Below are 56,275 nucleotides of genomic sequence, written 5' to 3' on the forward strand. Positions count from 1 at the left end.
GCGGTGGTGCCGGGTTTACTGGCCGCATGGTTTCTGATGCAGGGCCAGTGGTTGGCGGCTTTGCTCAGTATTATGGGCCGAATGATCGTGAATACCCTGGACGGTCTGGTGGCCGAGGAGTTTAATAAAAAATCCAATCTGGGCGCTTATTTAAACCGCTTGCCGGGTGAATTTACGGACATCCTGATTGTGCTTGCGCTGAGTTGGAAGGTTGCTCCGGTTTCGATTGGGTCTATGTTGCTGGTTCCTTTAACCGGTTGGGTGCAAATATTAGGCTTGCTGGGCCTGGCGGCAGGGGGAACCACGCAATCAGTAGGGCCCTGTGGGCAAACCGATCGGCTGGCGATTATCGCCATAGGTTGTCTGCTGGCTTTGCTGGGGTTGAATGGTTGGCCCATTTTAATTCCTATCCTGTGTATTGGGTGTGGGCTTACCATCGTCTTAAGAATTTTTCGTTCCATACGGGACATTCGGAAACTGGATCAAACTCAGGAACATATGAACCGATGCTGACCTATCTGAACTATGCGGGAATGGCCCCCTTACGACCCGAGGCTTATTTAAAAAGTCTGATTGCGCCGGAATTATTTGGCAATATGCGCTTGCCACAATGGTTTGCCCAAGCCGAAAAATTGCGTGAACAGGTGGCCGACTGGCTGGGCTGCCAGCCAGAGCAGGTGGCGTTTGTGCCGTCCACCAGCATGGCCTTAACCATTGCGTCCCATAGCCTCAACTGGCAGCCGGGCGATACGGTTCTGTTCAATCGGGACGATTTTCCGGCCAACGTGTTGCCGTGGGAAAAACTGTCTCGCTTTGGGGTGAATGCGCTGCCTGTGCAAAACTGGCAGGAAGTTTGGCCCAGTCGCACTCGCATGATCAGCATTTCAACCGTGAATTACGCCACCGGTATTGAGCAACCTTGGCGGGAAGTGCTGGCCAAGGCTCAGGAGCGGGGGGTGTGGACTTGTGTGGACGCCATCCAGTCTGCCGGTATTTTGCCCAGTTGGGATCCGGCCATCGATTTTTGGTGCGTGGGGACTCAAAAATGGCTGGTAGCTGGAACGGGCATGGCCATTTTGGTTTTAAGCGAACGGGTTTTAAAACAGTTGCAACCGCCTTTCCCCAATTGGTTAAGCTTAAAGGATCCTTCTAATCTGGATTCCGGCTTGCTGGAAACGGCCAGGGCCTGGGAGTGTGGCTGGATTAGTCAGGCCAATTTAATTCGCCTGAGTGTTAATCTGGATTATTTTTCTCGCATTGGCTGGGAAACCATTACCGAAAAAATTAAAATACGCCGAAATTATTTACACGAGCGTTTGTTGGATATGGGCTGGCATGTGGTGTCTTGTCCCAAGCGTTGGTCGGGAATTGTCTCTTTTGATCCCGGACCGGGTAGGGCCGCCCTGATTGTAAAAAACGCCCAGGATCGCCGTATTATTGTGGCCCAGCGGGGCGATTACGTACGGTTGTCTCCCCATATTTTCAACTCAATGGGTCAGCTCAAAAAAGTGTCACAGTGGCTGTCGGATTGTTACACCAGTCTGTAACAATAAAAGGGTTCACAGAAAAGGACACCAGCATGAAATACGCTTTAATCCGATGGTTGTTACAAACGGTAGGCCGACTGAGTAAGGGCATTCAACTGGGCTGGCGAACCGGCTTTGATTCCGGGGTGATGCTGGAATACATTTACCAAAATAAACCTCAGGGAATCACCCCGCTGGGGGTATGGATTGATCGGCAATTTATCTCCCACCCGGTTTGGGATGGGGTGCGTTCTCGCCGGAATTTTTTAATCGGTCAGCTGAATGAGGCATTGAAGCATTATGATCACCCTGCTCTCTTTGATTTCGCTGCGGGCGTTGGTTCGTATCTGTTCGCGCTTCCGCAAGGCAAAGCCGTTATAACGGCGGGAGATTATGAGCCGGAAGCTGTTCAGCGGGGTCAGGAAAAGGCCAGCCGCTTGGGCCGAACGGATATTACCTTTCACAAAAACAACGCTTTTGATTTGAATGAATTTGCGGTGCGGCAGGCTGATATTCTGGTGTGTTCCGGCTTCTTTGATATTTTGGTGAAAGAAGAGGAAATTTTAAAAGTGCTGCAAAATGGCTCGCATATTACCCAACCCGGCGCGCGATGGGTGTTTACCATTCAGGAGCATCATCCTGATTTGCGCCTGTTGAAGGAAACCATGGTGGATTTGAATCACCAAAAATGGGAACTGGTTCCCCGTTCCGCTGAACAATTGGCGGAATGGGCCAAGCCGTTTGGCTGGGTGCTGGAAACCGTGGAGAGAAACGATTTTTTCGCCGTCGGTACGATGGTGCGTCAGTAGCACAGGCAATTGAGAAAGCGAAACAAGGCATGGTGAATATGGGTGACAATCCGGGCATCGCATGGGTCAGTGGCGCTAGCGGCTACTGGGGCCGAAAAACAGTGATGAGCCTGCTGCGTTTGAACTGGCAGGTCATTGCCCTCAGCCGTCAGGAACCTAAAGATTTGCCGGACTGGGCCATTGCCCAGCACAAAAGCCTGTTTTGGCAGCCGTTGGATCTGGAAGCACCGGACTGGCCCAGTGCGTTGAGCGAGTTGCCCGGCCCTCAGGCGTTGTTTCATTGCGTGGGTTTGTTTGATGATGACTTTGAGCGCATGTTGCGGGTGAACGTGGTGCAATCGGCCCAATTGATTGACTTGGCCGCAGAGCGGATGCAGGCCCAGCAATCGGGGCGAATCGGAATTTATCTGGGTCAGAACGGGCGACTGGGTATGCCGGGGCTGGGCGCCTTTAGCGCTACGCAGGGCGCCTTGTGGACCTGGACGGAGTCTCGGGCAAAAGCGTTGAAGCAGGAACGCACCGGGGTTAGCTTGAGTCTGGTTTTCCCGGAACGAGCCCCATCCCACTTGCAGGGACAACTGGCCGAGCGCCTGAACCGAAAAATCAAGTTAACTCCCCCTGAAACGGCGGATGATTTGGTGGCAGGTGTTTTAAAAGGTCAACCCAGGGTAGGCCGAAAGCCTTGGCTTGCTGGACTTTCTACGCTGCTGACCTGATAGGTTCCTTGATGATCTCCAAAGACAGTGGCGCTCAGGCGGTGGGATTTTCTTAATCAATTGGGTGAGCAATTTTGAGCGACTAATCTCACTGGATCACTCGGGTTTCGGTTCAGTTTTTAAAAACTCGCTCAGGCGAGAGAGGGCTTGGGGGAGCGTGTGGCTGCCAAAGCCCATGCGCACAAAGGCCCCCCCCGAATCATAAAGCGAACCGGGCAGCACCAGTATTTTGTGAGCTTTTAAAACATCCAGCGCAAACTGATCCGCATGGGGGGTGTTTAAAAGCTGGATATAGCCCAAACAGCCTGCCTTTGGGGGAACCCAGCCTAGCTGGCTTTGATGCTGATTCATAAATTGCTCAAAAATGGCGTAACCGGTTTTAAGGGTTGCACGATGGGCTTCCAGAATGGGTGTTTGAGCGCTTAAAGCGATTTGAGCCAGTATTTCACTGCCGGTATTGGGGCAAATGGTTAAGTAATGCCGCAGAGACAGCAATTTTGAAATGACGCTTTGATCGGGCGTCGCCAGCCAGCCAATGCGCAGGCCGGGAAGTCCGTAGGCTTTGGACAGACTGAAAACGCTCAAGCCTTTTTCATACTGATCCGCAATGGGTGGCAACCGATCCGCAGGATTGAATTCCAGGTGCCGGTACACTTCATCGCAGAAAATCCAGGCGTTCTGTTGGCGGGCAATGGCTATCAGCGCTTGCATTTCCGAGGCGCTGAGTATGGCCCCGGTGGGGTTATTGGGAAAATTTACCACAATCATGCGGGTATTGGGCCGCATGGCGCTTTGGACGCGGGTGGGGTTGAAGGCCCACTGTTCCTCGTATAACAAGGGCACTTCGGTAACTTGGCAAATGCTGGCGGCCACGCTTTTCAGCGACTGATAGCAAGGGGTCACCACAATGACGTGATCATCCGCCTGAAGTAAGGCTTGCATGGCGCAGTAAATGGCCTCACAGGCCCCGTTAAAAACCATCACCCCATCGGCTTCAATGGTTGTGTATTCAGCGGCTATCAAAGCCCTTAAAGCGGGTGAGCCTTGGGGGGTGGCATAGCCCAACGGCAAGGTTTCCCAGCTTTTTAACTGTTGGGGATGGGCGTAGGCCAATAACTGAGCCAAAGGCATGCTGTCCAGCCCGGATGAACACAGCGAAATTTCTGCCTGATGCTCGTATTTGAACAGGTATTCTTCCAGTTTAAAAAGGGGTAGCATGGATCACTCCGGCTCAATGTTTTATGATTGCTTGGTTTGCCTCTTTCTATGTTACCAAAGGCTTGCGTTGCTTGAATTCCGGTTTTCCGAAGTGAAAGAGCGGATGACAGTGGCGACCGTGGGGTTGCTGAAGAGAGACTGGGTAAATTTAATTTATTAAGAAATATAAAGCAATTGGGCGCGCCACAAAACAAAGCGCAAAAGCGGACGTCATCAGTACTTAAAGCTCACTTTGGTTGAGATGAAATGATGCGTTTTAACGGTCGAGGTCATTCAATTGAGCTTGTGTAGGGGCCGGTTCTAAAGTTTTGATGAGGGGAACCGAAAGAAGAGTTATGGATTCATTTTTTTTAATTCCAATTTCTGTAATTTCGGATTTATATTCTGGAAAATGGGGTTTGCTGAACGGCATGGCCTTCAAGGGTTTAGTGGAAGGCTTTTTTGCCCGCAATCGTTTTCTGGCTTTGAAGTATTGAACACAGACGCACTGATATGAAAGTGGGAAGTGATATGCCAACCAACAATTCGCCCATTCACGCTTTATACAAGTTGTTGATTTACACCCTGATGTCCCCGTTGCGGGATCAGGCGTTTCAGGGCACCCGCAAGGCCAAGATTTCCGATACCGAAAAAGAGGCGCTGGCCTCTGGTTCTATTGGGTTTGAACGAGAAATTCTCAGCGGACACCCGGATTGGTCTAAATTGCTGGATTTGCCCAAACCGCATTTAAACGAAATAGAGAAAGCCTTTCTGGATGGTCCGGTGGAGCAATTATGCGACTTGCTGGATGACTGGAAAATTCGCACCGAGTTGAAAGATTTACCGCCCGAAGTGTGGGCTTTTATGAAGGAAAAAGGCTTCTTCGGGATGATTATTCCCAAGGAGTACGGGGGGCTGGGCTTCTCTGCCAGAGCGCATTCGGAAGTGGTGATGAAACTGGCCAGCCGCAGCACCACCGCTTGCGTGACGGCTATGGTGCCCAATTCCTTAGGGCCTGCCGAATTGCTGATTCGTTATGGCACCGATGCTCAAAAAACACACTACCTGCCTCGTCTGGCCAAAGGCATTGAAATTCCCTCCTTTGCGCTGACTGAGCCGGATGCCGGATCGGATGCCTCCAGCATGACCGCCAACGGGATGGTCTGTGAGCGAGAGGGTCAGTTGGGTATTTTGCTCAATTGGGAAAAGCGCTACATTACCCTCAGCCCCATTACCACCTTGTTGGGGCTGGCCTTTAAATTACGCGATCCCGATGGCTTATTGGGTCATCAAAAAGAGTTGGGCATTACGCTGGCTTTAATTCCGGTTGAAACCGCCGGGACCGAAATTGGGCGCCGCCACAACCCGCTGGGCATACCCTTTATGAACGGCCCTACTTATGGAAAAGATGTCTGGATTTCGCTCGATCAAATTATTGGGGGCCGGGAATTCGCCGGTCAGGGCTGGCGCATGTTAATGGAATGTTTATCGGTGGGGCGCTGTATTTCTTTGCCCGCTTTATCGGTGGGTTCCGCCAAATTGGTGAGCCGCATGACAGGGGCTTACAGTCGGGTGCGTAAGCAGTTTAAAGTTTCTATTAATCAGTTTGAAGGGGTGGAAGAGTTGCTGGCCCGTATGGCGGGCACCACTTACCTGATGGAAGCTTCTCGTATGGTTACTTTGCAGATGCTGGATCGGGGCGAGCATCCCACCATTCTTTCCGCTATTTTGAAATACCATATGACCGAATATGGGCGAAAAATCGTGAATGACGGCATGGATATTTTGGGCGGCAAAGCCATTTGCGAAGGGCCGGATAATTTAATTGGGGCGCTGTATCACGGCATTCCCATTGGCATTACGGTAGAAGGGGCCAATATTTTGACCCGAAATATGATTATTTTCGGGCAAGGATCGGTGCGCTCTCACCCCTACCTGTTGCGAGAAATTGAAGCGGCCCGCTTGGACGATGAAAAAGAAGCCCGTGCTAAATTCAGCGATTTAATGGCCCAGCATGTACGGCATAGCGTGGAAAATACGTTCCGTAGCCTGTTTTTCGGGCTGACCAGCGGTCACTTCAGTGGAGTCCCTCAGGCTGATAAGACAGAAGCGTTTTACTTTCGGCATATCAATCGCCTCAGTGCGGCTTATGCCACGCTGGCCGATAATATCCTGATGCTGCTGGGCGATAGCGTGAAGCGGAAAGAACGCATTTCCGCCTTGTTGGGGGACAGCATGAGTTACCTGTTTATGGCCTCCGCGGTGTTGCGCCATTATCAGGCCAACGGACGGCTGGAAGATGAGCGTTTGTTAGTACACTGGTCTTGTCAAACCCTGCTGCATCAAGCGGAAGAAAGCATGGATCGCTTGTTGAACAACTTCCCCAACCCTGTATTGGGTGCCTTGTTGCGGCCCGTTATTTTCCCGCTGGGGCGCAGAATTGATTTGCCGTCTCACCGACTGGATCGCAAAGTGGCCAGAGTATTAATTGAGCCGGGTTCGCTGCGGGATCGGTTGACGGATGGCATTTACCTGCCCACCAGTGAAACAGAACCTTTGGGCAAACTGGAGCAGTGCATGCGCATGGCCATTCAGGCCGATGCGCTGGAAGTCACCATTCGCCAAGCCAAAAAAGAAGGCCGCCTCACCTCGCAAACCCCGGCTGCCTTGTTGCAGGAAGCGGCGGCTCAAAAAATTCTGAGCGTTGATGAGTTGAGCTTGCTGAAACGGGTGGAAGTGTTGCGGAAGCAGGTGCTGGCCGTGGATGATTTTGATCTCCATTTTAATTTCGAGGAAAAAAAAACGGCATTTGCCGACGGGAAACGGTTAAAGGCCATTTATCCACTGGGCACCCGGTGGAATCTGGACATTCCACGCACTGATTTGGTGCAAATGGTGGAACAAGCCGTTGATCAATACAAGGATTTGCCTTGTATCGATTCGCTGGGCAAAAAATATAATTACGCCGAGTTTGGGGCCTTGGTAAGTAAAGCGGCCGCCGGTTTACAGGCTATTGGGGTTCAAAAAGGCGATAAAATTGGCTTGTATATGGCCAACACGCCTTATTACCCCATTTTGTTTTTCGCGGCCCTGAAGGCGGGTGCCATTGTGGTGAATTTTTGCCCGATGCACACGTTAAACGAGTTGCGGGATCAGGCCGTGGACAGCCAAACCAAAATGATGGTCACGCTGGACTTAAAAGATTCTTTCGAGAAGTCCATGCACCTGCAAAAAGAGGGCATTCTGGAGCGAGTGATCGCCTGTAAAATGGAAGAGGTGTTGCCCTTCTTCAAGTCTCACGCCTACCGTCTTTTCAGGGGATCTCAAATTGCACGGCCCGAGGAAAATGGCGACACCCGTTTAGTGGCCAATTCTGGTGCGGATCAACTGATCTGGTTTCGCGAGCTGATTACCCAGAAAAAAGCGTTTACGCCGGTTTTGATTGAGCCAGAGGATGTGGCCGTGTTGCAGTACACCGGCGGCACCACCGGAACCCCCAAGGGGGCCATGCTGACCCATGCTAATCTGGTATCCAACGTTTACCAGATTGAGGAATACTTCGGGGTATCCGCCAATAAGCCCCAGTGTGAAGCGTTACTGCGCCCCGGAAAAGAGCGTGTTTTGGCCACCATTCCTTATTTTCATATTTTCGGAATGACGGTGGCCATGTTGTCCAGTTTGAAAATGGGCAGTGAAATCCTGATTTTGCCGGACCCTCGAAATACACTGGAAATTTTGAAAACCATTCAGGAAAAAAAGCCGACCTTGTTTCCAGCCGTTCCCCGCTTGCTGCAAGCCATTTGCGAAAGTCCAAAAATGGCAAACTTTGACCTGGGAGGCTTTGAAAAAGTCATTTCAGGGGGAGCCGCTTTGCCGGATAATTTTAAGCAATCTTTTGAAAAAGCCACCGGCAAAAAAGGGCTGATCAAACAGGGGTATGGGTTGACGGAAACCTCGCCCGTTGCTGCCGCAAACCCACCGTATGGCATCAATAAATCAGAATCTGTGGGCTTGCCATTGCCGCAAACCCGCATTCAAATTGTGGATGCCGAGGACCCGGATCGGGTGCTGACCATGGGCGAAGTGGGAGAAATTTGCGTGAGTGGTCCGCAGGTGATGAAAGGCTATTACAATCGACCGGAGGAAACGGCCCAGATTTTGCGAAACGGCTGGTTTCTGACCGGCGATTTGGGATACCTGGATGATGATTATTATCTGCATATTGTGGATCGTAAAAAGCGTTTGATTCTGGTCAATGGATTGAACGTTTACCCCACCCAGATTGAGCAGGCCATTTCTCGACATCCTGCGGTGATGGAGTGTATGGTGATTAGTGTGGCCGATAGTCGTTCGGGTGAGGCAGCCAAGGCCTTGATTCGCCTAAAGGCGGGGCATGCGGTTTCGGCCCAGCAAATTCAGGTATTTCTTAGTGAATATTTAAGCCGCATTGAATTGCCTAAACACATTGAATTTATCAATTATGAGTTACCCAAAACGGCGGTGGGCAAACCCGACTGGCGAACCATGCAGGAGCGTGAAAAGCTGGCCGCCTTGCCGCATGGAGACGTTGGTATTTCCGGTATTACAGACATTCAGGACGGTTTAGATATGGAGCAGGCATCATGAAGCAAGCGGTGATTGTGGACTATTTACGGACTCCCTTTGCCAAAGCGGTGGAGCCGACCTCAGGCAGCACCCGACACGGTAAATTCGCTACCTGCTTGCCGGATGACATGGTGGCCGCCCTCATTGCGGAAAGCTTGCGACGCACCGGGGTGAACGCTCAGGATATTGAAAATCTGTTGCTGGGCTGTGTCCATCAGGAGGCAGAGCAGGGGCTGAATTTAGCCCGCATGATTGTGCTGAACCCGGATTCCCGCTTGCCGCAAAGCGTGGGCGGGGTGAGCGTGGATCGGTTTTGTGGATCGTCCATGCACATTATTGCCGATGCCAAAAACGCCATTATGGCCGGTGAGGCCGATGTGATGCTGTGCGCTGGCGTTCAGTCCATCAGCCGGGTGCCTATGGCGGGCTGGAATCCCATGCTGAATCCCAAGGTGTATGACGGCAATGCCAAAGGGTTTATGAACATGGGCATCACCGCTGAAAATCTGGCGGAGCGCTATCAAATTTCCAGAGAAGCGCAGGAAGAATTCGCGCTGCTGTCTCATCAAAAAGCGGCCAAAGCGCAAGCGGCCGGACATTTTGGAACAGAGATCATGCGCTATCAGGGGCTGGATCTGGATGACAGTGTGCGGGCCGATTCTTCGCTGGCGCAACTGGCCAAATTAAAACCCGCCTTTAAGCAGGAAGGCACGGTGACGGCGGCCACTTCATCGCCGCATACGGATGGGGCTTCGCTGGTGTTGCTGGCCGCTGAGGATTACGCGCAAGCCCACCAGTTACCGGTTTTGGCTCGGGTGATAGCCTTTGCCGGATCGGGTTGTGAGCCTGAAATAATGGGCATTGGTCCGGTTCATGCCATTCAAAAAGCCCTGAGCCGAGCGGGATTATCCATGCGGGATATTGGGGTGGTGGAGTTGAATGAAGCCTTTGCGGTGCAAGCGTTGGCCGTGTTAAAAGCACTGGATGAATTGGGCTTAACCGTGGACCCTCACAAATTGAATATGGATGGCGGGGCCATTGCGCTGGGCCATCCGCTGGGGGCTTCCGGCGCTCGCATTACCGGGAAGGTGGCCCAGTTGTTGCAGCGTACCGGGCAGCGCTATGGTCTGGCTTCCATGTGTATTGGCGGGGGCCAGGGGGTGGCCATTGTGCTGGAGAATCCTTTAGCCAGCAAAGCCTGATCAGGCCCCCAAAACATGCTGAGCTTGCCGTGAATTTTTGACCGGCTGACGCGTTTAAAACGAATTAAAAAGACGAACCAAAAAGGCTGTACTGTATGACAGAAATTCATTCCATCAAAAAAGCGGCAGTCATTGGGGCAGGGGCCATGGGATCGGGAATTGCCGCTCAACTGGCCAACGCGGGCGTTCAGGTTTACTTGCTGGATATTGTTCCCCAGGACAATCCTGATAGAAACTGGATAGCCAATAATGCCATTCAACGCATGCTCAAAGCCACCCCTGCCACCGATCCGCTGAATGCGGGCCTGATGATTCCAGATAATGCCCGGCGCATTACCACCGGCAATCTGGAAGACCATTTGGCAGAGGCAGTGCGGGATGCCGACTGGGTGGTGGAAGTGATTGTGGAAAATCTGGAAATTAAGCAGGCCTTGTATGCCAAGCTGGAAACGCTTTGTAAGCCAGAGGCCATTTTGTCTTCTAACACCTCCACCATTCCTTTAAAAGCGTTAATTGAAGGACGCTCGATGGGGTTTAAGCAGCGTTTTGTGATTACCCACTTTTTTAATCCGCCCCGTTTTATGCACTTGCTGGAAATTGTGACCGGCCCGGAAACCGATGCCGGTATTGCGGACAGCATGCGGGAATTTGGGGATAGCCGCCTTGGAAAAAATGTGGTTATTTGCAAAGATACCCCTGCTTTTTTAGCCAACCGCATTGGCATTTATTTTATGTTTCGGGCCATTACGGAAGCCATTGAAACCCATATGAATATTGAGGACGTGGATGCCATTTTGGGGAAACCCATTGGGTACCCCAAGGAAGGCATTTTTGGGCTGCTGGATTTGGTGGGCATTGGCATTATTCCCCTGGTGACCGATAGCTTGTTGAAAACCTTACCCGCAAATGACGCGTTTCGGAAGTTTGATCATGAAAAAGGGTTGACCCTGGTGGGTAACTTGTTGAAAGATGGCTGCTCGGGCCGTAATTCACCCAAAGGCGGCTTTTACCGCATGCAAAAAAACGCGGATGGCAGCAAACAAAAACAAGCGGTTCAGCTCCATAGCCGTGAGTATTACCCGGTGGAAAAATCCAGACTGGCTTGCGTGAAATCGGCTCGCAAATATGGTCCCAAAGCCATGTATGAAACCGATGATCGCTATGGTCGCTTTGCCTGGGTGGTGGTGCGGGATACCTTGCTGTATGCCGCCTCGCTGATTCCTGAAATCGCCGATGATATCGCCGATGTGGATGCCGCGTTGCGGGGTGGGTACAACGCCCATTGGGGTCCCTTTGAGCAAATTGATCAGGTGGGCGTGGCCTGGTTTTGTGAGCGCTTGAAAGCGGATGGTATTGAATTACCCCCGGTGCTTCAGCTGGCCAACAACCGGCAATTTTACAGAACGGTGAATGGAAAAACCACACGCTTGGTGTTTGATTTTGAGAACAACCGGGCGGATTACGTGGAACTGCCCGCTCGGGCCGGATGTTTGAATCTGGGCGAATGGAAGCACCGTCAATCGCCCTTGGTGAGCCATTATTCGGCCAGCCTGTGGGATATTGGCGACGGGGTAACCTGTCTAGAGTTTCACTCCAAAATGAACACTCTGGATCCTTCCGTGTTGCGGGTGGTAAATGACAGCGTTCAGTTTATGATACGCAACGCCAGTGAATACAAGGCCATGGTGATTTACAACGAGGAAAAAAACTTCTCATTGGGTGCCAATCTGGGACTCATTGACGCCGGGTTTCAGTTGATGGGTCATTCCTGGATTCGAAAAACTGGACTGGGCGGGCCATTGGGGGCTTGCCTGTATCAGCAGGTGGAAGCGCTGATTTATCAGGGGCAAAGTGTGTTTAGCGCCTTGCGAAACGCCCCCTTTCCGGTGGTAGGCGCACCCAAGGGCATGGCCATTGGCGGAGGCTGCGAAATTTTGCTGCATTGCGATGCCTTGCAAGCCAATGCCGAAACCTATATGGGTTTGGTGGAAAGCGGAGTGGGCCTGATTCCCGGATGGGGTGGCTGTGCCCGTTATCTGGAGCGAGCCATGCGGGAACCGGCGCTGCAAGGCGGGGTCATTCCTCCGGTGCGAAAGGCGTTTCAGGCCATTTTAATGCCGCAGGTGGCGGTGTCCACCTCTGGGCAGGATGCCCGCCAAAAGTTGTGGCTAGGCCCTGAGGATGGCATCACCATGAACCCGGATCGGTTGCTGGCGGATGCCAAGGCCAAGGCGCTGGCCATGGCGGAGGGTTATCAAGCCCCGTCGCCAGTGGTGTTTCGCTTGCCCGGAGCCGCTGGTAAAGCGGCCTTACGCATGGCCATTGATGACTTTTACGCTAAGGGAGACGCCACCTGGCACGATGTGGTAGTAGCGGATGCGTTGGCTGATGTGTTAACGGGCGGAGATACCCATTCTTCCTTCACCCTCAGCGAAAATGATGTATTGCAACTGGAGCGGGAGCATTTTCTATCCCTCATTCGCACCGAACAAACCCAAAAACGAATTGCCCATACCCTTAAAGCCGGTAAGCCACTGCGGGAAGACCCGGCCAAAGTGAGCGAATCACTGGATGCGTTAAGGGCCATGCGGAAACCCAAGCGCTTAGGCAAGCGCCACGTTTCGGGTCAGCCCTTAACGGGCGTGGATGCGCTTCAGTTGAACTGGATGGCTGGATTAACCGCCTTTCTTTTAAAAAAAGTGGCTCCTTAATGCTTTGAAATTGCCGTCAAATGCCATCCAGCCCTTTACGTTTTGATGGGTTGGATTGATGGCGCCATAGGGCATTCCGTTATTCAGGGCTTTGCTTAAAGTGGTAAAACCATGATCTTGATAGAGGTTTTTTAACGCTTCATTTTCTGGTTTGACCATGATGCGAATATCATGGAGCCGAGCTTGCCGAGTGGCTTCTTTAATTAAATGGTTTTGAATAGGGCCGCCAACTGGTGAGTCGGCAATTGCGTCTGACAAATCCAGTTCAATTCGGTAGAACGATTTGGGTAATTTGTCTCCCAGTGTTTGAGACAAGCGGCTTTTGCGAAGTAATCCCATGGTTTCGCCCTTTGTATTTTCCAGCCAAAACGCACCATGGGGACTGAGATTGCCAAACTGGTTAAAGGTATGCTGGTTGCGTTCTGAATCAAGAAAGGAAATACTTTTTTGCCAATCGGGCGTGTGAGGCAGTGCTATATTGCGAGGCTGACTTGCTTGGGCTTTTTGGGGCAGTGGGGCCGCTGGGTCGGACAGACGGATGTCCTCTGCGTTGTTTAAAGTGGGGCTTAAGGCTGGAAAAAATGCCGTCTGGGTACTTTTTTCTTTTTGGGGAGATGAGTCCCAGTGGGGGTAGTATGGTTTGAGCGAGGCCGACAGGTTTTTCAGTGTGTCCTTAACCTGGTGTTTCCAGCCGGACTGATCTGGGCTGGGTGATGGTAATTCCAGGGGCAATGGCGCCGTGTGTGGCCAGTCTCGTTCCAGTTTTTCTGCCACTTTGTCTGAGGCGTATTGGGTATCTTGCTCTAAACACGCTGATTCTCTGGATTTTCGGGCAGGCCAAACTGGGCTGCCTGAAAGATGAATACCCACCATCACAACAATCCTCTTTTCTTTTGTGTAAACCCCATTGAATGAAAAATTTTTAAATAGACAGTGATTTTATTGGAAAACGAATAGTCATTTTTACAATAAAAAAAGCAAAAATAAAATGCACTGTTTCCTTTGGGTGAGTTTAATCGTATTGAGGTGAATTGAATTCTATAGGAACGGATTTGAAATTATCCACTTGGGGAGTTCGTTAACCTCCCAATACAGGCGATTTGAATGCTTTTAAAAAAGACTAAAATTAAAACGATATGATGAAAATCAGGAGGCAATTTTATAAAGGAGGCTCCTGATGGCCTGCTTCCACTTACCCGATCGTCACCATTTGGCCGTATTGGCCTTGAAAAAACTCCCGCCGTTCCAGGTTCCAGATCGACCCCAAGGCTTGCAGCCTCTGGTTGAACACCTGAGAGGGGTACTGGAAACCTTTGGAAAAGGTCACCCTCCGGCGGTACAAATTCCATCGGTGATTGCCATGGCACTCTTTTATCGGTGTGACATTCTGGATCTGCTGGAAAGTTTGAGCTTACTGCGAGAAGACCGGTATGACTATTTGATGAAGGGCTTGGATTTACCCATTGTACTGGTAGACCCCTTGTCTCGCCTGCGACGCAGCCGGGTTAAGTTGCGTCGCATCGCTCGAGCCATTCGATTGAACCAGACCCACCGGCCTATTTTTCCAGAGTATCCGCTCTAACGCTTCACCGTTATTTAGGTTACTGAGACAGGAGGGTATTCATGAAGATTCTGCTTCCCATTGATGGCTCCGATTGCGCCAATCATACCCTGAGTTGGGTCGCTGACACGTTTGACCGGCAAAACACCCAATATTATTTGTTGTTTGTGATTCCGGTGCTACCGGATTTAAACACCGTTGAGTTTGACATTGTGGAGGCCAACGCCATGTTGCGTAAGGCTCGAAATTTGCTTGAGGGCAAAGGGTGTATGGTGGTTAGCACCGATTATGCTTTGGGGGATATTGTGGAGCAAATTTGCAGTTACGCCGATGAAATTGAGGCGGATCAAATTGTGATTGGCTCTCACGGGCGCACCGGTTTTTCCAAGTTGTTAATGGGCAGCACCAGTATTCGGGTGTTGGAGCATAGTCATCGTCCGGTGACCTTGCATCGCAATATCGAGCGTCCTGTTAGAGAGCGAGGCCTCTCGTCCGGCACGGTGTTTTAGCCTTTTGTAAACACTTATTCAAGACGGAATTGATGGTTGAAACGATGGGCTTAATAATCTGCCAATCTTTACCTTCTCTTAATCCGGCGGATGGTTGCAGTAGGGCTTTGTTTGCTCCGTTGTTTAAATTTTTCAAAAAACCTGATTGGGAGTGGCTCGAACGCTCAGCCGTTTTGGGCAGGCTTTGGTTTTTTATATACTGTTTTAAAAACAAATTTAGCCATTGAGGGAGAGGAGATACCCAGATGGTTAGGTACTCATCCCGTCTGTTTTGAATACAATTATTTTTGTTCAGTCCGCTAGCAAAGCGGCCTACGGTCTTATAATCCGGTATTTTACGTTTGGAATGGTTGAATCGTGGAAGAGAGTTTATTGATTGCTTGAATCAAGCGTTCTGCTTCATGCGGCATTGGGCTGCGTGGTTGCAGGACATTAATCTTAGCGTGGTCACAGTACATCATTCCCTTGCCCCTCCCGGCTTTTTTTGAGGGGCTTTTTTATGCGCTGTTTCAGATCGATTTCTGTCAGCTTTAGCGCTGATAAGGCATCCGGTTAGGGTGGGGCGCTTGTTTTAAAGGGCGTTGATAACGAACGTTTCCAGTGACGGATGTGGTTGCGCTTACGGGAGCGGCCAGCAAAGAGTCCTGTCTGTAGAGCTGGTTTTTAGACTCCAGAATATCCTGTAAGCTCTGGTTTGCTTTGAGTTCGCTTCGCTTTAAATTGACAGGGCCAAGCATCTGCATAACCTGACGGGTTCCTGATAGTTCGCTGGATAAACTGAGTCGGGGTTCTGCCTGGGCTAACCCGGAGGTTAAAGCGTTTAGGTTTAACAGGCCGCCGAATAAGCCAAGTATTAATGCGTGAGCAATTCGATTCATGGTTACCTCTTTGGGACCAATGTCACCGTTATTTTTAAGGGTTGGGCCGATGCAAGTCATCAAACTTTGTTCAAACTTTGTTCAAGCTTTGTAATGATTAAGCGGCTTCACCCTTAAAAAACCAAACGATCAAAACAGTTGCCTGTTGATAGAGTCAATCAGGAAAATCACCGGGAAAAATTCACCGGCCAGCAAAAATCGCAGGAATAAAAACCACAGAATCATCCGAGAGACTGAACTGCTTTTATTATAAAACAATGGTTGTGGGCCTGCCAAAACAGCAAAAAGCGCAGAGCTTTGAGGGATCTGCGCTTTTTGGAATGTGATTGACCGATGCTTGTGGTTAGGAAGCGGTGACGGTCTTTTTGGCTTCGATTTCAGCCAGAAGGTCTTTGTTATCAACCCCAGCCAGTTCTTGCAACAAACGCCAGTTTAATTGACGATCCAGTTTGGCGTTCTGCATATCCTGAGTGGTTGGGTTTCCGTCTTTATCAAAGTGCTTTTTAAAGCGCCCTTCGGTCTTGGCCCAGTCAATAAAGGTCAGCTCCTGCATGTTGCCATCGGCGCCTTTCACCCATGCCCAGTCACGATCGGGGTTGGGGTTGCCGGTCAGGTTGAACCGACTCTTCATGGTGGGGCCCGCATCGGGGTCGTAGATGAAGAGGGGGAAAGCCCGACTTTGGACGGCCAGTTTGGCTTGATGAGCGGCCAGGTTATCGGCCACCCCATGCTCCGGCTGGCAGGTGGTAAACACATTAATGACGGCAGGCCCTTTGAAATCCAGCGCCCGGTTGATGGTTTTAAAGAAGTGGGTGGAGTTGGAACCAATGGTTTGAGCTACAAATACGTTGGGATGCATTACGCAGATTTGGCCCAATTCCTTGCGTCGCTCAATTTTGCCGTGATGGGATTTGCCGTAGGCGCCCATCTTGGATTCCTGACCGGTGTAAGAAGAGGTGGACTGTTGTCCGCCGGTGTTGGAGTACACCTGGGTGTCCAGAACCAGCACTTTAATGTTCATCCCGGACATCAGCATCCGGCTCAGCGCCTGGAATCCGATATCCAGCATGGCGCCATCGCCGCCCATGTTCCACAGTACCCAGTCTTCATGACCGTTTTGATCCCAGTAGGCGCGTACGCCCATGGCATCGGTGGGGCCGTTTTCAAACAGGGAGTTGGTCCAGGGCACAGTGTACGGGTTGTAAGGATAGGTAGAGCCATACACGGTATTACAACCGGTAGAAGCCACAATGCCGAAACGATCGCCGACTTTTTCGTGGGTGGCGGCCAGCATTTGACGAATAACGGAAGCCTCGCCGCAACCCATGCAGGAGCCAGCGCCCCCTTTGTACATGTTCAGGTTACCCAGTTTCAGCATCAAATCACGCATGTCGCTTTTGTTGATGTGGGTGATGGGTGATTCTGGCAAGGTTTTGTAAAAACCGTAAGTTTCCAGGTAGGTAGGCAGGTTTTCCGGCGTTTTCTTGATCATCTTCAAGGCGTCATGGTTGCCGCACACTTCCACGCACTCGCCGCACCCTTTGCATTTGGTGGGATCAATGAAAATACCGAACAGCGCCCCTTCAGGCTGGGACGGATCTTTGGCCCGTTTTTTCTCAAACTGGCCGTGGTATTTCACGGTGGTGGCAAACTGCTTACGCAGGTATTCCTTGTGCGCTTCATCGGTCACGTTGGCCAATTCGGCTTCCAGACTTTCCGGGGTTACAATTTTGCCCAAAATAGCGGTATCCGGGCAATTGTTGACGCAATCCATGCAGCCTACGCAGTTTTCCGCCAGATACTCAGGCAGCTCGGGAGCGATGTAGCTGAAGTCACGGGCGCCACCGGTACCGGCTGGCAAAACGCTTTGGGCAACAAATTCATCAGCAGGTTGGCTGGAACCGGCGCCCTTGTTGTAAGCGTCAACCACTTCTTCGGCACGCTGGTAGTCATACCAGTGATTGTTTTTTTCTTGTGCACTCATTTGGGGGTTAAACTCCTTTAATTTGCAAGTCTTGAATATAGTCTCAGCGGCGGCCTAGATAAAGAACGCGCTAAATAAAGAACGCATTGGTATCTTTGCCCTTGGCTTCCCATTCCAGACGGCCTTTTTCCAGCACATCCGCAGGGGTGGACTCAATAACGGCCCGAGGCACTTCAAAGACTTCTTTAAAGCCTTTACGAGCGGCCTCTACGTTGTCTCTTACAACATCCGCGCCTTTACGGCCAAAGTATTTTTCAATGGGAATGCGTACTCGCTCAAACAGCTCATCTTCGCTCAAGCCCGCATCCTTTTGGAATGGGGTCAACCGTAAGAACACGCCCAGTAACACGATACCCTGGAAGCGCTGTACCAGCGAGTCATCCGATTTACAGCTTTCATGAGCGATACGAATGGTATCCACACTGTAGAACTGAATGTTGTTTTCCTTAATGTAGTACTTGGCCCAATCCGGCACCGAATTCCACAACTGCTGCGGATCTTCGTTGGGGGTGTGCTGGAAAAGGGTGCATCCAGGTTGCAGACCCACCAGCGGGTTGCCCATGTTCCAGGTGTTGGGGTCCATCAGCGGTACAAATTCAACTTGAATCAGTTCACTGTGCGTTCCAATTTTTCCGCTTTTGGTGGTGGTCAGATAGGTGTTGGTGGGCAAGCCTTTTTTCTCGGAACCATATTTGGGAGAGGCTTGCACTTTGAACCCAAAGATATCACCCAGACAGGTTGCGATAATTTTGTTGGTGGTAACCGAACCATAACCGCCCACCGAATGGCCGCGAATAGAGAAGGAGCCAACAGGGCGGACATCCGGCTCTTCATCCACTTCCAGGTTGGCGTGGTGATCGATGCCCAGACTGAAGAAGCGTTTGTTCTCGCCAGCTTCAGTCATGTTTTTAACCGTGGAAACCATTTGTCCCGGCGTGACATCACGACTGCCCAAACCGGCCACACCGGAGTAAATGACCGGAATACGGTCAATTTTGGGATAGCCCGGTGTACCCATGGCTGCTTTGGCGAACGCGGCTTCGATTTCAGCGGTCAGGGGGTTGGAAACACCCAGAGGGTTATCCATCCGCTCAATAACGGCAAAGGCTTTCACGTTTTTCAACGCTTCTACCACTTGTGGGCCGGGGAAAGGACGGAAAGACGTAATATTCAGACTGCCTGTTTTGAGGCCTAACTTGCGGAGGTGATCCAGGCTGACCGATGCGGTTTCCGCAGTGGAACCCATAGCCACAATGGCGTATTCAGCGTCTTCCAGCTGGGTGGGAACCACCATGCTGTACCGGCGGCCGGTGAGCTTGTAAAATTCATCCATAGACTCTTGCAGTACGCCCGGAATTTGATCGTAAAAGATGCGCTGGGCGATTTTGCCGGTCATGTAGCTGTCCTGGTTCTGCACCACGCCGCTCATTAAAGGGAAATCCGGGTCAAACAGTTTGCGCAGCTTGTCTCCGGGGGCGCCCAGGAAGTCGCGAATCAGCTCATCTTCAGGGAAAAGCACGTTTTCGATGGTGTGGGTGGTTAAAAAACCATCCTGAATATTCATAAAAGGCGTTTTGGTTTTTTCAGCGGTGCGGCGGGAAATCATGCACAAATCGCCCGCTTCTTGGGCATTCTGGGCAAAAAGCATACCCCAGCCTACATCGGTTACGGACATCACGTCATCGTGACCGGCATGAACGTTGAGGGAGTGGGAGGTTAAGGCTCTTGCGCCAATGTTAAACACCAAGCCAAGGCGCTTCCCGGAGATGGTGTATAGCACTTCTTTCATCAGCACCAGCCCTTGGCCAGAGGTGAAGTTGGTAACCCGGCCACCGGCCACTGCGTACCCTTCTGAAGCGGAGGCGGAACTATGCTCGGACTCCGGTTGAAGCCACATAATTTCTTTGCCCCACAGGTTTTTCATCCCGTTAGAGTAAGCGGTTTGGTAGCCTACGCCCATGCTGGTGGAAGGCGTAATCGGGTAGGCGATTCCGGCCTCACAGGCGCGTGTTTCCACATGCACCACCATGGCGGAACCGTCAGCCGTTCCTGGAATACCGGGATACTTGAATTTTCCAGCTGCCGTGCTGCTTTCACCCTGTGTTTTGGGCGGTTGGGCAAGTGCCATAAACGCTTCTCCTATTTCAGTACGATCAAAAAAATCAGTCGAGGACTATTAAAATTACTTTAGAGGACTATTAGAATCACTTTAAATGATTTAATCATTTCGCCGAAACAGAACTGTTTTTTAGGACAATGCCAGTGCAGAAATCCGCTAAAACCGGGTAACGGCGGGTGAGGATCTAAAACTGCCTTTTATTGTACAGAAAACGGGGTATTTTCAAAGTGCTCTTTTCGAGAATCAACGCACAAGTGACTCTTGGTTGAGCGTTGAGCAGTCCTGAGGCCAGATTATTATGGCACACCTCGGCTCAAAGGGCGAACAGAGCCGTTCTTTAAAAGGCTTTGAACTGGGCGTTTTGCTTAACGCAAATGATTAATCATCCTGAAATGTAGGTTTTATCAATGGTTTTGACTGTTTTGCTATGCTTGTCGAAATTCCGGTCGAATTTTTTTTCGAATTTTCGCTTGCCTTTTTAAATGGGAAGAGTATCATAGAATTTATGTTCGATAGAAAAATCGTTCGAGGCTAACAACCCATCCCTGTTAAAACTTTATATACAGAAAGATGCCAATGTCCCCTAAAGATGAACTGACTTCTAAACAACGCGAAGTGCTGAATCAGCTGCTGGCTTTTGTTCTGGAGAACAATTACCCGCCTTCCATTCAACAGCTTTGCCAGTTGTGTGGGGTTAGTTCCACTTCCACCATTCATTTCCACTTGAGCGGCCTTAAAAAAAAGGGGCTTATCGATTGGAATCCGGCGGAAAAACGAGCCATTAGCATTCGTGAGGACTTGCGAGACGAGTTTCGCTTAGCCCGGAACGCTTTGCTGGAGGATAGTGATGCCTTATTGGATCGGGCGGATGCCAAAGAAGGCAAAGTGGGCGTATTACCAATGCTAGGCTCCATTGCCGCTGGCTCTCCATTGCAAACCCTGAAAGATAGCGTTGAGCGGATTGATTTGAGCGAGGATATCTGTCCGCCGGGTTGTTATGCCCTCAAAGTGCGTGGCACCAGCATGATTGAAGACCATATTATGGACGAGGACGTGGTCATCATTAACCCTCAAGCCCGTGTGCGGGAAGGGGATGTGGTTGTGGCCCTGATTGACAATGAAACCGCAACCCTGAAACGATTCTACCGTGAGAAGGATCGAATTCGGCTGCAACCGGCCAACTCGGAGATGGAACCTATCTATGTAACAGACGTCCATATCCAGGGTAGGGTTGAAGCTGTCATTCGAAAATACTGAAGACCCCTGATTCCAGAAACGATGCACGTAGCCGCTGTCTTTTCAGCGGGCAGTTATTAGCGAATTGGTTAGACAACCCAACCTGAAATGAAGGAGCTTATCCGTTATGAGTATCCGTACTTTGTTACGCGATTTGTTTTGTGGCGCCCTGTTGATTTGGCCCTACTTCTTTATCCCCGGCAATATTTAAACAAACTCCGGGCTTTTTATACAGATGTTCTCTGAGGGCAACCTGCCATCCGGTTCATCGTGAAGAACCCCAGTTTTTCCAGTTTTAACAACGCTCTAAATACACACACTCCACTCTTTATCCCACAAATCTCACAGAGGCAAATCTATTTGCCTCTTTTTCTTTTATTATAGGTACACCATTTCCCCAATCACCACAAAGGTCATCTTTTATTATGAACGCAGTCTTGTCCCCTTTATCCGATATCGATACCGAGACATCCGCTCCCGCTGTTTCTTTTACACCCAAAGAGGTGCTTTTGGGCATGTCTCTGGAAGCCTTGCGGGCTTTGGTTAAAACGATGGATGAGCCTGCTTTTCGGGCCGAACAGTTGCACCAGTGGCTGTATGTAAAATGCGTCCGTAGTTTTGATGAGATGACCAACCTGAAAAAATCCTTTCGGGACAAACTGGCAGAACGCTTTCAGGTAGGCTCGCTGGTGGTGGATCAGAAAGAGAGTAGTCAGGACGGCACGGTAAAGTACCTGTTCCGGTTGCCGGATGGCAAAGTGGTTGAATCGGTCCTGATGTACTTCGAGGAACGGGGCTCTTACGCCATGTGCCTGAGCACTCAAGTAGGCTGCGCTGTGAATTGCGGGTTTTGTGCCACGGGGAAGCTTGGTTTTATGAGAAATCTGAGCGTTTCCGAAATCGTGGAGCAGTACGTTTATGTGCAAGCCGATAGCGGTAAGGAAGTCCGCAATATTGTGTTTATGGGTCAGGGCGAACCCATGCTGAATTACGACAATTTGATGGACGCCATCGAGATTCTGAATCGCTCTGCTGAAGTGGGGATGCGGCATATCACCATTTCCACCTCCGGGGTGGTGCCTCGAATCTACGATTTGGCGGCCAAAAACATGCAGTTGACCCTGGCGGTTTCATTGCATGCCCCCGACAACGAAACCCGTGAGGCCATTATGCCCATTAACCGAAAATGGCCTCTGGAATCCCTGATGCCTGCTTTGCATCACTACGTGGATACCACTGGCAAGCGCTTGACCATTGAGTATATTTTGCTGGCAGGGGTGAACGATCAACCTAGTCACGCTCACGCCTTGGGGGCATTGCTGCAAACCCTGAAGTGTAACGTCAACCTGATTCCTTACAACCCCATTGGCGATGATTACGGCTATAAACGCCCATCCGGCAATGTCACTCACCGTTTTCGGGAAGTGCTGAGCGGTTACGGCAAAAAAGTCACCATTCGGGTGGAGCGGGGCGTTGATATCGCAGCCGCCTGCGGACAATTGGCCAACAAGGTACAGGACGCCTAGACGTCCTGTGAGACTTGAATACCTAACGGGCCATCCGGTTGAATGGCCTGTTGGATCAGGCGATTAAATCAATTTTTTTGCCTTTTTGGCTGACCACAATCAATTGCGGTTCATCGGCCCCGGTCATGTAGGCAATGCCGTTAACACCCAGCAAAACCGGAATGGTCATCAGCATGCTGGCCTGTTGTAGGGCATTTTGCATGGTGCTTTGATGTTTGCGAGCCTCGGTTGCTTTATTACCAAAGGCCACTGGATTTTGAGCCAGGTTGGTATTGAAAGATGTTTGGAGGGTGGTGCGAGAAGGCACCACTGCATGGGTATATATAGATGTCATAATTTAAACCACCTCTGCGGCAATGGATAGATGAATTGGACCCTTCCATCATTTTTGAAAAATGAGCTTGAAAATGGAATTATTCTTACGTTTATGAACCCAAGGGTGAATTTAAAACTTAATAAAATTCAACAGGTGAACTCTGCAACTTAGAAGGGTAAGTCATCATAATACAGATCCGGGGTTTTGCAAAGTATCTACTTCGGCGATAGCCATGGCGGTCTTTAAGTGTTAATTTTCTTTAATTTTTTGTGTGAATCTTGAGCCTTGTTTGGGAAAACCACACTTTTTTTATGAAAAGCTTTCACTGTCTTTGTTTTGACTGCATGGTCGCTGCTTTGGGGCGAGCCATTTTGGGGGTGGCGAGGTTTTCCAAGGGTAAGTTTAAACCGGTTGAAAACGCTGTAAACCTTTACTTAAAGAGGGTTTTCAGATTTTTTAACAGAATGGGTGATGAAGCGGGTGGGACCCAAAACAAAGGGCGGTATTTTTAAGGCTTTTGCTTGCTTGGCCTACTTTTTTCATATCATGGTCACAAAGTTTTGTTGCAATTAGTGCAAACGGGCAAATTTTCCCCTTCACCATCTTTCATTGCAGTACAAAGCTCGTTAGCTACTAGGGTGTTATGGTAACGACAATTTCACAATATAATGCCTTGCCGTCCGAAAGGACGAGGGGGAAGTCTATACCGCCGCGGTTTGGCGGTGGGGCTATGGCTTTGGCCAAAATGGCCGGACAGCAACCTCAGCAAGAGGCTGTGGTGCGGGGAATTCGCCTGGCCACCGCGTTGAAAGAGAACCTGTTTGGGGCCAAACTCTTTAACAAAGACGTGCGGATGGGCGGACTGTCTCTGGAAGATGTGGCAGGCCGTTTGCAGACCCTGATTGGGGTTTACCTGCTGCAAGGCTACTATGCGGTTAAGGATGATAAGCACCCTTGGGAAACCAACGGGCGTAACGCCATGATTTGGGTGATGACCCTGGTGCTGCAAAACCTCACCAAAAGTGAGAATTATGGCTTGAATACCTTGCTGTGCAACCCGTTTATGCGCCAAAAGGGCCATCTCTCTTCCGAGATGAGCTGGCTGCAAAACGGCCTGGATAAGGTGCGTATGGATGCGGATTATCTGGATATCCTCCAGGATGCCGGGATTTCCATCGACCCCGATGAAATGAAGGGCGCCCGAAAAGGCAAGAAGGCCCTGTGGGCGTCTTCTTGGCTGGATGCTAATAAAACCGACCTGATTAAGCGACGATATGAAGCCCTGAAAGCCAAAGTATCGACGCAGGACGGTAAAGAGGTACTCAGTCAGTTATCCAGAGAAGAACAGAAAATCTATAAAAGCATCCCCTCATTTTTCTATCGAATTAACGCCTGGAACGGCCTCTCTACCGCTATTATTGTGGGGTCAACCATTTATCTGATAGGTGGGGTGGCCATGAAAATCGTCAACAAGGTCATCTCGCCCCTGGATAAGGACTTTGACGGACCCAAAAACAAGCAGGCGGGGCAACCTTTCAAGCCCTCCCCCTTCGCTAAATCGCACCCACCGCAAAGCCCCAGTCAGTCAGCCGCCGAAGCCAACCCGTCTCAATCCAGTTTAAACCCCACTCCCCCTATCCAATTTTTCCAGAGTTATGTGAGTCAACGTAGAAACACCCCATCCACCCTATCAGGGGGGGCTTATTAATGTCGATATTGCCTTTCCCAATGGCCATGAACCCTTTTTCCCAAAAGCTGCTGGCTCAGTCAGTCAACCTGAGTTACGCCGGTCGGGGCGTTTACCGGGTTTCTGAAACCCAGCCCAGCCGTAAAGGCGACTATTGGTTCCGTGATTTTGGTATGGTGATGGCTTGTACCTACATGACGGAAATGGGTTTTCGTGGCACTGAGCGGTTTTATACCATGCCATTGCTGACCAGCGCCCTGGAGTTGCATGCCCTGAACACCAATCAGGGTCAAAAGCAGGTGATTCCCGATTACAAAAACAAAAACCAGCTGCTGAGCGCCAAGGCTTTATACCCCAACGCGTTTAACTACACTGATATGCCGGATGCCCTCCGCAAAAAAATGATGGGTACTGTCATTCGCAACAGTGCTGATTTGGTTCCTCAAACCCTGCAACAGGAAGCGCTGAAAGAAATCAGTGAGTTGAAAGTGGATTCAACGCTCAAGGCACCGTTCAAGGCACAGTTAAAGTCATTGATTGAAAAGCCCATGGATGCTCAAAACGCTTCCAAGGTGGGTGAGTACCTGGGTAGCGCTACCTTAAAGCCCTATGCCCAGGATCTGAAGCGTATTGCCAAGCTGGATAACCAAACCGCGGTGGATGTTGAAATTGGCAAGCTGCTGGCTTCAAAAAAAGAATCGCCCGGCATCAATGTCTTGACGGCTCAGGTGCAAAACGGGGTTCGTCTCATTAAGGCCCAGCAGTTGGGCTTTTTACTAAACCATCTGGATCGCACCCTGAATTTCCAGCATTATCTGGAAAGCAATTTTTTAGAGCCGAAAGACAGTTTGAAGTCTGTTGGCTCTGTGATCCCTCGTCATTTTGAGATGCCTCGGGCTTTGATGCGTCAAAACAAGTTTAGCCCGCTGGATGAAATGGGTGAAATTGTCTCTGATCGTTTGCAGTTTTATGTCGGCAAGCTGGATTCTCTGCAAAGCAAGGCCAAAACCGAGCTGCGGGCCTTGGCTGAGGAAGTTCGCAAGTTGCCACTGGATCAGCGGGATGATGTGTTCTCTAAAAAGATCGGGGCCATTGAGAATCTGCAATTTCTCTACAAAAAAGAGTCTTTGACCGACTTTTGGCATGTGGGGCCTGAAGATCGCACCGCCATGCAGGAAATTTATAAAGAGCTGTATTCGCCCGAAAATTTCAACCATGAGCTGAAGAATAGTGCGAACCAAGGGGCTGAAGGAAAGTGGGCTCAAAATTCGGTAAACTGGGAAAACGAGTTTAAAGTTCAGAAAGATCGGCTGCGAGAATTTCTGATTCATCCCCCGGAGCATTCCTCCACGGGGCCACTAAAACGGCATAAGGGCTACATCTCTCCCAACCAACTCAACACCCAGTTGTCGCACTTTGAAGGCTGGTTTGAAACCATGGCCAAAAGTCAGGAAGTTCGGCACAAAACCCTGGATAATTTATGGCGCTATCTGGGCGCTGATATGATGCTACAGGTTAAAAAGAAAGTGAAAGTGGCTTTTGAGGAAGTCAACAAGCTGTCTTTTGACTATTTGCCGGAAACCCACGCTTCTATGGCCCTGAGAAAAAGCGATCCTTCCCAGCCAGCCGAACGGGTGAGCAAGCAGCAGTTGCTGGCGGCTCGTTTGGAAGATATGGGACTGGGTCGCTGGCTTGAGCCTCATGAAATCGTGAACCTCAGCAAGGATCTGGAGCGCCATCTGCCTAAAATGCCTGCCAATTTAGAACAACATAGCGTTGAGCCTGTAATGGACAAGGTCAAGAAAACCATTTGGGCTCATTTAACCGGCACTGTTGACTGGGCAACGCTGAAAAAAGTGGCCCCCGAATTAAAGAAGCATTTGGATCATGAATTGGAACAGCTGAAAGTATCGGCACCTGAACAGCATCAAGCGGCTCAGGCCACTCAAAAAGTACGGGGTAAACTGTTTAGGCATTTAACCAGTACAAATGCCTTTTGTGTGGAAGCGAAAGACCTGGGCGGAAAGCCTGCTTTCAGTCTGGAAACCTTGTTAAAGCCCCTGTTTCAAACCCACAACCTTCACGACATTCAGGATGAAGCCGGTAACTTGGTAAAAAGCGCTGAATGGACCTTTAAAAGCTTGATTGAGGACGGCAAACAAAGCCGTGCCATCAAATCCGCCGTTGATAAAATTCAGAGAAATGGCACCTGGCCCAAAATGATTGCCACGGTTGCCCTGAATTTCATTTTCTATGGCTGGTTGGCCAGTCGTTTTGACAATAAAGTGTTGCAACCCTACGAAGAAAAGCTGGTGGCTCGCAAAGGAACCTCTCAGGATATCGTGACTGCGGGCTATCTGGGCTTGCTTCCAGCTGGTGTGGTTCTCAGCCAGATGTTTGATGCAGCGGCGGTACCGGTCTTCAAGCAAATGAACCACTTTACCCGGTTTGCCTCGGTGGGTGGGGCGGCGCTGGCCACTTTTGCGGGGTCTACCTACGGGTTTTTAAAATTACTGGAAAAGAATACACCGCCTTTACCGGGCTATCCACAAGCCCGTCAATCCAATGCCTCTCAAATTGGTTTTAAAAGCCTGGCCTCTCAGCCCTTGAATCGACCAGTCCGTGAAAACGCCCCTGCCTTGGGCAATGCCGCCTTCCCCTCCTCAGGCATGAACTCCCCGTTTGCTTCTCGCCTTCGGCCCACCTTTTCTCTACCCCTACCTCGCCCAGAATCAGCGGCGGCCAACCCCTTTATCACTTACCCGTAGTGATGGCTGGTTGCTAATCGCTTGATTTGCTAGGATCGCCCTGTTTTGACCTGGCGAATGGCTTGCCCTTCGGACTCCCAGATTTCCAGCACCCGATCCATGTGGGTCAATTCCATTAAACGAGACACCTGATCGTTCAGTCCGTACAGGGTCAGGTTGCCTTTAATTTCCTTGCACAGCTTTAACAGGGAAATTAATACGGCAATGCCAAAACTGTCCAGGGTTTCCACCTGGGCCAGGTTTAAAACCACATGCCGATGCCCTTCGCTCAGGAGTTTGGCCACATGGCTTTTTAAAATCAGGGTTTTGGGGTAGCCAAACTTGTCATCCACAATGTCCACCACCACACACTCCGCTAAAAACCGATTGGCCAGTTCCATGCAATTGCTCCCCAAACCTTCTTTGCCAGTTGATTTTACCATTTTTACTCCTTTTGTTTTGAGCCAATGATTTAAAATCGGCACAATGATTGATTCCAGCTGGCTTGATTGTTGTTTTTTGATTTACACAAAATAGGGGATATAAAAATTTTTAAAACGGGCATAATGTTTGGGGAAGATGTTTATGCTTTTTGTCTGGAGCCGATTTTGAGGGCGTCTCCCTGAAGAGGCGTATTAATCAGAAATGCAAGGGATTTGGACTAATAAATGATCGATCGTATTTTTGCAGCTCCTAAAGGCCCCGATTTACAGCAGGGTATTGATTTTGCTTTGAACAACCAGCTGGATTATGAAATCCCCACATTTTATTATGTGGAAAATCTGGACAATCAGGAAGCCGAAATCGCCCGATATCGCCATTTACTGCGTGATTTTCATGGGATGCTTTCCATGCACGGCCCCATTTTTGATACCAATGTGGTCAGCATGGATCCAGAAATTCTGAAAATTTCGCAACACCGCTACCGCCAAGCCATTCAGGTGGCCAAAGCGCTGGATGTTCGGTATCTGGTGTTTCACTCCCAGTGGACCCCCATTTATACGGCGGCCAATGTAACCCGGCTGTGGCTCAACAAAGTAACCGATTTTTGGGAACGGTTGATTGATGAGGAGCACCTTCAGGATTCTAACCTGACCATTCTGGTGGAAAATTTTCTGGATGACGTGCCAGACACCATGAACACGCTACTGAGCCGGGTGGACTCTCCCCGACTTAAGGCCTGCGTGGATACTGGCCATATCAATATTTTTTCCGAGCACTCTCCCATTGACTGGATTAGGGAGCTGGGCAGTCATGTGGCTTATATTCATGCTCATAACAACGGTGGAGAGCTGGACAGCCACGATTCCTTTGAAAAAGGCATGCTGGATATGGAAGGCTTTCTCAATCACGTGGCCCTGCTTCCCCAAAAAATTCATCTGGCCATTGAAACCTCGACCATTCAAGGGCTTGAAAGCAGTTATGAGATGCTGAAGCCTTATTTAAGCCTTCAAAAAGAACAGTTTGCTTCCAAAAGCTTCCTGATTTAATAGGGGGCACCTGAAGGCACCCCCTGAAAAAGATTGAGAGCTTTGAGAATGACCTCTTTTGAAGATTGAAGAGGGGCTTTATTTCTTAAAGAGCCATACGGACCCAATGGCTCCGGCCAGAGGAATGCCGATGGTTAAAGCTCCGGTAATCAGCAGCGGGTGAAAAAACAAGCCCACGGCCATTTGCATCAGTCCCAACGGAACGCCCACAGTCAGGCCAACAGTGGATAAAAGCCCTACCGTAACGGCCGTGGCTTTTTTGGTGAAATTCCAGAGGGAATTAAGAATGCCACCCTCTTCCTTGTCCCCAAATTTCGCGAGGGGGGGGCGATTGGTTTGAAATCGGTCGTTTGGGAGTCCAGCCTTTTGGGTCTCAGGGCGCAGGTTTCGAGATTTGCCAGCCGGTTGGCTGGGCTTTGTTTGGCTGGATTGTAAGGGCTGGGCGATTGCATGAACCATAGTAAGCGACTCCCTGTTAGGGCTGGAATTTAGATTCTTGAAAGTATAAAACCCGCTCAAGGATTTTGTTGCTAGTGGGATTGTTCATTAGTCAATTCCTTATCCTGTTTGTGTTAGCCGCTTGTGTAAATTTGAAATGGGAGGTCGTTTTTTTGGCTTGGTTAACAATGACAGGTTAATTATATTCTTTTGTGGGATTTACCTTTTGCATGGACTTGGTAGGATTTTGCACATTATCTAGTCGTTGAATGTGGTTATCATTAAAGTAGATTTAATATGAAGAATGCGTCATGATCGCTCTACAGGGTTATGAGCCAGAGGGGCTGCTGAACGCTTTGTTTCAGCAAGCCTGTGCAGGTCTGGCCATTGTTAGTAAGGACGGGTTTTTTTTAAGCGTCAATCCACGCTTTTGTGACATTACCGGATACTCTGAAGCGGAACTTCTGGAGCGAACCTTTGCCAGTATTACGTTTTCGGATGATCTGGAGCTGGACTTAAGTCAGGCTGCACTGCTATTTCAGGGGCAAATTGCCCAGTATGAAATAGAGAAGCGTTATATTCATAAAAACGGAACCATTGTTTGGGTTAGCCTTTCCTGCTCGGTGTTTGATGCCTGTAAGGGGCTGGGTTTGGCCGTGGTGCAGGAAATCAGCCTGAGAAAGCAAAGGGAGCAGGAGCTTCAACAGAGCCAGCAGCAGTTTCAGCGGATTATTGCCGGTTCCAACGAAGGTTTTTTTGATTGGGATTTGGTCACAAACACCATGTACTGGAGTGAGCGGCTTTATCACATTCTGGGGATTTCTTCCAATGATTACCCCGCTAATCTGGAGACCTTGCTCTATTTTGTGCTGGCGGAAGATCGGGAACGAAAGCGAGCGTCAATTCAGCATGTCATAGCCACGGGTATTCCCTTGGTGGAGGAGTTTCGGATTCGCCAGCCAGCTGGTAAAATCCTGACGCTTCGATGTCGTGCCCAGCCGGAAGCCGATGCAAAAGGCCATGTCGTTCGACTTTCGGGAATGTTAACGGACATTACCGAAAACAGGCAACAGGAAGAGACTTTAAAGTTTAGTGAAGCCCACTTTCGGTTTGTGACTGATACGGTGCCTTTAACGATTTGGCTGACCAACGATCAGCTGGAAATCACTTATCTTAATTTGCCGTGGTTTGAATTTACCGGCCAATCTTTTAATGAGGTTCTGAATCTGGGGTGGCTGGATAAAGTCCATCCAGACGATCGCGAGGCAACCCGTCTTCTTTTTTTCCAAACCGCCAGCCAACGCCAAAAAGTCCAGCTGGAATACCGCTTAATGCGCAAAGACGGTGTTTATTGTCACATGTCGTCTGTGGGGGCACCCTTGCTGCACCCCGATGGTGTTTTTCAAGGTTACATTGGTTATGTCATTGATATTTCTGAAAGAAAGCAGGTAGAGGCCGCCGTTTACCAGAGTGAGGAAAACTGGCGGGTCATGGCCAATTCGATACCTCAGTTTGCATGGATGGCGGACGCTGAGGGACGAATTTTCTGGTTTAACCAGCGGTATTACGATTACACGGGGCTTCCGTTTTCTGAAATAGAAGGTTGGGCATGGACCCGACTGATTCATGAGACTCAGGCCGAATCGGTGATTCACACCCTTCATTTGGCCTGGGAAACTGGAGAGCCCTGGGAGGCTACTTTTCTGCTGCGAGGGAATGAAGGGCATTATCGGTGGTTTTTATCCCGTGCCATGCCCATTCGGAACGCTCAAGGGCTGATTACCCGCTGGTTTGGTACGCATACCGATGTAACCGAGCTTCAGGAGACTCAGGATGCGTTGAAGCAAAGTGAAAGAAAGCTGGCCCGGAGTAATCGGGATTTGGAGCAATTTGCGGCCATTGCCTCTCATGATTTGCAAGCGCCATTACGCAAGGCCAAAACCTTTTGCGACATGATTCACGAAAGAGTCAAAGATCAGCTGGATGCTGAATCGCTGATGCTAATGGAGCGGGTTCATGCCTCGTTAGAAAGTATGCAGGCTTTGATTAGCGATTTATTGCTGCTTTCCAAAGTCTCCAGAGAGCCCAAAACTTTTCAATCGGTTGATTTATGGGCTGTGGTGCAGCAGGTGTTGCTGACCTTATCGGATTTGATTGAAGAAAAAGAGGCGAGTATTCAGCTGGGTCCACTGGAAACGGTGTATGGCGATCCTGATCAGCTGGCCCAATTGTTCCAAAACCTTTTACAAAACGCCCTGAAGTACCAACCGGAAGCTCAAAAACCGGTGGTGGATATCCAGGTGTTTCCGTCAGAGCTTCAACGGTGTCAGATTGTGATTAGCGACAATGGCATCGGCTTTTCACCAGAGAAGGCTGAGCATATTTTCAGGCCCTTTGAGCGCTTGCATGGCAAGCAAAGCCCTTACGATGGCAACGGCATCGGACTGGCGATTTGTCAGCGCATTGTAGAGCGCCATGGGGGACGGATTTGGGCGCATAGCGAAGTGGGCCAAGGTGCTACTTTTACGGTACTGTTGCCCAAAGACCCTCGCCACAATGAAATTTGGGATACTCAATTTCAATTGGCTTGATGAAAGTCTGTGTTGCGCATGTTGTAAGAAGATTTCAGGTGCTTTTCTGTTTTGAACAAGGCTTGTAATCGATTAAGCCAACTGGGCTTTGCCTGAAAGCGAGGCGATTGCTCCCATTGCCAAGCGGTTTTGATGATTTGATTTAAATCATGACGGGGTGCCCAGCCTAGCGTTTTTTGAGCCTGATCGTAGCTAGCCACCAGCCGATCGGGGTCGCCTTCCCGTCGAGGGGCTTGTTCTACCTGAATGGGTTTTCCGGTGATGGTTCTGCATGCCTCAATCACCTCTCGCACTGAATTGCCGGTTCCCGTTCCCAAATTCAGGGCCAACCCGGTGTTTGGATGCTGTTCCAGATAATTGAGGGCTTTGATGTGGGCGTCAGCCAAATCCTGGATATGGATATAATCTCGAATGCAGGTGCCGTCCGGGGTGTTATAGTCATTTCCAAATTGCTGGATGGCCCTTTTTTGCCCTTTGGCCACTTGTAATACCAAAGGGATCAAATGGCTTTCATTGCGGTGGGCTTCCCCTAGTTTGCCAGCTTCATCGGCGCCTGCCGCGTTGAAGTATCTTAAAGCCACATAATCCATTTTTCCGGCTTCTTTCAGTTGGGCCAAGCTTTGCTCCATGTTGAGTTTGGAAGCGCCATAGTTGTTGATGGGTCTGGTTGGGCTGGTTTCCACAATGGGCACTTCAGTGGGGTTGCCATACACGGCGGCTGTGGATGAGAACACAAAGCGCTTTACTCCTTTGTTTAGCGCAGATTTCAACAGCTGAATGGTCTGGCTCACGTTATTGTCCAGATACTTCATAGGATCTTCCTGAGATTCGGATACCGAAGCGCTGGCCGCAAAATGGACAATCGCTTTTACTTTAAATCGGCCCATCAGGCCCTGAACCTTTCCATCTCCCACTTTGGCTTTGACAAAGCGAATCCGCCCAGGGTAGCGCTTTTTGAGTGCCTGAATGGCCCCGAGATGCCCCTCCGATAAGTCATCAAGGACTACTACTTTTTGGCAAGCCGGTTTTTGCATCAAATATTCATTCACAAAATGGCTACCAATATAGCCCGCTCCGCCAGTGACCAGAATGAATTCGTCATTGGATACTTTCGATATTTTTGATAGTTTCGATTTTTGGCTTCCTGAAAATGGCACAACCGGGCAAAGTGCCTGCTTATTGGCCATGCTGGGCGCTTGATTGCGTTTTGCCAGATAGGAATTAACCCGCTTTTCTACCGGAAATCCAAGTTGCATAATCCACCATCCTCCTCATTCCTTTTATAATTCCCAACTGGATTTTAGCGCTGTGGTAGGCGGAAATCCAGCGGTATGTCATTGGGCGCACTGTTCTAAGCGGGGCTGTATTTGTTAATGCAATAATGTTAAAATTGCCAGCTGTCATAGCTGAAGTCTGTTCCACTTTTACAAGGAGAAATCGGTTGCAGCGCGCTCATCGGATTTACAGTATTGATGTGTTACGTGGGCTGGTGATTGTTTTGATGACCGTTGATCACGCCCGTGAGTTCTTTTTCAGAACCATTTCACTGGGCGATCCCATGGCCGTGGCCGGTTTACCGGTTGAGGTTTTTTTGACGCGCTGGATGACCCATTTCTGCGCCCCCACTTTTGTGTTTCTAGCCGGTTTGTCCGCTTATTTGTATGGCCAAAAAGCGGGAATCACCAAGGCTGATCTCTCTTCTTTTTTGCTGAAACGAGCTTCTGTGTTGATTTTACTGGAACTCACTGTCATCAGCTTTGCCTGGACCTTTGTGCTGTCTCCCCTGAAAATTTATTTACAGGTCATTTGGGCCATTGGGGTGGGCATGGTTTGTCTGGCTGGCATGATTTGGTTGCCTACCACTGTGATTACGGTGCTAACGGTGTTGCTGATAGCGGCCCACCCTTTGCTGAACGACATCCGGTTTCCGGTGCATAGCGCCATGCATGCCTTATGGTCGGTGCTGCATCAGCGCAATTTAATTCCGGTGACCGAGGCCTTGTTGGTGCGCACTTCCTACCCTGTATTGCCCTGGATTGGCATTATGGGAGCGGGTTATCTCAGTGGGCGCATTTTTTCACCCGCTTATCCGCTGGAGAAGCGGAAGCGCTGGCTGGTGTGGGGTGGGGCGGCGTTGTTATTGGGTTATGGGGTGCTGCGGCTTTGCAACGGTTACGGGGAGGCCAGTCCGTTTGTGGTGTATGCGGGGCAGCCTGTGCAAACCTTCATGTCGTTTTTAAACCCCACCAAGTATCCGCCCTCTTTACTGTTCGCCTTAATGACTTTGGGGGCTACCGGTCTTGCGCTTGCTTGGCTGGAGCGACCTTTGGGTGCTTTGAGCCAAGTGCTTTTACAGTTTGGGCGGGTGCCTATGTTTTATTATATTTTGCATTTGTACTTGCTGCATGGGGCCGCTTGGCTTGCAGGTTTGCTTTTGGGGCTTCCGCCTTCTCAAAAGTTTAATGTGCCGCATGTGGGTGTGGTTTGGCTGATTGCCTTGATGGCCTTGCTGGTGGCCTACCCCATGGTTCGGTGGTTCGCGGCGGTTAAAGCCGCTCGTCCCCGCAGCTGGTTACGCTATATCTAGCGGAATGAATTCAGGCGGCCTCAGACATGGGCGGTGCTTTTTGATTAAATCAGGTCAGTGATTGCGGGTGTTCGTGCTACCATAATGGTGTCCTTTCAATAATTAACGTTTGCGAATGGACTTGAGCCCTTGAGAGCTTCTATTTCAAGGGCTCTTTATGATGTAGACATTCTGCAACAATACCCGGAAGCCTCTTATTTCAGGAGAGGAATAACCATGTGCAATAATCATGACGTACCCATCAGCGACCCTCAGGGGCAAGAATGCCATGTGGCAAACCCGGTTGGAATGGACTTGGCGGACTTTGTAGCATTGGCCCAGAATGACCGGGAAACTGCCATTCAAGTGTTTATGAAAGACGTTCCTTCTGCTTATCTGGATGAAGCCAACCGCCCCTTATTGGAGCAAGCCTTTGATGGCTACATTGCCTTTTTGAATGAACAACAGCAGCAGCAAGCCCCACAGGAGAAAAAGCATGTCCCTTGCTAAGGAAGCCCCTATTCAGGCGTGTTTAGCGGAGCCGGTTGCTGAATTGAGTGATGCCGAGTTTATCGCTTTGGCAGAACGGGACCGGGATGCCGCGATTGCCTTGATGTGGCCGGAGCCGGAAGAGCAAGCGGCTATGAAGCTGCTGGATGCGGTGGCCTTTGATGGGTTTATCGCTTCTCTCAAAGGAAAATTGGCGGAGCAATCCTTGCCAAAGGCTGATTAAATGAGCAAGCCCCCGCCCCCAGAGAAAAAACCAGTGTACGTTCAGTTCAATGATAAGTTACTGGATGTTCCCTGCCTGCTGGTTCAGAAAGGCAAGGCTCAGCGCAAGTTTATTGATGCCCGCTGGATTTATCTCAAGTCCACCGACACCTCATACGAGGACAGTGAGTTCTACGAGCAGTTTGACGCTTGGCTGAAAGACATTTTGAAGTACTTTAAACCGGTGGAAGGCAACGATTACGTCACTTGGCGCCGGGTTGACTTTCCGGAGAAAAAGCCCCGACACGATATCGCCTTTCGCTTTGATCTCGCGGTGGACATTGGCGGGTTTTTCTTTGCGGATATGGAGAAGGTGAGGCCCGAAGAAGCGCTGGATATGATTTTTGAGGTGTTGAAAGATTTTAAGCTGATTTCCTGGGAGGACGAGGAGGAAGGCGAGATTTTGATTCGATCCCGCAAAAAGTAATCAAGTTTATGGGCGTTGGGTGCTTTTTAGGGCAAATCTCGTTTTTCGTGTGAGTGAGCTTGAGAATCCACGCAAATTAAAACACCCCCGGATTCTTTGTAATCCTGTGGGAGTGTGACGTTTCGGAGTTTAGGAATATGGGCGCTACTGGACTTGAACCAGTGACTTCCACCGTGTGAAGGTGGCACTCTACCGCTGAGTTAAGCGCATCTGGCGTACGTTTTGCCATTTTTGTTTCTCCTGACCTTTGCTTGAATGTTGAAGTTTTGTTGAACTTGTTATTGGATCGGGATCATATGGCACATCCGAAGCAAGGTTCAAGATGAGGTGCTTGTAGAGTCAGCCGCTTGTGTAGTCAAAAGAATGATGGGCAATGCCAACCTGTGCCAGTCAGAGATTCAGGAAAAAAACGGGCAAGCTCCTGTTAGAATCAGACAGTGCGGAACCGGAGGAAGTTTTATGAATCGGATTAAAACTGGAGATATTGTTCGAGCATTTAAAAAAATATGGCCCCACATGACGGGCGATATGGTTCGCAAAGCGGAGCAGGCGCAAATGATTCGAGCCATCCGCAGCCCGTTTTCAGATCGATCAGGCTTATTTTATGATTCCGACAGCATTAAGTCCTTCGTTCAAAAGCAGGTACTGCAAAAAGAAATTACCCCCGACCAAGCCCGAATCGTTTTGGCCGAGCTGGGAATCAATCAGACCCCATTGAGATTGCCTAACCCAATAATATATTTACCCCTGGTTACCATCCGAGCTCAAGGCTAAGTTTGATTCCTCGGCCTTCAACTCTTCAAATATTTTCAACACTCTCTTTCTGAAATTTTCATCATTCCTGCACATTTCTAAAAACAGGGCATCGGAGATCAGCTCATCAAAGTTAATCAAGTTTTTTTCGGGCCCCTGGCTGAGCGCTTGCAGGCGCTTTCCGCCCTGATTATTCACTTGTGCTACCATTGTCTCGTTTCCTTTCATTGTCGTTGCTATGCGGCTAACTGGATGGATGCCGAAGCCTCGACGGTTGCACCCGTCGGGGCTTCATCGTTTTGAGGGAGTACCAACGCCCCGCTCATGATTAGAAAATAAAGTGCCCCGTTCGATTGCTATGGTGTCCATAGGTTTTGTGGCTCGTTTGGTAAGCATCCATTAGGTGTTCCATTAAGCCCTTAAATTCTCTCTATAACTAAGTTTAAAGCTTTTGTTTACGAAAACAATATATCTCGGCAAGTTGTTTATGTCAACAAAAAACTAAAACGCTTGCCAATGGATAGACTAACCTCTATATTGTTAAAGTGAACATTAACAATGAAAGGGCTTAGAAGATGCCAAGAGGCGGTTGGCGTGGAGGGGGAAGACCCCCAAAAACAGAGGGTGTAAAGCGTACCCTGTTGGGATGCCGGGTTAAGGATGACGTTAAAAACTGGCTTTATGCCGAAAAGGATCGAACGGGCGCCAGCGTGGGGGAAATCGTAGACCTGGCCGTTACCGTACTCCAAGAGACACCAGCCCGCCATCTGCCGGAGGCGACAGTAGAAACGGAGGAGTAAACGCCATGGCCAATTTCAAGCGTAGGAAAACCCGACGCAACGTGCGTTGCACCATGTGTACCCAGTCCCGCTTTCTCGGTAATAACAAAGGCCGCTACAAGGCGAAAGAGGAAGCGTCCCGAAAGGCGGATGCTTTTGATGGGGAGACGTAAGGACACCCAGCGGATGGAATGCCTTATGGGTCCTTCCAGGGATAGGGGATCTGGCGGGTGACGCGCAACCCCGGAAGGCTGAGATGAATATCAAAAAAAATATTATTTCGTTTCGTTTTGCAAGGTTGAAGATTTAAACAGAGGTTATAACTTGGAGTCCACAGGAAGGCTATGACAGGCAAGAGACTAACAATTGGTCCTTACATGGATCAGCCCTATGGTCCGAATCCGCATTATCTTGATCCAAAAAAGGGGCGGCTCATGTGCGATATTCCCTTTTCTGAAATAAAAGAAGGAGGCTTTTATCAATTTGAAATAATGCAAGCCGCAGCAGAACTCTTCTATCTGTTCAACGGTAGTTTAAAAGCCACAGCTTTTTATGAAAAGTTTTTTCGATATGAATTTATAGATTTACGTTCTGCTTTTATTGAAAACGATTATAAAAAATGGCCCCTACGGCGTTATAAGCTTCTACAGGACGATAAAGAGAAAATAGATTTTTTTGAATATTCGGAGCAACTACAAGCGTTGCTTGTGAGCATTGCTATGGCTTGGGATAGGGAAACCCCTATAAGTCTTGGGGACCTACTCAAAACCTTTTCAGCGGCTCCTATTATGAGCCAAGCCCTTTATAATCAATTCCTTGAGAACCCACCAGCTTTCTCCTATTCCCTTCCAAAATATCCGGGTTATGAAGAGTACATAAAATCAAAAATTGAAACGATCAATATTGTTAATTCACAGCCAAAACTGACGGGAATGCGAAATAAAATTTATGAGCTGCTGTTAAGCAATCGAGAAGGTCTGACAGTTAAAGACTTATGCCGCTTGCTTCCCAATAACAATGAAGGCGAAAGACCAGAGAGCACGATTACTGTGAACCTGGGCGAACTTCGAAATCAAGGTTTAGCTCATCCTAAAGACGACAGACCTCGCGGAAAAATATGGGTTTTTACCGGTTATTTGTAACAAAATATTTCCCTATTTTTCCCTATATTTTCCCTACAGCCTCTATTAATAAGGGTTTAAGCTGATTTTTGGGGTGAACCCCTACATAGGGAAACGTTTCATTAAATTCTGCCAAGATGCTTCTACCAGCCAACGCGGCGCAGAGAGCTCAAGGCGAAGATTTTCTTAACCTTTGTTCTGTCAGCCTAGCGGCTGGCAGTTTTTTTAATTTATTGAGGTTAAGACTATGCATTACCCAACCAGCCATTTTAGGGGCTTAGATCAAGCTGCGGAAGAAGCGTTCCTGAGGGCTTACCAGTCGCTCATCATCTTCGAGGGAGAGCGGCCCACTGTTCGCTTTTCTCGTGACGCCGCCGAAATCTTCCGCCAGTTGGCAGAATTGCGTCGGAAAAACTGGAGCACCTCCACCCACTGGAATCAGACGGCAGAGCAAGTTGGTCTTGCTGGTGAGCTTGCCGTCCAGTTCTACCTTGGCATCTCTGCGGAAACGGCCATGGCCGAGTTTAAAGCTGGACTCATGGGCGATCAAGGGCATGACGTGGAAGCCTTAGGCCTGAAGCTGGATGTTAAAAGTACGAGGGGCAGTGCTTTAAAATTTAAATTTTCCCGCACGAACTCCCATGCTAGTCGGGCGGATGGCTTCATTTTCACCTATGTCGAAAATGAAGGTTTTGAAATGCGGGTTCAGTTGTTGGGCTGGAGCCATCGGGCAAAGGTAAAGCCGCATTTGAGGGATGACGGCCAACGTTTTTTTGTCCGCATGGAGACACTCCGACGGGAGGGTGCGTTGCACCTCGTCCGTCAGTTGAGAAACGCATAGCAGGATGCAGAAAGGAAACCCCATGAACGGTAATAAAAAAGCTGGGGAGCCGTCTAGCATCCCTGACAGCAATCTAAAACATTCCATCAGCGGCCATGGCATTAGACGCCATATCGTCAGTTTCCGGGACTTATGCGATTTAGCCTTCAGTCCATTATGGGCAAGGCTCACACAGGCAAGACAGCGCGCTTTCTTCCAATGGCTGGTGATTTGCCTCGGTGACACACGCTTATTCGGGGAAATTGGTGCCTCCTACATCCGGTTCCTGCAAAGAAAGGCGGTGAAATAATGGCGAGAGCAAGAAACATCAAGCCGGGATTCTTCAAAAATGAATATTTGGCAGCTTTGTCCCCCTATGCCCGCCTTTTGTTTATCGGCTTGTGGACCCTGGCAGATGTGGCGGGGCGGATGGAATATCGGCCCGCCCGAATCAAGGCTGAGATTTTTCCTTATGAATCTGTTGATGTTGATTCGCTGATAAGCGAATTGGCCTCCTCCCCTGAGCGGTTCATCATTCGTTATCAAGTTGACGCTTCTCTTTACCTGGAGATTCCTAATTTTTCCAAACATCAGAATCCCCATAAAAATGAAAAGCAGGCAGGAAGCCGAATTCCAGCTTATCCAGAAAAAGACGGAACTTGCACCGTACTTGCACCAGACCAGTACCGTACTAGTACGGTACAAGAACGGAACTTGCACCGTACCGCTCCAGCTGATTCCCTATTACTGATTCCTGATTCCCTCACACTGAAACCTGAGGGATCCGAACCTGTTGGTTCGGGTGTGCGTGTGATCGGTTTGGAAAATGAAACAGATCCCAATCAAACACTTGCCAAGGAAGGCATGCTTTACCTGGCATCCCTAAACAGCCCCAATCATCAAAATATGGGATGGATCCAGGGATTCCTGAAAATCCAGTTTCAGGAGCTGGCGCAAACCAAACCTGATATTCCCAAACCGGAAATCCTTCGGTTATGGAGAGACACTTGCGATCTTGCGGTGTCGAAAAACGCAACAGCGCCCCAATGGCTCAAAACGACGCTTAAAAATAAATTAGAGGCATGGGCAGCCGAAGCGCCAAAAGCGCATGTTCTCGATGATCTCAGCAGCCAAGCAGAAGCCTTGCTAAAGTTCCCCTTCATCCGGCATAAGTACACCACCGAATGGTTCCGTTCAGATGAACTGGAAATTCGCCCGGAATCCCCCAGCGGCCTGAGCCATAAGAAGACTTTTGATTATTATCCAGTTGCCCAGCTGGAAGGCTGCCTGAAGGAACCCTCGAATGCATGATTTTGAAACAACACTTCAGCCGATTGAGAGCCTTCCTCATTCTGTGGCGGTAGAACAGGGCGTTCTCTGTGGCCTGCTACAATATCCCGCTTTGTTCCCCCAGGTGGTTAGCCTGCTTCAGCCTGAACACTTTTACTCAAACGCTCATCAGGCCATCTTTCGGGCTATGCTGAATTGCTTTGAGCAGCAAGTACCCCTAGAGCCCATCGCTTTAACGCATGCTCTGGAGGTTTCTGGTAGTTCGGCCATGGCCGGGGGCTCAGCCTACCTCTATGATTTATTGCTGGGGAGCAATCCCGATGTTCAGGTTCTGAATGATGCCAGCCTGAAGCATTGGTCAAAGCTCCTGATTGATCTGGCCCGACGGCGGGAAGTGATTCTGGCTTGTCAGGATATCGCCGAATCAGCCACCAACCGGGGAGAGGCTACCTACCTGGAAGAGGCGGAAAACCTGCTTTACCTGATATCGGAAACCTTCCCCACCGACACCATGGAGGCGTCCGACCCGGTTGAGGAGGCTATCAAGCAACTTGAAGAGGAGGCCAGTAGCCCCAATGGCGTTACCGGTTTATCAACAGGTTTCCCAACCCTGGACAACTCCACCCACGGGTTTCAGCCCTGGCAGTTAATTACCGTGTCCGCCCGACCCGGTGGGGGCAAGTCCGCCTTTGCCTTGAACTTGGCTTGCCATGTGGTGCTTCAGGAACGAAAGTCAGTGCTTTATATCAGCCTGGAAATGACCGCCAGCGAATTAATGAAGCGGGCCATCAAGGCCAAAGCAGGCAACCCGAATAACTTGGATGCTTTGAAGCTAGCGGCCATGGCTTGGAAGCCGTTCCAAAAGGATTTGATGATTGAGGATGCCGCCGGGCAGACCTTGGCTGTCATTCAGTCAAAAATCTTGAAAGCGAAAAAGCGGCGGCCTGATTTGGCCTTGGTGGTGGTGGATCATATTGGCTTGATTGCATCAGAGCTGAATGGCAAGCAACAGAACCGGGCTTATGAAATTCAGGCTATTACCAGCCGTCTAAAGACCCTGGCCAAAACCATCCAAACCCCTATCCTGCAACTGGCCCAGATGAACCGGGCGGTGGATGCCCGGCAGGACAAGAAGCCGATGCTCTCCGACCTCAGAGACTCAGGGGGCATTGAAATGGACAGTGACATTGTGCTTTTCACCAGCATTGAACGTTTTGAAGACCGTAGACCGTCGGGAGTAGCCAGCCTGACCATTGCCAAGCAGCGGGATGGGGTGCAGATGGAGATCCCCCTCTTGTTCGTGCCTCACTTGACGAGGTTTAGGGAACGGCCATGGCCATAATTCCCATATTGATTTTATGGGATAAATAATCTAATCTGTTTATAGAAAGGAATTTTTCAGTGCCCCCTTATAAACCCAAAAAGCGCCGGGCCTTTGAGCGAGAAATCAAGGCGCATGGTTGGAGTCTTCAGAAAGCAAGCATTGACTGGAGTCTTCGAGATGAAAAGGGGAAGCACATTTGCACTATCAAAATTACTCATCCGGGTGGCGAAATTCCAGCCCACGATGTCCGTAAAGCCGAAAAGCACTTAAAAGACAGAGGGTTAATGCCGTGAAAAAACGCCCTGAACTGGACAAACTATTCAGCCCGGAAGTCGTGGCGCAGACTCGGATCGCACTATCTGAAATTGGGGAAATTAAGCCTTGGTTTGATGCTGAAATGGGTTGTTGGTGTTTTGAACATCCGCTTTACCCAGAATCCTATGGTGGAGAAAGCGCCTCTGAAGTAGAGGCAGGCTACCCGCTTTATCTAGCTCAGTTGATTGAGGCACGGATGAGCGGAGAATTGGCCCCTTTTGTTGAAAATCTAATCAAAGGGCGCGGTGGGAAACGACACGGAGCAGGGCGACCCAAAGGCAGCCATAAAGGGTCTAAAAAGCGAGTCTATTTGCCGGTAGAAGTCGCAGACTGGCTAATGGATGAGACTCATCTAGCCCAAGTAAGAAACCTGATGCAGGCATAAAGCAATTAATCCCATCCCCTCATGGCGTTTATAACCTCCTGCTCTTTTGTCCGGCAATAGCTCATAGTAGTTTTAATATCGCTATGCCCACAAGAGCGTTGCAAGATAACCAGAGGGCGGCCTTTGTTGGCGTTAATCGTCACGAAAGCCCGGCGCAAGGCATGAGGGGAAACGGAGACACCGGCCACCCGACCCAAGCGCTTGAGCCTTTGTAGCAACCCACTCCGGTGCATGGCCTTACCGTGCTTATCCAATAAAACAGGCGAAGTGCCAACGTGACAAACTGCCTGCCTTTGGGCCTGTAGCACACCCATCAATCGAGAAGATATGCCAACCTTTCGGGTTTTGTTTCCCTTGCCCAGGCGCACCAAAATAAAGCCCTTCTCTATATCGATATCACCCCACACCAAGGCGCATGCCTCACTGGCCCGTAGGCCTGTGTGAGCTAGTAGTAGGGTTATTAAGCGCTCCTGAGCTGTGTTGCAAGAACTAAAGAGGCTTTCAACACCCGCCTCATCCACCACGGTTCTTTTTGGGGGTAAATGGCGCTTTGGGAATAATGGCTTAATTGAGTCTAAAAACTCAGGCTCCAGGTAATCAGAATGAACCAGGAACTGGGCAAAGCATAGAACACCTTTGTAATATTTTTCTCGTTTGGCGAACATTGAGGCGGGAATGCTCATCAGCTCAGCCTTTAGCCCGGAAGCGCTGACCATCGCATGATTCATCAGGTACACCCTGACATAGCGCACATATTCCTCAATAGAGCGCTTTGTGTAGATTTTGCCGTTCAGTGTTCCGGTGGCCATGGCCTGAACCCATTGAGCCATATATTCACGGTGAGGCTGAATGCTGTTTGTTTTTTTCGTTTCCAGTTCACTCTTTTGCTCACGGGTCAGCATCTCCAAAGCCAGCGGACTGATAAACCAGCTGATTTTCTTACCGTAAGGCTTGGCCATGGCCGGAAGTTTTCCAGATTCACACCAACGTCTGACAGTTGTGGAAGAAACACCCAGCTTTTTGCTGACCTGGCTTACTGAAAGCAGCCCCGAAACATGTTGAACTTTTGTGGAAGTTTGAGTTTTTTTAGCAGAAATGCCGCTTTTAAGTTGAGAATCCTCACAAACAAAAACACCCCCGGATTCTTTGTAATCCTGTGGGAGTGTGACGTTTCGGAGTTTAGGAATATGGGCGCTACTGGACTTGAACCAGTGACTTCCACCGTGTGAAGGTGGCACTCTACCGCTGAGTTAAGCGCCCAGAATTTTAATGCCTGATCTCAATGGCAAGTATAGGGAAAAGGGCTTAACACAACAAGCCTTTTTGATGAATTGTATTAATAATTCTATGCTGATACCTCCAAATTGGGCTGACTTTACCTTGAGCCTGGAGGCTCCTGCTGGGGCGTAGACACAACAGGACAAGCGTTTAGTAGTGCGATTCGGCGTTCGGTACGCTGGGTGGCAGCGGCCAGTGTTTCTTCCAACGCTACAGCCAGTTCGATATTCTGGGCGGCGGCCATGGCTCGGGCTCGAATAATCAGGGTTTGAATCCCTTTTTCAGGCTTCTGAGCGCTGACTCTTTGAAACAGGGCCTTGAACTGATCCCAGTAGCGTGATTCTAAATCGGTTAAAGAGGCATAAAAGCTGGAGCTATCCATAAACCTGCCTTTTTTAAAGGTTTCAATTCAGGGGGAATCGTTACGTTATTTTACGCCCAAAACGGGCTACACTATTGTAGAGTTATCAAGCTGAGTCTTGGCTTTTTACTTCAGGAACAACGATTTAGGCCGATATGAAATCCGTACCGTAATATTTGGAGAGGATTCCAATGACCTGTCAACATTGTGGGGCCTATATTCCAGGCGGGAGCTACAACTGCGAAAAGTGTGGGGCGCCCATCCTACAACCAGAGCCGGAAACCGCGTAGTTTTATTTTAGCGCAACAGGCCTGTTGCCCAAAAAGCTTGAACACAAAAAGAACAGTGGTTCGCTTGACAGCCCCACTGTTCTTTTTCAGTCTCATGAAACGGTCTGATTATTCGGCAATGGACTTTCCGGCGGATTTCAAATCCCGGAACGCTTCATCCAGGCGGGCAATCATGCCTTCTTCACCCAAGCGCAGCCATTTGCGAGGGTCGTAGGCTTTTTTGTAAGGAGTATTCGTCTCAGGATCAATCTGATGCTGGAACGCCTTGGGGTTGCTCATCACATATTGGCCAATGCCTTCGGCAAAAGCAAACTGTAAATCGGTATCAATGTTCATTTTGAAAACGCCATAGTGCAGCGTTTCCTCAATTTTAGCCTGCTCAGAGCCTGATCCACCGTGGAAAACCAGATCCAGAGGGTTCGCTTCGGTTTTATGGGTGGACTGAACCAGCTCCTGAGAGTGCTTGAGGATTTCTGGGCGTAATTTGACATTTCCAGGCGCGTAAACCCCATGGACATTGCCAAAAGAGGCGGCTACAGAGAAGTTACCAATAGGAGTAAGCAGTTCATAGGCTTGCAGCACATCTTGTGGCTGGGTATACAGGTTTGGATTGTCCAAATCGTCATCTTCAGAGCCAATGCCGTCTTCTTCACCGCCGGTAATGCCCAGTTCAATTTCAATGCTCATATCAATGGCTGCTGCCCGTTTGAGCAGGCGAGCGCACTCGGAGAGGTTCTCTTCCAGAGACTCTTCCGATAAGTCCAGCATATGGGAGGTGAACAAAGGGCGTCCGGTTTGTTGGTAGTGCGTTTCACCGTGGGTTAGCATGGCTTCTACCCACGGAATCAGCTTTTTATTGGCATGATCGGTATGTAACACCACGCATACGCCATAGTGTTGAGCCATTAAATGGACATGCTGGGCGGCGGAAACGGCACCCAATACTTTGGCCTGAAAAGAATCCGGGAACCCTTTACCTGCGAAGAATTCAGCGCCCCCGTTGGAAAGCTGAATAATCACATCGGATTTGTTTTTCCGGGCGGCTTCAAGCACCGCGTTAATGCTGTTGGTGCCTACCACGTTTACCGCTGGCAGAATATATTGTCCTTTTTTGCAAGCCTGTACCAGAGTCTGGTAATCTTTTCCAGTCACAACGCCCGGCTTGAGCTTGACTTGAGTGGCAATACTCATCAATAAATCCTCGAACTGATTATATACATCCCTGATATTCTCTTACAAAAGCCCAAGGCTTGCTAGCATGGGTGAAAAGAATGGTATTGGTTGAGGATTGCTCAAAAATCAAGCTTCGTTTCGTAAATGCATACCGGATTCCAGGGTGGCAATCGATTCTTGACTCATCTCTTTGCCCATCAAGCGTCTTTCTGTCTGGAATGCCATGGGCGCAGGGCTGGGTGAGGACCGGGTTGCAGGGTCTTCTTTTTTGGAAAAATAATGTTTGAATTTGGTGTGAATGGTTTCCAGTAAATCCTGAGCTTCGGGGAGTCCGCATCGCACGTAAATACTGGTAATTCTCTCCACAATGGCCAGTTGCACTGTTTGAGCGTACGCCTTACACAAGCCCATAAACTCCTGAACCACTTGTATGAGATCGTTGACTTTCATGGCCAGAAAAAACTGATCGGAAGGTTCTAGTATTAATAAATAATTCATGGCTTTGCACAGGTAAGGGTCTGTGTCATATTCTCTGCGCTTTTCCTGAGATTTATAAAGGGCTAACACCGTATCCTTACCCAAACTTTTTAAATCATTCATTCGAACGTGCGCGTTAAAGTCGGATTCAGCAATAGCGCACATGCCTTTAGCCAAGACAGAGCGAATGTCGGCAGGGAAGGACAGCAGGTTTTTTACAGCCTGCTTGACCGTTGGGTTTTTTTCATAAAACCTGACGTAAGTCATAGTCAAAAGCTCGGTAAGATGAGTGCGCGTTTTTTGGGGTAATGACGAGGGGGATATTCTAATTATCGTATCGACGTTAACTGGAATTACTAAACCCCTGATTTGAAAAATCAGAAACTTGTTCACTATCCCCAAATAAAAACAGGGTTCATCGGTTAAATAACCCCAGAGCCAAGCAACAGGGCGTATATAATGAGCAGGGTGCCGATTAATTTTTGAATAACCGATAAAGTGACCTTGTGCATAAAGCGGCTGGCTAGATAGGTTCCCAAAAACGCGGAGCTGATGCCTAAAAGAATCAACCCCCATTGATCGTCCTTGCACAGAAGATCAAAATGCCCGCTGAAAAAAGCAACGCCATAAATGCTCAATCTGGAAATGTCGATCAGTACTGCTGAAACAACCGTGGTGCCAATAAACGCTTCTTTATCCAGCCCCGCCCGAATGAGGAAAGCTGAGCGCAAAGCGCCCTGATGCCCGGTTAATCCGCCAAAAAAACCGGATAAAGCACCTCCTACTGGAATCCAGGACTTGGGGAATGCCAGTTTTTGAAAGGCGGGATTCAGCTCCAAGCAGGCGAAACCAGCCATTAAAAAGGCAATCACCAGCTTGACTGGCGTGACTTCCAATACGCGCCCCAGCCATTGGTATTGAAACCATGGCGGCAGAGCGCTGACCTGGCTCATGAGTAAAGCGCCTATCAGGGCCGTCACGGTAGCCGGAAGAGAAAAGGCAATTAACGTTTTTAAATCCGCTTTTTGGCCTACGAAAAATACCTTGAATATATTGTTGGCCAAATGAACAATGGCGGTAGCCGCAATGGCCACCGGAGCGGGGAAAAATAGCAGGAAAGCCGGTAGCAACAACGTTCCTAGCCCAAAGCCGGAAAACAGGGTGAGCATGGAAACCAGAACCGATACGATGCCAATCAGCAAATAGCTCATGTGCTGGAAACCCTTCGTTTGGCCCACTCATTATCCAGCGACCAAGGCCCGGCACCCACCAGTGTGATAAAACACAGGCCCATCAGCATACAAAAATCTGTTCTCGCCTCGTGAGCCATTCGCCAGAATCCTTCCGTTTGGAGCAGCCCCAGTTTGGTGCTGATAATGGCAACCAGCATAATACTTAATAAGGGAAAGCAGGCAGGCCGAGTCAGAAATCCTGCCAGTAGTAAAAGGCCCCCTGTTATTTCAATTCCACCCACAATAGGGGCCAGGATTTCGGGTTGAGGAATGCCGATTTTCATAAAACGACCTACCCCTAATTGATCAGAGAACAGGAATTTCTGAATGCCTTCGGAAAGAAAGACCAGCCCCAGCATGAATCGAATCAGAATAATAGCGGCAGGCCATGGGTGTTGGGGTACTTTATCCGGGCTATTAAGCCATTTGGGTAAGGCTTTCAAGATACTCATAGCAGATAAAATACTATAAGCCCTTGTCAATGTGAAGACGATGCCGGGGAGGTATGCTAAACTGGTGGCCATTCACCGCATAATCGGGGCTTTTGATATGCCGTTTCTGTATTTCTCGCTATTGGGTATGATTGCCGGGGCTTTTAGTGGGCTTGTGGGTATTGGCGGTGGCATTATTCTGGTACCGGCGCTGGTGTTTTTGTTTGGCTTTTCTCAACAAGCCGCTCAGGGAACCACCCTGTCTCTGCTGGTACTGCCCATTGGCTTGTTGGGGGCTTTAGAGTATTACCGTCACGGTTATGTCGATTTAAAAGTGGCCGCTTTAATCTGTCTGGGCTTTGTGTTGGGTAATTTGCTGGGGGCTAAACTGGCCCTGGTTTTGCCCACGGCGTTACTGGAAAAAATTTTTGGCGGGACTTTACTTATACTGGGACTGAAAATGTTGATTGGGGTTTAAGGTTCTGGATCTGATTTTTTCTCCAGTTGGGTGATTGGTGTTGATGGTTGTAGCACTCTGTTTTTCCAGCGCTCATCCGCCAGAAGAGGGAGGGGACCAGTGGGGGAACTCTCTTTAAAATTGCCTGGGTGGCGAATAGTCAGTGAGACATTAATTTTGCATAATATTGCTGAATGGTAAGGAGCTTATTTTTCAATTTGCTCGTTTCCAAATTTCTTTGGGAGAGTGATCATCACCCTTTTTGTCTCTGGTTTGAAGTCTGATAGGTCTTGAAGTTTCTGGTTTTGAATTTGAAAGACCCTGAAAGTAACGCCATTCCATTTTTGAAATTGCGCAGTGTTTCGTTACTCAATCAATCTGTCCTGATTGACTTGCTAAGTCTTTAATTAAAGAGGTCTGCATGATGAAAGTGACCAAAACGTCTTTTTCTCCCGCCATCCAGTATCAACGCCTTGCCAGAGAGGAACTGAGCGCGGTAGAAGCGCTGAGAATTTATTTCACCATTTTATCGGGTGTCATTCTGTTTGCGCTTTCTTATTACTACATGCATCTTATTCCCATCGCCTGATAGACCCGTTAAAACACCATTCCATTGTTTGCTTACTCAAGGAGGATCCCCATATGATGTCTGATCAAAATTGTGATGCCCTGTACCCCATAGCCAAAGCTTTTTATCAGGCTTATCGTTTGACGGGGGTCGTGAAAATTAAATTTAGCGTTCGCAGTATCGCCGATAGCGATGGCAACAGCGTGGTGGAGGTCTATTTGAGCCCTCGTGATGAGGAAGCCGCCTCTACCTTAAACCTGGAAGACCATTCCCGGCATATGCAGTTTTTGGAATCCATGGTGCCATCCAATTTGCTCGGGTATCAGTTTATTTTAAAAATTTCACCTATGGGCGTTGATGACATTGAGCTTGAAGTGCTGAATGTTGTGGAGCCTGTTACTTACACGTCGATGTAGCGTTATTACCAACAAACCGTTATGGGGTGCGTGTGGTTTTCAAAGAGAAAAGCACAACACCCAGCCCCATGGCCATGGGTACAAAAACGGCGTTGAGGGGAAGAGGCACGGTCCCCATCAAATGGTTCGCCAGCGGTGTATAAACGGTCAGGGCCTGCAACAGTAAGCTGAGTCCAATCACCACCCAGGTAATGGGGGTGCTCACCATTTCGTTTAAGAACGAACTGCGTTTCTCGCCAGCGTTCATTGCTTGCACGTTAAACAGGTTGAGCGTTTGGCTAATAGCCATTCCGCAAAAGGCAGCCGTTCCAGCCATAGCAGGAGACAATTTTAAAAGAAAGAGGCAAACACAATAACTGCCGAGTCCGGCAATTACCATTAACATTCCCCAATAGGCAATAAGCCACAAATTTTTAGATGAAAGGGGATCTTGTTGCCAATGCGTTGATTCGGCCATGATGGCTGGTTTGGCTTGATCGTAGCGCCATTTTTGCTGCGTATCGGGTTCGCCGCTTTCACTGGCCGAACTCACAATGACATTGCTTTCCGGCACAGGCTCTATGGCCAGTACTATTGCTGGAATGGAAACAATAACCAGACTGAGCCAGATTAACTGAATGGCCTGAATAGGCAAGCCAAAGCCAGCCAGTACGGCGGCGGTTACAAACAATATTAATCCCAGATTACAGCTGAGGAGATAACGCAGGCATGATTGTATTTTGCGGCTGGAAATCCGGCTTTCCGCAATGGCATGTAAAATACCTTCCAGCCGATCGTTGAGCAGTATAATATCCGCGCATTCTTTGGCTGCCTGGGAACCTTGTAAGCCCATGGCAATGGCCACATCGCTTTTTTGAAGCGCGGGTGAGTCATTCACCCCGTCGCCCACCATGGCCACCACCTGATGACCTTGCTGGAGCGATGCCACAATGGCTAACTTTTCTTCTGGCTTGGTGCGGGCAAATACTTTTACCGTATCGGGTATCAAAGGCTGATCCCATGCCTCTAAATCGGATCGAAGCCACACTTCATCCGAAGCTTTTACGATTAGCCCCAGTTCACGGGCTGTCATTTCTGCGGTTGCTTTTTGATCGCCGGTAATCATAATCATTCGTGCCCCGGTATTTTTTAAAGCGCTAATGGCTTCACGAGCGCCGGATTTTGGAGGATCGATCAAGCAAACCCAGCCCAAAAAAATTGCATTGGCATAGGGGCCGCTGTCATCATTGTCCAGCATGGGTTTTTGGGCAAAGCCAACCACACGCAGATTATTTTCGTAAGCCATTTGGCGGTTTTGCATTAAAAATTCACTGCGCTGGTTCAGGTTTAATTCTTGCAGGCTGCCGTCAGGCTTCATGTAAAACCGACATTGTTCCAGCACCGATTCTGGCGCTCCTTTAATCATGGAAATGAGTTGCCCGTTGGGGTTTTCACACAGGGTGGCCGAGCGTAAGCTGACTGGATCAAAGGGAATGTTGATCCGTTGATGATATCCCGCTTCCAAACTGCCGGAGGCGGCCCGGTAAAGCGCCACATCAATGGGGTCCCCCATTAAGCCGCTTCGCAATCCTTCTAGCATGGTGCCGTTATTCAGACGGCCCACCCGCAATAAGGCTTCTATGGATTGACTGGGAAATGCCTGTTGGGTTTGCCAATGCGGATCGTAGGCAACGGCTCCCATTTCCGGTAAATAAAGCTGATCCAGCAACAAGTAATTCTCGGTGAGTGTCCCGGTTTTATCGGTACAAATCACATTTAAATCACCGATGGTTTCCAGTGCCTGAAAATTTTTGACCCATACGTTCTTCGTTCTCAAGCGGCCCATGCTCACTGATAAGATGAGACTGGCCAAGCCTGGGATGGTTTCAGGGAAAGCCACAATGGCCATGACCAAACCCATTTGAACCAGAGGAGCCATGGGCATTTGACGAGACAGACCCACCCCAATCACTACCGCTATCAATAGAAGAACGCCCATAAAAATTTTGAAACTTAGCGCGTTTAAATGCCGGGTTAATGGAGATTCCCGCTTTTGGGTATTGCGGGCCAGCGCCGCTATTTTGCCCATCACTGTTTGGGAACCCAGAGCAGTAACAATGGCTTCTCCCTTGCCTGTTTTAACCAGGGTGCCAGCAAATACCATGTTGGATAAAGCGGTTAAATCTTCCGAGGGGTGCAAAATATCGTTGGCATTTTTGGGAACCAGCACCGACTCTCCCGAAAGGGGCGATTCATCAACTTGTAACTGGGTACTGGAAACCAGACGGGCATCGGCTGGTATCATTTGCCCCCCGCCCATAACCAGAATGTCTCCCAAAGCCAGTTCACGTGCGTGGATGGTTGTGTTTTGTCCATTGCGACGCACGGTGCAGCGCAAATCTGCTGTGTCATTCTGATTTTTTTGTCCCCCAAAAGATTTCCACTGGATGATTCCCTGAATGCCCGTATTGATGAGCAGCGCAACCAGAATTAAAATGCCATCGGTTGGCTGGCCCATCAGGAATGACAATCCGGCTGCCGCTATAAATAGCAGAGACAACTTTGTTTTCAAGTGGCTCAAAAATACTTGACCGGGCGGCAAGCTGAGCGTTATTTTTGCTTCTGCTTTTTGGGATGCTTTATTTCGGATTTCAGCCTCTGCGTTTTCCAGTCCTTGCAAGGTGGTTTTTAGCAGGTTAAGGCAGGCACCAATGGATTGCGCATGGCACGGCCATTGGTGAGACTCCTCAGTGGCTGGCGCTTCATTCGGGCCGGTTTTTGGAGTGGCCAAGTCAGGCACAGGCTGATTTGAAGCAGACATGGAATGAAGTGACATGGTGCAAATTACCTCAACATAATTCCCTGGATTTTAAATGGCCCATAGCGTGAAAATATAAAAAGACTTCATGGAGATCATTCCACCTGCTTTTGATTTCAAACCAAATATTTCATTCTTGTAATTCTTGTGTGGCTGTATGGCTGGGCTTCCCGAGGTGCTCTATAAGGAGATTCAATACGCCAAACATAGCAGCATGGGCAATTGGCCCTTTACTAAATATTTTGTAGAGTGGTTGAACAGGTTGGGTTTATAAATGGGTTTATAAATGGGTTTGGATTGCCCCATTAAAAAGGAGTTGATGATGGCCACACGTCATTCACATCCACAGGATGGATATGAGCAAATCTCGGGTTTATTCATCTCGTATAAGGATTTTTCCGATTTGATTGAAGCGTTGCATATACGTGGTTTTAAAGAAGAGGATATCAGTGTTTTGATGTCGGAACATACGCATAATCAGTATTTTTCGCCTCAGGAAAACACAAAAGCACCGGAAGGAGCTGCTGTGGGAAGTCTCTCGGGTGGCATTCTGGGCGCGGTGCTTGGTGGTTTAACGCTGGTGGGCAATATTATTTTGCCGGGTTCAGGGCTATTGGTTGCCGGTCCTTTGGTGGGTGCTTTAACCGCTGGTGCTATTGGGGCGGCTACGGGTGGCTTGATTGGATCGCTGGTAGGCGCTGGTATCCCGGAGCATGAGGCTAAATTTTTTGAAAATGCCCTAAAAGATGAAGGGCATATTCTGGTGGTGGTCCATGTGTTGAAAACTCAGGTCAAAGAAGTGAAAGCCGTGTTTGAGCGGCATCATGCCACACAACTGAAAGTTTATAACGCCTGAACGCTTTGCGTTGAATGCCTTGAAAGCCAGTCTTGTTTAAGAGGCTGGCTTTTTGCTATGAGAGGCTTGATACTTTGTCAAAGCCTCTGGCTTGGGTTCAACTTTGATGTCGGCTTGCAGGTAAAGTTGGCGATCCCGAATTTCTGACTGAGTGATGGCCACTTTAACTTTGTGCCGATCCACCTTGATATGGTTCAGGTTCACGATTTGGCCAAAGTAGGTTTCTACCAGTCGTTCAATGTTTCGGGTGTCTTGAAACCCTTCAATTTGTAGCTCTAAATCGGAGAGGTGTAAACGCGATTTTTTAGCGGTGATTTGGCCACTGATTTTAACGGGGAGTCCAGATTCAATCGGTCGATCGTGTTTGTTCAGAATGGATTCGATGGTAATTCGATTATCGGCCAATAAAACGGAAGGATTGATGACATCCAGATAATGTTTTCCAAATGGAGGGATGGCAACTTTCAGGTTGGTGAGTAGTTTTCGACCTTTTTCGCTGGTCAGCAAGCGATTAATGTCCGCTTCGCTCATACGGGCTTTCATAGTCAAGGTCATAGGCTTAAGCAGAATGGGCCGATTGCTTTTGCTGATGAAAATCGGAGACTCTTTATTATTTTCAATATTAAATTCACTGAGGGGGATGAAGTCATCCAGTAAAACCTGCTGGCCGCTCATCTGAATCTGGCGTGCTTTACCGCCCCATAGATCGCTGGCGCTGTAAAGGGTCAGACGCGTCCGCAAATTTCCGGTCACATATCGTCCCACTTCCCGTTTTAAGATGCGATTGGCCATCCAGCCAGACACGGGGGTGAACCCACTTATATTTTGTACCAAACGATTAAACCCGTTGGCTGTTTTAAAAGGCGGGTAATTCATGGGCTTTTTTTCTGCCCAGGCCATAGACCCCAAAAGCAGCAATCCTGTCAGCATAATGGTACTGCTTTGATGAATGAGTTGGGTCCAGTTTTTCACACACATATCCTTTGTGTTTGGTGAACGGGCAATGCCATTACGGAAAAGTCTCTTGTCTTGCTTGTGATATCAGTCATTATAACTGTTTTGAAGCACGTTGATACTGATTTTTAGAGATTTTCCAAAGGGAACAGCTTGATTTTTTTTGCGTCAACAATTACCTGTATTCACTGTTACACTTAAAGGAAACGGTTGGCCCACACAATATCGGATTTGGACAATGACGATAGGGAAAGAGTTAATGAACGCTTGGGTATTTGGGGTTCTTTTGGTTTTATTATCAGGGTCTTCTCTGGCCACTGCCGCTGGCAATATTCCAGCGGTTTCTATAGGAAAGCCGTTGAGTGCGGGCGTATCTCAAGAAGCTGTGGGCCTGAGCGATGATATTCAATTCGCGGAAGCGCTGGTTAAGCAAAAGCCTCAGGATGCGGAAGCTTATTTTTTATTGGCTGTCGCTTACAGTCGTACCCCTTATTTGGAGCGTGCGCTGGAAGCCCTGGACCGCTCCAGACGACTGGCTCAAAAAAGCCCGGAAGGCTTTGCCCTTTTTGATCGTAAAATTGCCGAATATGAAAAAATGCGGCTAAAAACACCGGATGATTCTCGGATTTTATACCGATTAGGCTTTGGTTATTATATTCGGGGTTACGCAGTGGCCAATGGTTACATGAAGGACTCTACCATTGGGCCTAATGCGTTTTATGATCAAGCGGAGCAAACTTTTCAAGCTCTGGTTGCTTTGGATGCCACTGATTATTCGGCCAGAAATTACCTGGGTTATTTACTGGCTGAACGAGAGCCTGAAAAAAATTATGAAGCCGCCGTGGCCTTATGGCAGGATTCTTTAAGGATTAATCCTGAAAATCCAGGGGCTTACATGTTATTGGGTCAGGCTGCTTTGCAAAAAGGCAATCTCAAACAGGCGCTTCAATATAGCTCAAAAGCGCTACACGCTCGAAATGCCTGGCTAAAGTCCAAAGGCATTGATCCCGATACGGTGAAAGTGCGATTGTAATATTTAAAGTGACGCGCTTATTGTTTTTCCTGAAAATTTAAGGAAACGGAGTTAATGCAATACCGCAAGCCAGTGGGCTCTGGGCCGTCCTCAAACACATGGCCCAAGTGGGCGTCACATCGGGCGCAATGCACTTCGGTGCGAGCCATGCCAAGGCTTTGATCCGTTTCTGTCTCAACATTCTGATCACTCAGGGGTTGCCAAAAACTGGGCCAGCCTGATCCTGAATTATATTTGTTTTGAGAGTCAAATAAAGCCGTACCACAGCAAACACAGTGAAAAATACCCGGTTTTTTAAAGTCATTGTACTCGCCGGTAAAAGCCCGCTCGGTTCCTTTTTGACGGGTTATGGCATATTGCTCTGGGGTGAGGCTCTGTTGCCACTCTTGCTCGGTTTTTTGAATTTTGGTGGTTTTGTCCGGCTGCGTTGTGTCCATGAATGAATCCATCCCTTGTTATTCTACTTTTGTTTTGCATCCTGTCATTATACTTAAAGGGCAGGGGTTCTAATACGGCCACAACTTTTGTATTATCATTCTGTAGATAATATCTGGTTTTCCAAAAAAGTAGAATTTTACACTGTTAAACAAAAAATAGTGGGCGAAATTAAAATGACTCAGACCCTACAGCTTGATACAACCTCACTACAAGCGGTGATTGCAATAGCAAGACAAGCAGGCCAAGCCATTATGGCTGTTTATGAGGGTGGCTTTGAGCTGGAATACAAGTCAGACAACAGTCCTTTAACCACTGCGGATCAACGCTCGCACGACATTATTGAAGCTGGCCTGAGTGCGCTTTTCCCCAGCTTGCCTATTTTGTCAGAAGAGTCTAAACAGGTTCCATACGAGATTCGTAAAAACTGGGAATGCTTCTGGCTGGTAGATCCTTTGGATGGCACCAAGGAATTCATCAAGCGCAATGGGGAGTTTACGGTCAATATTGCGCTGATCTCTTCCGGTCGAGCCATTGCCGGGGTCGTTTACCTTCCCGCTCAGGATATCCTGTATTTTGCCGTGGAGGGCGAGGGTAGCTATAAAATGGATCAATCTGGCACCACCAAGCTGCCCCTTATAAATCGCTCCAATCAGGACCGTTTAACCGTGATTGGAAGCCGCTCTCACCATTCGGACGCCATGGAAGCCTTTATTACCAGGCAGAAGCAAAGTTATCAACATGTTCATTTGCAACCGGCAGGAAGCTCCCTAAAGTTTTGCTTAGTGGCAGAAGGAACAGTCGATCTTTACCCCCGACTGGCCCCCACCATGGAGTGGGATACCGCAGCCGCCCACGTTATTGCTCGGGAAAGTGGAAAATCAGTAATTCACTATGAAACAGGGCAGGAGTTGGTTTACAATAAGGAAAATCTTCAAAATCCCTGGTTTATTTGTGGTGACAAAGGATTCTGGTCCCCAAAGTATGAATAAAATTATCATTATCGGCGGTGGTTTTAGTGGAACCATGCTGGCCATTCAGTTAATGCGCTATAAACCTTCCGTGGCGTTGGATATTATTCTAATTGAAAAGTTTCATGATTTTGGCAAGGGCTTGGC

Annotated in this window: 54 protein-coding genes and 2 tRNA genes (2 of these 56 running past the window's edge); 35 read left to right on the forward strand and 21 right to left on the reverse strand. The window is 49.1% G+C overall.

All coding sequences use genetic code 11. The features are described from left to right. The 4 genes in view from ACEW81_RS04265 to ACEW81_RS04280 are tightly spaced (at most 32 nt apart) and all read left to right on the forward strand, a layout consistent with a single transcriptional unit that may run on beyond the window. Positions 1-513, forward strand: partial view of a CDP-alcohol phosphatidyltransferase family protein gene (locus ACEW81_RS04265; protein WP_373531730.1) — the 3' portion only. Its footprint begins 129 nt before the window's first position; the window shows 513 of its 642 coding nt (coding positions 130-642); the start codon falls outside the window, past its left edge; it ends in the stop codon at positions 511-513. Next, positions 507-1,547, forward strand: coding sequence for an aminotransferase class V-fold PLP-dependent enzyme (locus ACEW81_RS04270; protein WP_373531731.1), 1,041 nt, complete (start codon positions 507-509; stop codon positions 1,545-1,547). The genes ACEW81_RS04265 and ACEW81_RS04270 overlap by 7 nt, the downstream gene beginning before the upstream one ends. Positions 1,548-1,579: 32 nt before the next feature. Continuing rightward, entirely contained in the window at positions 1,580-2,335 is a 756-nt protein-coding gene (locus tag ACEW81_RS04275) for a class I SAM-dependent methyltransferase family protein (protein ID WP_373531732.1), read from the forward strand. A gap of 29 nt (positions 2,336-2,364) precedes the next feature. After that, on the forward strand, positions 2,365-3,051 hold the full coding sequence (locus ACEW81_RS04280) for an SDR family NAD(P)-dependent oxidoreductase (RefSeq protein ID WP_373531733.1): 687 nt from the start codon (positions 2,365-2,367) through the stop codon (positions 3,049-3,051). A gap of 96 nt (positions 3,052-3,147) precedes the next feature. Here ACEW81_RS04280 and ACEW81_RS04285 read toward each other — a convergent pair whose 3' ends face one another. Continuing rightward, positions 3,148-4,269, reverse strand: coding sequence for an aminotransferase class I/II-fold pyridoxal phosphate-dependent enzyme (locus tag ACEW81_RS04285; RefSeq protein WP_373531734.1), 1,122 nt, complete (start codon positions 4,267-4,269; stop codon positions 3,148-3,150). Positions 4,270-4,779: 510 nt separating this feature from the next. On the opposite strand from ACEW81_RS04285, the gene ACEW81_RS04290 reads away from it, so the two are divergent. The 3 genes from ACEW81_RS04290 (at position 4,780) to ACEW81_RS04300 (ending at position 12,766) form a co-directional block, all read left to right on the forward strand. Further along, complete coding sequence (locus ACEW81_RS04290) at positions 4,780-8,874, forward strand: acyl-CoA dehydrogenase (RefSeq protein ID WP_373531735.1); 4,095 nt, start codon at positions 4,780-4,782, stop codon at positions 8,872-8,874. Continuing rightward, a complete protein-coding gene (locus ACEW81_RS04295; protein WP_373531736.1) occupies positions 8,871-10,055 on the forward strand; it encodes a thiolase family protein in 1,185 nt (394 codons plus the stop codon). The genes ACEW81_RS04290 and ACEW81_RS04295 overlap by 4 nt, the downstream gene beginning before the upstream one ends. A gap of 95 nt (positions 10,056-10,150) precedes the next feature. Then, a complete protein-coding gene (locus ACEW81_RS04300) occupies positions 10,151-12,766 on the forward strand; it encodes a 3-hydroxyacyl-CoA dehydrogenase/enoyl-CoA hydratase family protein (protein ID WP_373531737.1) in 2,616 nt (871 codons plus the stop codon). Here ACEW81_RS04300 and ACEW81_RS04305 read toward each other — a convergent pair. After that, positions 12,746-13,639 carry a hypothetical protein gene (locus ACEW81_RS04305; RefSeq protein WP_373531738.1) on the reverse strand — a complete coding sequence of 298 codons (894 nt, stop codon included), beginning with the start codon at positions 13,637-13,639 and terminating at the stop codon, positions 12,746-12,748. The two genes, ACEW81_RS04300 and ACEW81_RS04305, sit on opposite strands and share 21 nt — an antisense overlap. A 304-nt stretch (positions 13,640-13,943) precedes the next feature. Here ACEW81_RS04305 and ACEW81_RS04310 point away from each other — a divergent pair, with 304 nt between their 5' ends. Continuing rightward, a complete protein-coding gene (locus tag ACEW81_RS04310) occupies positions 13,944-14,348 on the forward strand; it encodes a hypothetical protein (RefSeq protein WP_373531739.1) in 405 nt (134 codons plus the stop codon). A 41-nt stretch (positions 14,349-14,389) separates the two neighbouring features. Then, the gene (locus tag ACEW81_RS04315; protein WP_373531740.1) at positions 14,390-14,836 is read left to right on the forward strand and encodes a universal stress protein; all 447 of its coding nucleotides are present in this window, start codon (positions 14,390-14,392) and stop codon (positions 14,834-14,836) included. Positions 14,837-15,366: 530 nt separating this feature from the next. Here the strand turns inward: ACEW81_RS04315 and ACEW81_RS04320 are convergent. The 3 genes from ACEW81_RS04320 to ACEW81_RS04330 all read right to left on the reverse strand — a co-directional run bounded on the left by ACEW81_RS04320 (position 15,367) and on the right by ACEW81_RS04330 (position 19,826). Then, positions 15,367-15,714: a hypothetical protein gene (locus ACEW81_RS04320; protein ID WP_373531741.1), complete on the reverse strand. Its 348-nt coding sequence runs from the start codon at positions 15,712-15,714 to the stop codon at positions 15,367-15,369. 343 nt (positions 15,715-16,057) lie between these two features. Next, entirely contained in the window at positions 16,058-17,698 is a 1,641-nt protein-coding gene (locus ACEW81_RS04325; RefSeq protein ID WP_373531742.1) for a thiamine pyrophosphate-dependent enzyme, read from the reverse strand. A 70-nt stretch (positions 17,699-17,768) separates the two neighbouring features. Then, the gene (locus ACEW81_RS04330) at positions 17,769-19,826 is read right to left on the reverse strand and encodes a 2-oxoacid:acceptor oxidoreductase family protein (RefSeq protein ID WP_373531743.1); all 2,058 of its coding nucleotides are present in this window, start codon (positions 19,824-19,826) and stop codon (positions 17,769-17,771) included. A gap of 567 nt (positions 19,827-20,393) precedes the next feature. Between ACEW81_RS04330 and lexA the strand changes: the two genes are divergently transcribed. Then, complete coding sequence (gene lexA, locus ACEW81_RS04335; RefSeq protein WP_373531744.1) at positions 20,394-21,074, forward strand: transcriptional repressor LexA; 681 nt, start codon at positions 20,394-20,396, stop codon at positions 21,072-21,074. Positions 21,075-21,478: 404 nt separating this feature from the next. Next, entirely contained in the window at positions 21,479-22,579 is a 1,101-nt protein-coding gene (gene rlmN, locus ACEW81_RS04340) for a dual-specificity RNA methyltransferase RlmN (RefSeq protein ID WP_373531745.1), read from the forward strand. Positions 22,580-22,634: 55 nt separating this feature from the next. On the opposite strand, the gene ACEW81_RS04345 is transcribed toward rlmN, so the two are convergent. Continuing rightward, the gene (locus tag ACEW81_RS04345; RefSeq protein ID WP_373531746.1) at positions 22,635-22,913 is read right to left on the reverse strand and encodes a hypothetical protein; all 279 of its coding nucleotides are present in this window, start codon (positions 22,911-22,913) and stop codon (positions 22,635-22,637) included. 712 nt (positions 22,914-23,625) lie between these two features. Here ACEW81_RS04345 and ACEW81_RS04350 point away from each other — a divergent pair. Together ACEW81_RS04350 and ACEW81_RS04355 are read left to right on the forward strand one after the other, a co-directional pair. Beyond that, on the forward strand, positions 23,626-24,603 hold the full coding sequence (locus ACEW81_RS04350) for a hypothetical protein (protein ID WP_373531747.1): 978 nt from the start codon (positions 23,626-23,628) through the stop codon (positions 24,601-24,603). After that, complete coding sequence (locus ACEW81_RS04355; RefSeq protein WP_373531748.1) at positions 24,603-27,350, forward strand: hypothetical protein; 2,748 nt, start codon at positions 24,603-24,605, stop codon at positions 27,348-27,350. Before ACEW81_RS04350 ends, ACEW81_RS04355 begins: the two co-directional genes overlap by 1 nt. Before the next feature lie 29 nt (positions 27,351-27,379). Here the strand turns inward: ACEW81_RS04355 and ACEW81_RS04360 are convergent, their stop codons facing one another. Next, the gene (locus tag ACEW81_RS04360) at positions 27,380-27,772 is read right to left on the reverse strand and encodes an STAS domain-containing protein (RefSeq protein WP_373531749.1); all 393 of its coding nucleotides are present in this window, start codon (positions 27,770-27,772) and stop codon (positions 27,380-27,382) included. Between the two features lie 225 nt (positions 27,773-27,997). Here ACEW81_RS04360 and ACEW81_RS04365 point away from each other — a divergent pair, with 225 nt between their 5' ends. Continuing rightward, the gene (locus tag ACEW81_RS04365) at positions 27,998-28,819 is read left to right on the forward strand and encodes a sugar phosphate isomerase/epimerase family protein (protein ID WP_373531750.1); all 822 of its coding nucleotides are present in this window, start codon (positions 27,998-28,000) and stop codon (positions 28,817-28,819) included. 78 nt (positions 28,820-28,897) lie between these two features. Here the strand turns inward: ACEW81_RS04365 and ACEW81_RS04370 are convergent, their stop codons facing one another. Next, complete coding sequence (locus tag ACEW81_RS04370; RefSeq protein WP_373531751.1) at positions 28,898-29,278, reverse strand: hypothetical protein; 381 nt, start codon at positions 29,276-29,278, stop codon at positions 28,898-28,900. 290 nt (positions 29,279-29,568) lie between these two features. Between ACEW81_RS04370 and ACEW81_RS04375 the strand changes: the two genes are divergently transcribed. Beyond that, positions 29,569-31,848: a PAS domain S-box protein gene (locus ACEW81_RS04375; protein WP_373531752.1), complete on the forward strand. Its 2,280-nt coding sequence runs from the start codon at positions 29,569-29,571 to the stop codon at positions 31,846-31,848. Here the strand turns inward: ACEW81_RS04375 and galE are convergent. Then, the gene (galE, locus tag ACEW81_RS04380) at positions 31,836-33,104 is read right to left on the reverse strand and encodes a UDP-glucose 4-epimerase GalE (protein ID WP_373531753.1); all 1,269 of its coding nucleotides are present in this window, start codon (positions 33,102-33,104) and stop codon (positions 31,836-31,838) included. The two genes, ACEW81_RS04375 and galE, sit on opposite strands and share 13 nt — an antisense overlap. Before the next feature lie 185 nt (positions 33,105-33,289). Between galE and ACEW81_RS04385 the strand changes: the two genes are divergently transcribed. The 4 genes from ACEW81_RS04385 (at position 33,290) to ACEW81_RS04400 (ending at position 35,612) form a co-directional block, all read left to right on the forward strand. Then, the gene (locus ACEW81_RS04385) at positions 33,290-34,435 is read left to right on the forward strand and encodes an acetyltransferase domain-containing protein (RefSeq protein WP_373531754.1); all 1,146 of its coding nucleotides are present in this window, start codon (positions 33,290-33,292) and stop codon (positions 34,433-34,435) included. 216 nt (positions 34,436-34,651) lie between these two features. Beyond that, positions 34,652-34,924 (forward strand): hypothetical protein, encoded by a 273-nt coding sequence (locus ACEW81_RS04390; protein ID WP_373531755.1) that lies wholly within the window; start codon positions 34,652-34,654, stop codon positions 34,922-34,924. Then, positions 34,911-35,147 (forward strand): hypothetical protein, encoded by a 237-nt coding sequence (locus ACEW81_RS04395; RefSeq protein WP_373531756.1) that lies wholly within the window; start codon positions 34,911-34,913, stop codon positions 35,145-35,147. Before ACEW81_RS04390 ends, ACEW81_RS04395 begins: the two co-directional genes overlap by 14 nt. Next, entirely contained in the window at positions 35,148-35,612 is a 465-nt protein-coding gene (locus ACEW81_RS04400) for a hypothetical protein (protein WP_373531757.1), read from the forward strand. A gap of 138 nt (positions 35,613-35,750) precedes the next feature. On the opposite strand, the gene ACEW81_RS04405 is transcribed toward ACEW81_RS04400, so the two are convergent. Continuing rightward, positions 35,751-35,823 (reverse strand) — tRNA-Val (locus ACEW81_RS04405). Positions 35,824-35,975: 152 nt separating this feature from the next. Between ACEW81_RS04405 and ACEW81_RS04410 the strand changes: the two genes are divergently transcribed. Next, positions 35,976-36,386, forward strand: a complete 411-nt coding sequence (locus ACEW81_RS04410; protein ID WP_373531758.1) for a hypothetical protein — start codon at positions 35,976-35,978, stop codon at positions 36,384-36,386. Here the strand turns inward: ACEW81_RS04410 and ACEW81_RS04415 are convergent. Beyond that, positions 36,354-36,593, reverse strand: coding sequence for a hypothetical protein (locus ACEW81_RS04415; RefSeq protein WP_373531759.1), 240 nt, complete (start codon positions 36,591-36,593; stop codon positions 36,354-36,356). The two genes, ACEW81_RS04410 and ACEW81_RS04415, sit on opposite strands and share 33 nt — an antisense overlap. Before the next feature lie 895 nt (positions 36,594-37,488). Between ACEW81_RS04415 and ACEW81_RS04420 the strand changes: the two genes are divergently transcribed. The 7 genes from ACEW81_RS04420 (at position 37,489) to ACEW81_RS04450 (ending at position 42,399) form a co-directional block, all read left to right on the forward strand. Then, positions 37,489-38,286: a hypothetical protein gene (locus ACEW81_RS04420; RefSeq protein ID WP_373531760.1), complete on the forward strand. Its 798-nt coding sequence runs from the start codon at positions 37,489-37,491 to the stop codon at positions 38,284-38,286. A gap of 226 nt (positions 38,287-38,512) precedes the next feature. After that, the gene (locus tag ACEW81_RS04425) at positions 38,513-39,106 is read left to right on the forward strand and encodes a hypothetical protein (RefSeq protein ID WP_373531761.1); all 594 of its coding nucleotides are present in this window, start codon (positions 38,513-38,515) and stop codon (positions 39,104-39,106) included. Positions 39,107-39,128: 22 nt separating this feature from the next. Further along, the gene (locus tag ACEW81_RS04430; protein WP_373531762.1) at positions 39,129-39,395 is read left to right on the forward strand and encodes a hypothetical protein; all 267 of its coding nucleotides are present in this window, start codon (positions 39,129-39,131) and stop codon (positions 39,393-39,395) included. Beyond that, positions 39,395-40,396 carry a hypothetical protein gene (locus ACEW81_RS04435; RefSeq protein ID WP_373531763.1) on the forward strand — a complete coding sequence of 334 codons (1,002 nt, stop codon included), beginning with the start codon at positions 39,395-39,397 and terminating at the stop codon, positions 40,394-40,396. The genes ACEW81_RS04430 and ACEW81_RS04435 overlap by 1 nt, the downstream gene beginning before the upstream one ends. Next, positions 40,389-41,717 carry a replicative DNA helicase gene (locus ACEW81_RS04440; RefSeq protein ID WP_373531764.1) on the forward strand — a complete coding sequence of 443 codons (1,329 nt, stop codon included), beginning with the start codon at positions 40,389-40,391 and terminating at the stop codon, positions 41,715-41,717. Before ACEW81_RS04435 ends, ACEW81_RS04440 begins: the two co-directional genes overlap by 8 nt. A 59-nt stretch (positions 41,718-41,776) precedes the next feature. Beyond that, entirely contained in the window at positions 41,777-41,992 is a 216-nt protein-coding gene (locus tag ACEW81_RS04445; RefSeq protein WP_373531765.1) for a hypothetical protein, read from the forward strand. Beyond that, positions 41,989-42,399 (forward strand): hypothetical protein, encoded by a 411-nt coding sequence (locus tag ACEW81_RS04450; protein ID WP_373531766.1) that lies wholly within the window; start codon positions 41,989-41,991, stop codon positions 42,397-42,399. The genes ACEW81_RS04445 and ACEW81_RS04450 overlap by 4 nt, the downstream gene beginning before the upstream one ends. A 5-nt stretch (positions 42,400-42,404) precedes the next feature. Here the strand turns inward: ACEW81_RS04450 and ACEW81_RS04455 are convergent, their stop codons facing one another. The 3 genes from ACEW81_RS04455 to ACEW81_RS04465 all read right to left on the reverse strand — a co-directional run bounded on the left by ACEW81_RS04455 (position 42,405) and on the right by ACEW81_RS04465 (position 44,059). Next, a complete protein-coding gene (locus ACEW81_RS04455; protein WP_373531798.1) occupies positions 42,405-43,586 on the reverse strand; it encodes a tyrosine-type recombinase/integrase in 1,182 nt (393 codons plus the stop codon). A gap of 1 nt (position 43,587) precedes the next feature. Next, positions 43,588-43,659: transfer RNA gene (locus ACEW81_RS04460), tRNA-Val, on the reverse strand. Positions 43,660-43,774: 115 nt separating this feature from the next. Beyond that, the gene (locus ACEW81_RS04465) at positions 43,775-44,059 is read right to left on the reverse strand and encodes a hypothetical protein (protein ID WP_373531767.1); all 285 of its coding nucleotides are present in this window, start codon (positions 44,057-44,059) and stop codon (positions 43,775-43,777) included. A 170-nt stretch (positions 44,060-44,229) separates the two neighbouring features. On the opposite strand from ACEW81_RS04465, the gene ACEW81_RS13875 reads away from it, so the two are divergent. After that, positions 44,230-44,328, forward strand: coding sequence for a zinc-ribbon domain-containing protein (locus tag ACEW81_RS13875; protein ID WP_472922802.1), 99 nt, complete (start codon positions 44,230-44,232; stop codon positions 44,326-44,328). A 108-nt stretch (positions 44,329-44,436) separates the two neighbouring features. Here the strand turns inward: ACEW81_RS13875 and fbaA are convergent, their stop codons facing one another. The 4 genes from fbaA to ACEW81_RS04485 form a co-directional block, all read right to left on the reverse strand. Further along, entirely contained in the window at positions 44,437-45,519 is a 1,083-nt protein-coding gene (fbaA, locus tag ACEW81_RS04470; protein WP_373531768.1) for a class II fructose-bisphosphate aldolase, read from the reverse strand. Between the two features lie 108 nt (positions 45,520-45,627). Further along, on the reverse strand, positions 45,628-46,245 hold the full coding sequence (locus ACEW81_RS04475; protein ID WP_373531769.1) for a hypothetical protein: 618 nt from the start codon (positions 46,243-46,245) through the stop codon (positions 45,628-45,630). A gap of 155 nt (positions 46,246-46,400) precedes the next feature. Next, positions 46,401-47,189: a TSUP family transporter gene (locus tag ACEW81_RS04480; protein ID WP_373531770.1), complete on the reverse strand. Its 789-nt coding sequence runs from the start codon at positions 47,187-47,189 to the stop codon at positions 46,401-46,403. Continuing rightward, the gene (locus ACEW81_RS04485) at positions 47,186-47,662 is read right to left on the reverse strand and encodes a DoxX family protein (RefSeq protein ID WP_373531771.1); all 477 of its coding nucleotides are present in this window, start codon (positions 47,660-47,662) and stop codon (positions 47,186-47,188) included. The genes ACEW81_RS04480 and ACEW81_RS04485 overlap by 4 nt, the downstream gene beginning before the upstream one ends. A gap of 97 nt (positions 47,663-47,759) precedes the next feature. Between ACEW81_RS04485 and ACEW81_RS04490 the strand changes: the two genes are divergently transcribed. The 3 genes from ACEW81_RS04490 (at position 47,760) to ACEW81_RS04500 (ending at position 49,082) form a co-directional block, all read left to right on the forward strand. After that, entirely contained in the window at positions 47,760-48,119 is a 360-nt protein-coding gene (locus ACEW81_RS04490) for a TSUP family transporter (RefSeq protein WP_373531799.1), read from the forward strand. A gap of 400 nt (positions 48,120-48,519) precedes the next feature. Next, positions 48,520-48,687 carry a hypothetical protein gene (locus tag ACEW81_RS04495; RefSeq protein ID WP_373531772.1) on the forward strand — a complete coding sequence of 56 codons (168 nt, stop codon included), beginning with the start codon at positions 48,520-48,522 and terminating at the stop codon, positions 48,685-48,687. 53 nt (positions 48,688-48,740) lie between these two features. Beyond that, positions 48,741-49,082, forward strand: a complete 342-nt coding sequence (locus tag ACEW81_RS04500; protein ID WP_373531773.1) for a hypothetical protein — start codon at positions 48,741-48,743, stop codon at positions 49,080-49,082. Positions 49,083-49,101: 19 nt separating this feature from the next. On the opposite strand, the gene ACEW81_RS04505 is transcribed toward ACEW81_RS04500, so the two are convergent. Continuing rightward, complete coding sequence (locus tag ACEW81_RS04505; protein ID WP_373531774.1) at positions 49,102-51,897, reverse strand: cation-translocating P-type ATPase; 2,796 nt, start codon at positions 51,895-51,897, stop codon at positions 49,102-49,104. A gap of 301 nt (positions 51,898-52,198) precedes the next feature. Here ACEW81_RS04505 and ACEW81_RS04510 point away from each other — a divergent pair, with 301 nt between their 5' ends. Continuing rightward, positions 52,199-52,735 (forward strand): hypothetical protein, encoded by a 537-nt coding sequence (locus ACEW81_RS04510; protein ID WP_373531775.1) that lies wholly within the window; start codon positions 52,199-52,201, stop codon positions 52,733-52,735. A gap of 36 nt (positions 52,736-52,771) precedes the next feature. On the opposite strand, the gene ACEW81_RS04515 is transcribed toward ACEW81_RS04510, so the two are convergent. Beyond that, on the reverse strand, positions 52,772-53,707 hold the full coding sequence (locus tag ACEW81_RS04515; RefSeq protein WP_373531776.1) for a hypothetical protein: 936 nt from the start codon (positions 53,705-53,707) through the stop codon (positions 52,772-52,774). Positions 53,708-53,948: 241 nt separating this feature from the next. Here ACEW81_RS04515 and ACEW81_RS04520 point away from each other — a divergent pair, with 241 nt between their 5' ends. Further along, on the forward strand, positions 53,949-54,722 hold the full coding sequence (locus tag ACEW81_RS04520) for a tetratricopeptide repeat protein (RefSeq protein ID WP_373531777.1): 774 nt from the start codon (positions 53,949-53,951) through the stop codon (positions 54,720-54,722). Positions 54,723-54,739: 17 nt separating this feature from the next. Here ACEW81_RS04520 and msrB read toward each other — a convergent pair whose 3' ends face one another. Further along, positions 54,740-55,159 carry a peptide-methionine (R)-S-oxide reductase MsrB gene (gene msrB / locus ACEW81_RS04525; RefSeq protein WP_373531778.1) on the reverse strand — a complete coding sequence of 140 codons (420 nt, stop codon included), beginning with the start codon at positions 55,157-55,159 and terminating at the stop codon, positions 54,740-54,742. Between the two features lie 174 nt (positions 55,160-55,333). Here msrB and cysQ point away from each other — a divergent pair, with 174 nt between their 5' ends. After that, the gene (cysQ, locus tag ACEW81_RS04530) at positions 55,334-56,149 is read left to right on the forward strand and encodes a 3'(2'),5'-bisphosphate nucleotidase CysQ (RefSeq protein ID WP_373531779.1); all 816 of its coding nucleotides are present in this window, start codon (positions 55,334-55,336) and stop codon (positions 56,147-56,149) included. Then, positions 56,142-56,275: the 5' end (the start) of an FAD/NAD(P)-binding protein gene (locus tag ACEW81_RS04535; RefSeq protein ID WP_373531780.1), read on the forward strand. Its footprint extends 1,264 nt past the window's final position; 134 of the gene's 1,398 nt are visible here — the first part of the coding sequence; it begins with the start codon at positions 56,142-56,144; the stop codon falls past the right edge of the window. Before cysQ ends, ACEW81_RS04535 begins: the two co-directional genes overlap by 8 nt.

Source organism: Vampirovibrio sp. (assembly GCF_041737375.1).
In the GTDB taxonomy this organism is placed as follows: Bacteria; Cyanobacteriota; Vampirovibrionia; order Vampirovibrionales; family Vampirovibrionaceae; genus Vampirovibrio.

Excerpts from the sequence above, each read along its gene's own strand:
- ACEW81_RS04270 (WP_373531731.1), top strand. The coding sequence starts at position 507 with ATGCTGACCTATCTGAACTATGCGGGAATGGCCCCCTTACGACCCGAG.
- ACEW81_RS04275 (WP_373531732.1), top strand. The coding sequence starts at position 1,580 with ATGAAATACGCTTTAATCCGATGGTTGTTACAAACGGTAGGCCGACTG.
- ACEW81_RS04280 (WP_373531733.1), top strand. The coding sequence starts at position 2,365 with ATGGTGAATATGGGTGACAATCCGGGCATCGCATGGGTCAGTGGCGCT.
- ACEW81_RS04285 (WP_373531734.1), bottom strand. The coding sequence starts at position 4,269 with ATGCTACCCCTTTTTAAACTGGAAGAATACCTGTTCAAATACGAGCAT.
- ACEW81_RS04290 (WP_373531735.1), top strand. The coding sequence starts at position 4,780 with ATGCCAACCAACAATTCGCCCATTCACGCTTTATACAAGTTGTTGATT.
- ACEW81_RS04295 (WP_373531736.1), top strand. The coding sequence starts at position 8,871 with ATGAAGCAAGCGGTGATTGTGGACTATTTACGGACTCCCTTTGCCAAA.
- ACEW81_RS04300 (WP_373531737.1), top strand. The coding sequence starts at position 10,151 with ATGACAGAAATTCATTCCATCAAAAAAGCGGCAGTCATTGGGGCAGGG.
- ACEW81_RS04305 (WP_373531738.1), bottom strand. The coding sequence starts at position 13,639 with ATGGTGGGTATTCATCTTTCAGGCAGCCCAGTTTGGCCTGCCCGAAAA.
- ACEW81_RS04310 (WP_373531739.1), top strand. The coding sequence starts at position 13,944 with ATGGCCTGCTTCCACTTACCCGATCGTCACCATTTGGCCGTATTGGCC.
- ACEW81_RS04315 (WP_373531740.1), top strand. The coding sequence starts at position 14,390 with ATGAAGATTCTGCTTCCCATTGATGGCTCCGATTGCGCCAATCATACC.
- ACEW81_RS04320 (WP_373531741.1), bottom strand. The coding sequence starts at position 15,714 with ATGAATCGAATTGCTCACGCATTAATACTTGGCTTATTCGGCGGCCTG.
- ACEW81_RS04325 (WP_373531742.1), bottom strand. The coding sequence starts at position 17,698 with ATGAGTGCACAAGAAAAAAACAATCACTGGTATGACTACCAGCGTGCC.
- ACEW81_RS04330 (WP_373531743.1), bottom strand. The coding sequence starts at position 19,826 with ATGGCACTTGCCCAACCGCCCAAAACACAGGGTGAAAGCAGCACGGCA.
- lexA (WP_373531744.1), top strand. The coding sequence starts at position 20,394 with ATGTCCCCTAAAGATGAACTGACTTCTAAACAACGCGAAGTGCTGAAT.
- rlmN (WP_373531745.1), top strand. The coding sequence starts at position 21,479 with ATGAACGCAGTCTTGTCCCCTTTATCCGATATCGATACCGAGACATCC.
- ACEW81_RS04345 (WP_373531746.1), bottom strand. The coding sequence starts at position 22,913 with ATGACATCTATATATACCCATGCAGTGGTGCCTTCTCGCACCACCCTC.
- ACEW81_RS04350 (WP_373531747.1), top strand. The coding sequence starts at position 23,626 with ATGGCTTTGGCCAAAATGGCCGGACAGCAACCTCAGCAAGAGGCTGTG.
- ACEW81_RS04355 (WP_373531748.1), top strand. The coding sequence starts at position 24,603 with ATGTCGATATTGCCTTTCCCAATGGCCATGAACCCTTTTTCCCAAAAG.
- ACEW81_RS04360 (WP_373531749.1), bottom strand. The coding sequence starts at position 27,772 with ATGGTAAAATCAACTGGCAAAGAAGGTTTGGGGAGCAATTGCATGGAA.
- ACEW81_RS04365 (WP_373531750.1), top strand. The coding sequence starts at position 27,998 with ATGATCGATCGTATTTTTGCAGCTCCTAAAGGCCCCGATTTACAGCAG.
- ACEW81_RS04370 (WP_373531751.1), bottom strand. The coding sequence starts at position 29,278 with ATGGTTCATGCAATCGCCCAGCCCTTACAATCCAGCCAAACAAAGCCC.
- ACEW81_RS04375 (WP_373531752.1), top strand. The coding sequence starts at position 29,569 with ATGATCGCTCTACAGGGTTATGAGCCAGAGGGGCTGCTGAACGCTTTG.
- galE (WP_373531753.1), bottom strand. The coding sequence starts at position 33,104 with ATGCAACTTGGATTTCCGGTAGAAAAGCGGGTTAATTCCTATCTGGCA.
- ACEW81_RS04390 (WP_373531755.1), top strand. The coding sequence starts at position 34,652 with ATGTGCAATAATCATGACGTACCCATCAGCGACCCTCAGGGGCAAGAA.
- ACEW81_RS04395 (WP_373531756.1), top strand. The coding sequence starts at position 34,911 with ATGTCCCTTGCTAAGGAAGCCCCTATTCAGGCGTGTTTAGCGGAGCCG.
- ACEW81_RS04400 (WP_373531757.1), top strand. The coding sequence starts at position 35,148 with ATGAGCAAGCCCCCGCCCCCAGAGAAAAAACCAGTGTACGTTCAGTTC.
- ACEW81_RS04410 (WP_373531758.1), top strand. The coding sequence starts at position 35,976 with ATGATGGGCAATGCCAACCTGTGCCAGTCAGAGATTCAGGAAAAAAAC.
- ACEW81_RS04415 (WP_373531759.1), bottom strand. The coding sequence starts at position 36,593 with ATGAAAGGAAACGAGACAATGGTAGCACAAGTGAATAATCAGGGCGGA.
- ACEW81_RS04420 (WP_373531760.1), top strand. The coding sequence starts at position 37,489 with ATGACAGGCAAGAGACTAACAATTGGTCCTTACATGGATCAGCCCTAT.
- ACEW81_RS04425 (WP_373531761.1), top strand. The coding sequence starts at position 38,513 with ATGCATTACCCAACCAGCCATTTTAGGGGCTTAGATCAAGCTGCGGAA.
- ACEW81_RS04430 (WP_373531762.1), top strand. The coding sequence starts at position 39,129 with ATGAACGGTAATAAAAAAGCTGGGGAGCCGTCTAGCATCCCTGACAGC.
- ACEW81_RS04435 (WP_373531763.1), top strand. The coding sequence starts at position 39,395 with ATGGCGAGAGCAAGAAACATCAAGCCGGGATTCTTCAAAAATGAATAT.
- ACEW81_RS04440 (WP_373531764.1), top strand. The coding sequence starts at position 40,389 with ATGCATGATTTTGAAACAACACTTCAGCCGATTGAGAGCCTTCCTCAT.
- ACEW81_RS04465 (WP_373531767.1), bottom strand. The coding sequence starts at position 44,059 with ATGGATAGCTCCAGCTTTTATGCCTCTTTAACCGATTTAGAATCACGC.
- ACEW81_RS13875 (WP_472922802.1), top strand. The coding sequence starts at position 44,230 with ATGACCTGTCAACATTGTGGGGCCTATATTCCAGGCGGGAGCTACAAC.
- fbaA (WP_373531768.1), bottom strand. The coding sequence starts at position 45,519 with ATGAGTATTGCCACTCAAGTCAAGCTCAAGCCGGGCGTTGTGACTGGA.
- ACEW81_RS04475 (WP_373531769.1), bottom strand. The coding sequence starts at position 46,245 with ATGACTTACGTCAGGTTTTATGAAAAAAACCCAACGGTCAAGCAGGCT.
- ACEW81_RS04480 (WP_373531770.1), bottom strand. The coding sequence starts at position 47,189 with ATGAGCTATTTGCTGATTGGCATCGTATCGGTTCTGGTTTCCATGCTC.
- ACEW81_RS04485 (WP_373531771.1), bottom strand. The coding sequence starts at position 47,662 with ATGAGTATCTTGAAAGCCTTACCCAAATGGCTTAATAGCCCGGATAAA.
- ACEW81_RS04490 (WP_373531799.1), top strand. The coding sequence starts at position 47,760 with ATGCCGTTTCTGTATTTCTCGCTATTGGGTATGATTGCCGGGGCTTTT.
- ACEW81_RS04495 (WP_373531772.1), top strand. The coding sequence starts at position 48,520 with ATGATGAAAGTGACCAAAACGTCTTTTTCTCCCGCCATCCAGTATCAA.
- ACEW81_RS04500 (WP_373531773.1), top strand. The coding sequence starts at position 48,741 with ATGATGTCTGATCAAAATTGTGATGCCCTGTACCCCATAGCCAAAGCT.
- ACEW81_RS04505 (WP_373531774.1), bottom strand. The coding sequence starts at position 51,897 with ATGTCACTTCATTCCATGTCTGCTTCAAATCAGCCTGTGCCTGACTTG.
- ACEW81_RS04510 (WP_373531775.1), top strand. The coding sequence starts at position 52,199 with ATGATGGCCACACGTCATTCACATCCACAGGATGGATATGAGCAAATC.
- ACEW81_RS04520 (WP_373531777.1), top strand. The coding sequence starts at position 53,949 with ATGAACGCTTGGGTATTTGGGGTTCTTTTGGTTTTATTATCAGGGTCT.
- msrB (WP_373531778.1), bottom strand. The coding sequence starts at position 55,159 with ATGGACACAACGCAGCCGGACAAAACCACCAAAATTCAAAAAACCGAG.
- cysQ (WP_373531779.1), top strand. The coding sequence starts at position 55,334 with ATGACTCAGACCCTACAGCTTGATACAACCTCACTACAAGCGGTGATT.